The organism is Bailinhaonella thermotolerans, assembly GCF_003594875.1.
Lineage (GTDB): Bacteria > Actinomycetota > Actinomycetes > Streptosporangiales > Streptosporangiaceae > Bailinhaonella > Bailinhaonella thermotolerans.
Genome location: NZ_QZEY01000007.1, coordinates 113,517 through 169,785 on the forward strand (window position 1 = coordinate 113,517; position 56,269 = coordinate 169,785).

The 56,269-nt window shown below is 74.8% G+C and carries 51 protein-coding genes (1 of these 51 running past the window's edge); 29 read left to right on the forward strand and 22 right to left on the reverse strand.

The window, feature by feature from the left end; all coding sequences use genetic code 11:
- A protein-coding gene (locus D5H75_RS19695) for a sialidase family protein (protein ID WP_119927968.1) crosses the window boundary here: on the reverse strand, positions 1-1,108 show its 5' portion. 767 nt of this gene lie to the left of the window's left edge; 1,108 of the gene's 1,875 nt are visible here — the first part of the coding sequence; the start codon lies at positions 1,106-1,108; the stop codon falls past the left edge of the window.
- A gap of 266 nt (positions 1,109-1,374) precedes the next feature.
- On the reverse strand, positions 1,375-2,319 hold the full coding sequence (locus D5H75_RS19700; protein ID WP_119927969.1) for a LysR substrate-binding domain-containing protein: 945 nt from the start codon (positions 2,317-2,319) through the stop codon (positions 1,375-1,377).
- A gap of 157 nt (positions 2,320-2,476) precedes the next feature.
- Between D5H75_RS19700 and D5H75_RS19705 the strand changes: the two genes are divergently transcribed.
- Both D5H75_RS19705 and ahpD read left to right on the forward strand, forming a co-directional pair.
- The gene (locus D5H75_RS19705; RefSeq protein WP_119927970.1) at positions 2,477-3,031 is read left to right on the forward strand and encodes a peroxiredoxin; all 555 of its coding nucleotides are present in this window, start codon (positions 2,477-2,479) and stop codon (positions 3,029-3,031) included.
- Positions 3,031-3,567, forward strand: a complete 537-nt coding sequence (ahpD, locus tag D5H75_RS19710) for an alkylhydroperoxidase, AhpD family (RefSeq protein ID WP_119927971.1) — start codon at positions 3,031-3,033, stop codon at positions 3,565-3,567. The genes D5H75_RS19705 and ahpD overlap by 1 nt, the downstream gene beginning before the upstream one ends.
- 208 nt (positions 3,568-3,775) lie before the next feature.
- Here the strand turns inward: ahpD and D5H75_RS19715 are convergent, their stop codons facing one another.
- The gene (locus tag D5H75_RS19715; RefSeq protein ID WP_119928147.1) at positions 3,776-4,798 is read right to left on the reverse strand and encodes a hydroxyacid dehydrogenase; all 1,023 of its coding nucleotides are present in this window, start codon (positions 4,796-4,798) and stop codon (positions 3,776-3,778) included.
- Positions 4,799-4,956: 158 nt separating this feature from the next.
- On the opposite strand from D5H75_RS19715, the gene D5H75_RS19720 reads away from it, so the two are divergent.
- The 12 genes from D5H75_RS19720 to D5H75_RS19775 all read left to right on the forward strand — a co-directional run bounded on the left by D5H75_RS19720 (position 4,957) and on the right by D5H75_RS19775 (position 19,075).
- Positions 4,957-6,708 (forward strand): DUF2264 domain-containing protein, encoded by a 1,752-nt coding sequence (locus tag D5H75_RS19720; RefSeq protein ID WP_242454372.1) that lies wholly within the window; start codon positions 4,957-4,959, stop codon positions 6,706-6,708.
- A 249-nt stretch (positions 6,709-6,957) separates the two neighbouring features.
- A complete protein-coding gene (locus D5H75_RS19725) occupies positions 6,958-7,776 on the forward strand; it encodes a class I SAM-dependent methyltransferase (RefSeq protein WP_119927973.1) in 819 nt (272 codons plus the stop codon).
- A gap of 248 nt (positions 7,777-8,024) precedes the next feature.
- Complete coding sequence (locus D5H75_RS19730; protein ID WP_119927974.1) at positions 8,025-9,521, forward strand: serine hydrolase domain-containing protein; 1,497 nt, start codon at positions 8,025-8,027, stop codon at positions 9,519-9,521.
- A gap of 41 nt (positions 9,522-9,562) precedes the next feature.
- Positions 9,563-11,488, forward strand: coding sequence for an ATP-binding protein (locus D5H75_RS41745; protein ID WP_202638322.1), 1,926 nt, complete (start codon positions 9,563-9,565; stop codon positions 11,486-11,488).
- Between the two features lie 167 nt (positions 11,489-11,655).
- Positions 11,656-11,946 carry a helix-turn-helix domain-containing protein gene (locus D5H75_RS19740; RefSeq protein WP_119927975.1) on the forward strand — a complete coding sequence of 97 codons (291 nt, stop codon included), beginning with the start codon at positions 11,656-11,658 and terminating at the stop codon, positions 11,944-11,946.
- An 87-nt stretch (positions 11,947-12,033) separates the two neighbouring features.
- Positions 12,034-12,990: a carbamate kinase gene (locus tag D5H75_RS19745; RefSeq protein ID WP_119927976.1), complete on the forward strand. Its 957-nt coding sequence runs from the start codon at positions 12,034-12,036 to the stop codon at positions 12,988-12,990.
- A complete protein-coding gene (gene bar / locus D5H75_RS19750; RefSeq protein ID WP_119927977.1) occupies positions 12,974-14,083 on the forward strand; it encodes a barbiturase in 1,110 nt (369 codons plus the stop codon). Before D5H75_RS19745 ends, bar begins: the two co-directional genes overlap by 17 nt.
- 69 nt (positions 14,084-14,152) lie before the next feature.
- Entirely contained in the window at positions 14,153-14,713 is a 561-nt protein-coding gene (locus D5H75_RS19755) for a DinB family protein (protein WP_242454373.1), read from the forward strand.
- Positions 14,714-14,811: 98 nt separating this feature from the next.
- Positions 14,812-15,978 carry a pyridoxal phosphate-dependent aminotransferase gene (locus tag D5H75_RS19760; RefSeq protein WP_119927979.1) on the forward strand — a complete coding sequence of 389 codons (1,167 nt, stop codon included), beginning with the start codon at positions 14,812-14,814 and terminating at the stop codon, positions 15,976-15,978.
- Between the two features lie 353 nt (positions 15,979-16,331).
- Positions 16,332-17,528, forward strand: coding sequence for a tryptophan synthase subunit beta (gene trpB / locus D5H75_RS19765; protein WP_119928148.1), 1,197 nt, complete (start codon positions 16,332-16,334; stop codon positions 17,526-17,528).
- The gene (gene trpA / locus D5H75_RS19770) at positions 17,525-18,310 is read left to right on the forward strand and encodes a tryptophan synthase subunit alpha (RefSeq protein ID WP_242454374.1); all 786 of its coding nucleotides are present in this window, start codon (positions 17,525-17,527) and stop codon (positions 18,308-18,310) included. Before trpB ends, trpA begins: the two co-directional genes overlap by 4 nt.
- A gap of 9 nt (positions 18,311-18,319) precedes the next feature.
- Positions 18,320-19,075, forward strand: a complete 756-nt coding sequence (locus D5H75_RS19775; RefSeq protein ID WP_119927980.1) for a GntR family transcriptional regulator — start codon at positions 18,320-18,322, stop codon at positions 19,073-19,075.
- Between the two features lie 32 nt (positions 19,076-19,107).
- Here the strand turns inward: D5H75_RS19775 and D5H75_RS19780 are convergent, their stop codons facing one another.
- The 3 genes from D5H75_RS19780 to secA2 all read right to left on the reverse strand — a co-directional run bounded on the left by D5H75_RS19780 (position 19,108) and on the right by secA2 (position 23,025).
- On the reverse strand, positions 19,108-20,049 hold the full coding sequence (locus D5H75_RS19780) for a cation diffusion facilitator family transporter (protein WP_119927981.1): 942 nt from the start codon (positions 20,047-20,049) through the stop codon (positions 19,108-19,110).
- Positions 20,046-20,474, reverse strand: a complete 429-nt coding sequence (locus D5H75_RS19785) for an ArsR/SmtB family transcription factor (protein WP_119927982.1) — start codon at positions 20,472-20,474, stop codon at positions 20,046-20,048. Before D5H75_RS19785 ends, D5H75_RS19780 begins: the two co-directional genes overlap by 4 nt.
- Before the next feature lie 286 nt (positions 20,475-20,760).
- Positions 20,761-23,025 (reverse strand): accessory Sec system translocase SecA2, encoded by a 2,265-nt coding sequence (gene secA2, locus D5H75_RS19790; protein ID WP_119928150.1) that lies wholly within the window; start codon positions 23,023-23,025, stop codon positions 20,761-20,763.
- A gap of 312 nt (positions 23,026-23,337) precedes the next feature.
- Here secA2 and D5H75_RS19795 point away from each other — a divergent pair, with 312 nt between their 5' ends.
- From D5H75_RS19795 to D5H75_RS19810, 4 genes are all read left to right on the forward strand, one after another.
- Positions 23,338-24,153, forward strand: a complete 816-nt coding sequence (locus tag D5H75_RS19795) for a carbon-nitrogen hydrolase family protein (RefSeq protein ID WP_119927983.1) — start codon at positions 23,338-23,340, stop codon at positions 24,151-24,153.
- A gap of 247 nt (positions 24,154-24,400) precedes the next feature.
- The gene (locus tag D5H75_RS19800) at positions 24,401-24,940 is read left to right on the forward strand and encodes a hypothetical protein (RefSeq protein WP_202638323.1); all 540 of its coding nucleotides are present in this window, start codon (positions 24,401-24,403) and stop codon (positions 24,938-24,940) included.
- The gene (locus D5H75_RS19805) at positions 24,937-25,359 is read left to right on the forward strand and encodes a hypothetical protein (RefSeq protein WP_119927984.1); all 423 of its coding nucleotides are present in this window, start codon (positions 24,937-24,939) and stop codon (positions 25,357-25,359) included. The genes D5H75_RS19800 and D5H75_RS19805 overlap by 4 nt, the downstream gene beginning before the upstream one ends.
- Before the next feature lie 245 nt (positions 25,360-25,604).
- Positions 25,605-25,952, forward strand: coding sequence for a DoxX family protein (locus D5H75_RS19810; RefSeq protein WP_119927985.1), 348 nt, complete (start codon positions 25,605-25,607; stop codon positions 25,950-25,952).
- A gap of 105 nt (positions 25,953-26,057) precedes the next feature.
- Here D5H75_RS19810 and D5H75_RS41750 read toward each other — a convergent pair whose 3' ends face one another.
- Positions 26,058-28,925 (reverse strand): AAA family ATPase, encoded by a 2,868-nt coding sequence (locus D5H75_RS41750; protein WP_202638324.1) that lies wholly within the window; start codon positions 28,923-28,925, stop codon positions 26,058-26,060.
- A 100-nt stretch (positions 28,926-29,025) separates the two neighbouring features.
- On the opposite strand from D5H75_RS41750, the gene D5H75_RS19835 reads away from it, so the two are divergent.
- The gene (locus D5H75_RS19835) at positions 29,026-30,423 is read left to right on the forward strand and encodes an MFS transporter (RefSeq protein ID WP_119927986.1); all 1,398 of its coding nucleotides are present in this window, start codon (positions 29,026-29,028) and stop codon (positions 30,421-30,423) included.
- Between the two features lie 91 nt (positions 30,424-30,514).
- Here the strand turns inward: D5H75_RS19835 and D5H75_RS19840 are convergent, their stop codons facing one another.
- On the reverse strand, positions 30,515-31,762 hold the full coding sequence (locus D5H75_RS19840; RefSeq protein ID WP_119927987.1) for an aminotransferase class I/II-fold pyridoxal phosphate-dependent enzyme: 1,248 nt from the start codon (positions 31,760-31,762) through the stop codon (positions 30,515-30,517).
- On the opposite strand from D5H75_RS19840, the gene D5H75_RS40915 reads away from it, so the two are divergent.
- Both D5H75_RS40915 and D5H75_RS19845 read left to right on the forward strand, forming a co-directional pair.
- A complete protein-coding gene (locus D5H75_RS40915; protein ID WP_147425222.1) occupies positions 31,761-31,946 on the forward strand; it encodes a hypothetical protein in 186 nt (61 codons plus the stop codon). The two genes, D5H75_RS19840 and D5H75_RS40915, sit on opposite strands and share 2 nt — an antisense overlap.
- Before the next feature lie 45 nt (positions 31,947-31,991).
- Positions 31,992-32,279 carry a DUF4287 domain-containing protein gene (locus D5H75_RS19845; protein WP_119927988.1) on the forward strand — a complete coding sequence of 96 codons (288 nt, stop codon included), beginning with the start codon at positions 31,992-31,994 and terminating at the stop codon, positions 32,277-32,279.
- Positions 32,280-32,446: 167 nt separating this feature from the next.
- On the opposite strand, the gene D5H75_RS19850 is transcribed toward D5H75_RS19845, so the two are convergent.
- Complete coding sequence (locus D5H75_RS19850) at positions 32,447-33,937, reverse strand: carboxyl transferase domain-containing protein (protein WP_119927989.1); 1,491 nt, start codon at positions 33,935-33,937, stop codon at positions 32,447-32,449.
- A 224-nt stretch (positions 33,938-34,161) separates the two neighbouring features.
- Positions 34,162-35,313, reverse strand: a complete 1,152-nt coding sequence (locus D5H75_RS19855; protein ID WP_422674040.1) for a CaiB/BaiF CoA transferase family protein — start codon at positions 35,311-35,313, stop codon at positions 34,162-34,164.
- 81 nt (positions 35,314-35,394) lie between these two features.
- Here D5H75_RS19855 and D5H75_RS19860 point away from each other — a divergent pair, with 81 nt between their 5' ends.
- A complete protein-coding gene (locus tag D5H75_RS19860; protein WP_119927990.1) occupies positions 35,395-36,012 on the forward strand; it encodes a uridine kinase family protein in 618 nt (205 codons plus the stop codon).
- A 67-nt stretch (positions 36,013-36,079) separates the two neighbouring features.
- A complete protein-coding gene (locus D5H75_RS19865) occupies positions 36,080-36,565 on the forward strand; it encodes a hypothetical protein (protein WP_147425223.1) in 486 nt (161 codons plus the stop codon).
- A gap of 62 nt (positions 36,566-36,627) precedes the next feature.
- Here D5H75_RS19865 and D5H75_RS19870 read toward each other — a convergent pair whose 3' ends face one another.
- Together D5H75_RS19870 and D5H75_RS19875 are read right to left on the reverse strand one after the other, a co-directional pair.
- Positions 36,628-38,463, reverse strand: coding sequence for a hydantoinase B/oxoprolinase family protein (locus D5H75_RS19870; protein WP_119927992.1), 1,836 nt, complete (start codon positions 38,461-38,463; stop codon positions 36,628-36,630).
- Positions 38,456-40,471: a hydantoinase/oxoprolinase family protein gene (locus D5H75_RS19875; protein WP_119927993.1), complete on the reverse strand. Its 2,016-nt coding sequence runs from the start codon at positions 40,469-40,471 to the stop codon at positions 38,456-38,458. The genes D5H75_RS19870 and D5H75_RS19875 overlap by 8 nt, the downstream gene beginning before the upstream one ends.
- Positions 40,472-40,680: 209 nt before the next feature.
- Here D5H75_RS19875 and D5H75_RS19880 point away from each other — a divergent pair, with 209 nt between their 5' ends.
- Both D5H75_RS19880 and lipB read left to right on the forward strand, forming a co-directional pair.
- Positions 40,681-41,232 carry a hypothetical protein gene (locus tag D5H75_RS19880; RefSeq protein WP_119927994.1) on the forward strand — a complete coding sequence of 184 codons (552 nt, stop codon included), beginning with the start codon at positions 40,681-40,683 and terminating at the stop codon, positions 41,230-41,232.
- Positions 41,233-41,342: 110 nt separating this feature from the next.
- A complete protein-coding gene (lipB, locus tag D5H75_RS19885; RefSeq protein ID WP_242454375.1) occupies positions 41,343-42,017 on the forward strand; it encodes a lipoyl(octanoyl) transferase LipB in 675 nt (224 codons plus the stop codon).
- Here lipB and D5H75_RS19890 read toward each other — a convergent pair.
- The 5 genes from D5H75_RS19890 to D5H75_RS19910 form a co-directional block, all read right to left on the reverse strand.
- The gene (locus D5H75_RS19890; RefSeq protein WP_119927995.1) at positions 42,014-42,652 is read right to left on the reverse strand and encodes a maleylpyruvate isomerase N-terminal domain-containing protein; all 639 of its coding nucleotides are present in this window, start codon (positions 42,650-42,652) and stop codon (positions 42,014-42,016) included. The two genes, lipB and D5H75_RS19890, sit on opposite strands and share 4 nt — an antisense overlap.
- A 145-nt stretch (positions 42,653-42,797) precedes the next feature.
- Positions 42,798-43,658, reverse strand: a complete 861-nt coding sequence (locus D5H75_RS19895; protein WP_202638325.1) for an SDR family NAD(P)-dependent oxidoreductase — start codon at positions 43,656-43,658, stop codon at positions 42,798-42,800.
- Positions 43,649-44,428, reverse strand: coding sequence for a 2OG-Fe(II)-dependent halogenase WelO5 family protein (locus tag D5H75_RS41755; protein WP_202638326.1), 780 nt, complete (start codon positions 44,426-44,428; stop codon positions 43,649-43,651). The genes D5H75_RS19895 and D5H75_RS41755 overlap by 10 nt, the downstream gene beginning before the upstream one ends.
- The gene (locus D5H75_RS19905) at positions 44,428-45,189 is read right to left on the reverse strand and encodes an HpcH/HpaI aldolase family protein (protein WP_119927998.1); all 762 of its coding nucleotides are present in this window, start codon (positions 45,187-45,189) and stop codon (positions 44,428-44,430) included. The genes D5H75_RS41755 and D5H75_RS19905 overlap by 1 nt, the downstream gene beginning before the upstream one ends.
- A complete protein-coding gene (locus D5H75_RS19910) occupies positions 45,186-46,034 on the reverse strand; it encodes a hypothetical protein (protein WP_147425224.1) in 849 nt (282 codons plus the stop codon). Before D5H75_RS19910 ends, D5H75_RS19905 begins: the two co-directional genes overlap by 4 nt.
- A 489-nt stretch (positions 46,035-46,523) precedes the next feature.
- On the opposite strand from D5H75_RS19910, the gene D5H75_RS19915 reads away from it, so the two are divergent.
- Entirely contained in the window at positions 46,524-47,996 is a 1,473-nt protein-coding gene (locus tag D5H75_RS19915) for a dolichyl-phosphate-mannose--protein mannosyltransferase (RefSeq protein WP_119928000.1), read from the forward strand.
- Positions 47,997-48,101: 105 nt separating this feature from the next.
- Here D5H75_RS19915 and D5H75_RS19920 read toward each other — a convergent pair whose 3' ends face one another.
- The 3 genes from D5H75_RS19920 to D5H75_RS19930 form a co-directional block, all read right to left on the reverse strand.
- Positions 48,102-48,494, reverse strand: coding sequence for a YccF domain-containing protein (locus tag D5H75_RS19920; protein WP_147425225.1), 393 nt, complete (start codon positions 48,492-48,494; stop codon positions 48,102-48,104).
- Between the two features lie 205 nt (positions 48,495-48,699).
- Positions 48,700-49,578: a hypothetical protein gene (locus tag D5H75_RS19925; protein ID WP_119928002.1), complete on the reverse strand. Its 879-nt coding sequence runs from the start codon at positions 49,576-49,578 to the stop codon at positions 48,700-48,702.
- A 132-nt stretch (positions 49,579-49,710) separates the two neighbouring features.
- Positions 49,711-50,436 (reverse strand): glucose 1-dehydrogenase, encoded by a 726-nt coding sequence (locus D5H75_RS19930; protein ID WP_119928003.1) that lies wholly within the window; start codon positions 50,434-50,436, stop codon positions 49,711-49,713.
- A gap of 94 nt (positions 50,437-50,530) precedes the next feature.
- Between D5H75_RS19930 and D5H75_RS19935 the strand changes: the two genes are divergently transcribed.
- Positions 50,531-52,177 (forward strand): MFS transporter, encoded by a 1,647-nt coding sequence (locus D5H75_RS19935; RefSeq protein WP_119928004.1) that lies wholly within the window; start codon positions 50,531-50,533, stop codon positions 52,175-52,177.
- A 97-nt stretch (positions 52,178-52,274) separates the two neighbouring features.
- On the opposite strand, the gene D5H75_RS19940 is transcribed toward D5H75_RS19935, so the two are convergent.
- On the reverse strand, positions 52,275-53,168 hold the full coding sequence (locus tag D5H75_RS19940) for a polysaccharide deacetylase family protein (protein ID WP_119928154.1): 894 nt from the start codon (positions 53,166-53,168) through the stop codon (positions 52,275-52,277).
- Positions 53,169-53,330: 162 nt separating this feature from the next.
- On the opposite strand from D5H75_RS19940, the gene D5H75_RS19945 reads away from it, so the two are divergent.
- Positions 53,331-54,170 (forward strand): SRPBCC family protein, encoded by an 840-nt coding sequence (locus D5H75_RS19945; protein ID WP_119928005.1) that lies wholly within the window; start codon positions 53,331-53,333, stop codon positions 54,168-54,170.
- Between the two features lie 117 nt (positions 54,171-54,287).
- Positions 54,288-55,193: a carbon-nitrogen hydrolase family protein gene (locus D5H75_RS19950; protein ID WP_119928006.1), complete on the forward strand. Its 906-nt coding sequence runs from the start codon at positions 54,288-54,290 to the stop codon at positions 55,191-55,193.
- Between the two features lie 264 nt (positions 55,194-55,457).
- Here the strand turns inward: D5H75_RS19950 and D5H75_RS19955 are convergent, their stop codons facing one another.
- Positions 55,458-55,793, reverse strand: coding sequence for a histone-like nucleoid-structuring protein Lsr2 (locus tag D5H75_RS19955; protein ID WP_119928007.1), 336 nt, complete (start codon positions 55,791-55,793; stop codon positions 55,458-55,460).
- Positions 55,794-56,269 lie beyond the last annotated feature (476 nt).

The window sequence follows — 56,269 nt, forward strand, 5'->3', positions numbered from 1 at the left end:
CGCCGACCTTGACCGGGGCGGAGAACGACGCGCCGCCGTCGGTGGACCGGACCAGCAGCACGCGGTTGCGGTTGTCGGCGCCGGTCACGGCGGTGTTGTAGTTGTCGAAGACCACGTAGAGCGTGCCGTCGCCGCCGACGAACGGCTGCGAGAACTGGTTGACGCTGCACCGGCCGCGCGGGGCGGGCAGGCCGAGGGCGTTGTCGCAGTGCGGCGAGTCGGTGCTGACCAGGACCGGCGCGCTGAAGGTCTCGCCGTGGTCGGCCGAGTAGGCGCCGTAGAGGTAGGCGGTGCCGTCGGAGGCGAAGTCGGTCCACGTGACGTAGATCCGGTCGCGGTACGGGCTGCCGGCGTGGTGGTCCACGGCCATGAGCTGCTTGTCCAGCAGGTGGGCGTTGGTCCCGGACGTGCCGTCGCTCTCGGCGGTGACGCGGGCGGGGAAGTTCCACGAGGCCCCGCCGTTCCCGGTCGAGCGGAACAGGTACAGCCCGCGCGAGACGTCGGCGTCCGGCGAGGTGGCCGCGCCGCGCTTGAACGCCAGGCACGAGAAGTACACGTTCCCGCGCGAGTCCCACGCGGTGGAGGGGTCGCCGCCGGCCTGGTAGTACTGCCGGGGCCTGCCGAAGGCCGCGCCGCGCACGAACCCGTTGGGCAGCGTGGAGTCCGCCCAGGTGCGCCCGCCGTCGCGGGAGTAGGACGCCCCGCAGGTGGAGTCGCCGCGCCGGTAGTCGTTGTACCCGGCCACGACCTGGTTCGGGTCGCGCGGGTTGGCTGCGATCCACGGCTCGTTCTGGGCCTGGCCGCGCCCGGCGAGGTCGGGGTCGGCGACGTTCAGGCAGTCCTGGTTGACCTTGACGTTGGAGCCCCGCCGCTCGTCGCACCCCGGCGCGGTCCCGGGCGCGAACCCGGTCAGGGCGCTCCTCCGCGACCTGGCGGCCTCGGCGGACGGGACCGGCTCGGTCAGGACCCCCGAGGCCAGCCGCTTCTGGAGCGGGGTGAGGTCCTGGTAGCCGAACGACCGCGCTCCGGCGGTCGGCGCGGCGACCGTGAGGCCGCCGATCAGCAGCACGCCCGCGGCGAACGTGCCGAAGAGACGTCTGGCGCGCATCCTGCCTCCCACCGCCCGCGCGCGGGCGACGCCGTACGGCGTCCGCGCCGGGCGGCACTCGGGACGAATGTGAGGGATGGGCGCCCTGCCCGGACGCTAAGCCTCCGCGCCCCCGCTGCCTAGCCCCGCCGGTGACCGGATCCGGCCATTCCGCCCGCCCCCGCGCCCCGCCGCCCCGTACGGCACGGCCGGCGCCGGCGGGAGCCGTACGGGATGCCCGGCGGGAGCCGTACGGGATGGCGGCGGCGTACGGCGGGCGGAGGGCGTCAGGCGGTGACGCGGACGCGGAGGCGGCGGGACCTGACCGCGGCGCGGATGGCGGCGGCGAGGCGCTGGAACTCCGGGGCGCGCGCGGTGGAGGCCCGGTAGGCCAGGCCGACGCGGCGGGAGGGGGCGGGGTCCGCGAACCGGCGGACGCCCAGCGGGACGCGCTTGCCCGCCTCCACCGGGACGGCGGAGGACGGCAGGAGGGTCACGCCGAGACCGCCGCTGACGAGCTGGACCAGCGTGGGCAGCGAGGTGGCGTAGGTGGTGGAGGTGGCGCGGGCGCCCGCCTCGCGGCAGACGTCGATGGCCTGGTCGCGCAGGCAGTGGCCCTCGTTGAGCAGGAGGATGTCCAGGTCGCGCAGGACGTCGCAGGACAGCGGGCCGGTGTCGTCGGCCAGGGGGTGCCCGGCGGGGACGGCGAGCACGAAGTCCTCGTCGTACAGCGGCTCCTCGACCAGGCCGGGGGTGTCGGCGGGGAGGGCGAGGAGCGCCAGGTCGAGGCGGCCCTCGCGCAGCTCGTCCAGGAGGTAGCCGGTCTGGGCCTCGTGGACGTGCAGCTTGAGCCGGGGGAACTCGCGGGCGAACATCGGCAGCAGCGCCGGGAGGAGGTACGGCGCCACCGTGGGGATCACGCCGAGGTGGGCGGGCCCGGTGAACGGCCGGCGCGCGGTCGCGGCCTCCTCCACCAGGTCCTCCACGGCGGCGAGCACCCGGGCGGCGTGCTCGGCGACGCGGGCGCCCGCCGGGGTCAGCATGACCTTGCGGGTGGTCCGCTCCAGGAGCTGGGTGTCCAAAATCTCTTCCAGGGCGGAGACCGCGCCGGACAAAGCCGGTTGGCTCATCTTGAGCGCGTGGGCGGCCTCGCGGAAGTGCAAGTGGTCGGCCACGGCGAGGAAGGCCCGCAGTTGAGCCAGGGTGGGACTCGGGTGACTGATAGGTCTCACCTTTCAGTCTGGTCAGCTTGGTTGATTTCTCTAATCAATACCACAGCGGGCACTCTAGGTGACCGGAACGGTCCAACGGACCGGTCCGACGACGACTCGACGGCCGCGCCGGGCGATCACGCCGCGCGGCAGACCGCATCTGAAGGGGGACGGAAACTTGCTCACCGTCGGTGACAGCTTCCCGGAGTACGACCTCACCGCCTGCGTCTCGCTCGACCCGGACAAGGCGTTCGCCCAGATCAACGACAAGTCCTACGAGGGCAAGTGGCGCGTCGTCTTCTTCTGGCCGAAGGACTTCACCTTCGTCTGCCCGACCGAGATCGCCGAGTTCGGCCGGCTGAACGGCGAGTTCGCCGACCGTGACGCCCAGGTCCTCGGCGTCTCGATCGACTCGGAGTTCGTGCACCACGCCTGGCGCCGGGACCACGCGGACCTGCGCGACCTGCCCTTCCCGATGCTGTCGGACATCAAGCGCGAGCTCTCCGCCGCCTGCGGCGTCCTCGGCAAGGACGGCGTCGCCCAGCGCGCCACCTTCATCGTGGACCCGAACAACGAGATCCAGTTCACCATGGTGACCGCGGGCTCCGTCGGCCGGAACGTCAAGGAGGTCCTGCGGGTCCTCGACGCCCTCCAGTCCGACGAGCTCTGCCCCTGCAACTGGAACAAGGGCGAGGAGACCCTCGACGCCCAGAAGCTGATGGCGGGCGTCTGATGAGCGTCGACACCCTCAAGGAGGCCCTGCCGGCGTACGCCAAGGACCTCAAGCTCAACCTCGGCTCGCTCACCAGCACCTCGTCGCTGACCGAGCAGCAGCTCTGGGGCACGGTCGTGGCCTGCGCCATGTCCACCAAGAGCGCCAGGGTCATCGCCGAGCTGACCGAGGCCGCCGCCGACTTCCTGTCGGAGGAGGCGTTCACCGCCGCCAAGGCCGCCAACGCGATCATGGCGATGAACAACGTCTACTACCGGGCGACCCACCTCATCGGCGACGAGACCTACGCCACGATGCCCGCCAAGCTCCGCATGTCGGTCATCGCCAACCCGGGCGTGGACAAGGTCGACTTCGAGCTCTGGTGCCTGGCGGTCTCCGCCATCAACGGCTGCGGCCGCTGCCTGGAGTCGCACGAGAAGGTCATCCGCGACGCCGGGCTGCCCCGCGAGCAGATCCAGGAGGCCCTGCGCCTCGCCGCCGTCATCAACGCGGTGGCCGCGGTCCTGGAGTCCGAGTCCGCCCTCGTGGCGGCCTGACCCCTCCGCCCCGAGAGAGGGCGGGCACCCCATCCCGGGGCGCCCGCCCTTTCCGCGTTCCCGGCCCGCGTGCCCGGCCCCGCCCCCCGTGTCCGGCCCGCCCCCCGGCCCGCGTGTCCGGCCCCGCCCCCCGTGTCCGGCCCGCTTCACCGGCCGGGTCCCCCGCCCGGTTTCCCGGCCGGGCCGTACGGCGGAGCCGTACGGGAAGTCAGGCGATGTGGGCGAGGTCCGCGGGGCGGACCTGGCCGCGGAGGGGGACGCCGCCGAGGAGGCGGAGGGTCTCCTCCACCGCGTACTCGCCGAGGAGGCGCAGCTCGCGGCCGTGGGCACCGGCCAGGTGCGGGGTGATCAGGACGTTGGGCAGGCCGATCAGCGGGTGGTCCGCGGGGAGCGGCTCGGGGTCGGTGACGTCGAGGACGGCGTCGACGCGGCCCGCCGCGCAGTGCTTCGTCAGCGCGTCGTGGTCGACCAGGGAGCCGCGGGCGGTGTTGACCAGGATCGCGCCGTCGCGCATGAGCGACAGGCGGCGGTCGTCCACCAGGTGCCGGGTCTCCGGCAGGGCCGGGGCGTGCACGGTGACGACGTCCGCGCGACGGAAGAGGTCGTCCGTGCCCACCAGTTCCGCGCCCAGCGCGGCGGCGCCCTGACGGTCCAGGTACGGGTCGCTGACCAGGGTCGTCACCGGGAGTCCGGCGAGGCGGTCCAGCACGAGCCGCCCGATCCTGGACGCGCCGATGACGCCGACCACGCTGCCGTCCAGGCCGATGTCGTCCCCGGCCGGGTAGCTCGCCGCAAGCCCGCCGGCCGGGAGCACGGGCCCGCCGGGGCGGCGCGCCATCGGGAACACCCGCTTGGTGGCCAGCACGATCACGGCGACGGTGTAGTCGGCGACCGGGCGGGCGTTGGCCTCGGCGGCCGAGGAGACGACGACGCCGCGGGCGAACAGCTCGGGCGAGACGAGGTCCTTCACCGAGCCCGCCGCGTGCATCACGCCGCGCAGCCGGGGCGCGGCGTCGAGCACGGAGGCGTCGACCCGCGGGCAGCCCCAGCCGGTGATCAGCACGTCGGCGCGGGCGAGCAGGCCGCGCGCCCGCTCCCCCTCGAAGCCGGGCAGCGCCGCCGACGGGTCGAAGTCGGCGGCCTCGCGCAGGCGGGCGGCCACGCCGGGCGGGAACAGGTCGCCCGCGAGGTGCGGCGCGAAGGCCGCGACGACGACGGCCCGTTCGGCCATGTTCCACTCCATCGCTAGAAATCACCGGAAGTCACTAGAAACCGCTTTCCTCCCCCGCGGGACAGACGCCTCCGCACGAGGCGGAGCGCCGTTGACCCCCGGGGGCCTGTCACTCTAGCCTGCCGCGAGAAAGCGTTTTCTCAAGGAGTCCCAGGATCGTGATCCCCCTGCCGCCGGAAGACCGGTCGCTCAGCCCGCACACCGGCTGGACCCGCGCCCACTGGGAGGCGGTGGCCGACGGGCTGCTCGCCGCCGTCGGGCCGTACCGCTCCCCCGACGGGGCGCTCATCCGGCTCCCCGGCCGCGCGAGCCGGTCCGGCTGCGACGCGCTGGAGGGGTACGCCAGGACGTTCCTGCTCGCCGCGTTCCGGGTGGCGGGCGGCGGCCCGCCCGCGCTGCTCACGCCGTACGCCGAGGGGCTGGCGGCGGGGCCGGACGTCTGGGAGCCGATCGCCGACCGGAGCCAGCCGATGGTGGAGGCGGCCTCGATCGCGCTCGGGCTCTGGCTGACGCGGGAGCGGCTGTGGGACGCGCTGCCCGATCGCGACCGGGAACGGGTGGCCGGCTACCTCGCCGGGGCGCTGCGGCACGAGCCCGTGGACAACAACTGGCACCTGTTCCCGGTGATGGTCGGGGGCTTCCTCGCCGCCGCCGGGTTCGAGACCGCGGCGGCGGGGGCGGCCGTGGAGCGCGGGCTGGCCCGGATCGAGGACTGGTACGCCGGGGACGGCTGGTACCGCGACGGGGACGTCCCCTCGTTCGACCACTACAACGGCTGGGCCATGCACCTGTACCCGGTGCTGTACCACCTGCTCTCGGGGTCCCCGCCCGGGGAGCACGGCGAGCGGCTGCGGGAGTTCCTGCGCGGCTACGCCCTCACCTTCGGGGCCGACGGGGGCATGCTCTGTCACGGGCGCTCGCTGACGTACCGGTTCGCCTCGGCCGCGCCGCTGTTCGCCGGGGCGCTGGCGGGGGTCACCCCGCTCACCCCCGGGCAGACCCGGCGCGCCGCCTCCGGCGTCCTGCGGTACTTCCTCGACCGCGGCGCGCTGTCGGCCGGGGGCCTGCTCACGCTGGGCTACCTGGGGCCGCACGAGCCGACGCTCCAGCCGTACTCCGGCTCGGCCTCGCCGTACTGGGCCTCGAAGGCGTTCCTCGGCCTGCTGCTGCCCCCGGACCACCCGGTGTGGACCGACCCCGAGGAGCCGGGCCCGGAGGGGGCGGCGGCGCTGCCCGGGCCGGGGCTCGTCGTGACCAACGCGGGCGGGGTGGGCAGGCTGCTCAACCACGGATCCCGGCACCATCCGGGCGACCCCCTCTACGACCGCGTCTCCTACTCCACCCGCACCGGGCCCACCGGCGGCGAGGACACCGCCGACAACCACTGCGGGGTGCTCGGCGAGGACGGGTCCGTGACCGCGCGGGGCGAGTTCCGCCCGCTGGGCGCGGGGGTCCTGGGCGACGCCGCCTGGGCCGCGTCCGAGAACGGCCACCTGCGGAGCCTTTCGGTCACGCGCGGCCGGGTGGAGGTCCACGCCCACGTCGCCGCGCCCGGCTCCCGCCTGCGCGCCACCGGCTGGGCGCTCCCTGACGCCACCGCGACGGTGGGCGGCGCGTCCGTCACCGTCCGCGCTCCCGGCGGGCTCACCTCCGCGCTGACCCGCCTCCACGGCCACGCGGAGCCGTCGGCCGAGCCCGCCCCCGCCGGGACCGCGTTCGGCTCCCGCGCCTCGGTGCCCGCCCTGACCTTCACCGCGGAGACCGGCCGGATCGTCTACGCCTCGGTCCTCACCGACGGCCCCGCGCCGGACCTCCCCCTCGTGGAGTTCACCGGGGACCTCGTCCTCACCTGGCCGGACGCCACCCGCACGGTGTTCGCCGCCGACCTCACCCCGCTCCCCGCCCCCTGAACCCGCCCGCCCGCCGTACCGGGGACGACGGGCGGCCCGGGACGGACGGGCGGCCCGGGACGGGCGGGCGTGCGCTTCCCCGGGGCGGACGGTGAGCCGGGGGCGTGCGCTCCCCCGGGGCGGAAACGGCGCGAGCCGTACCGGAAGGGGCGTCCGGGCAGGGTCTGGCCCGGACGGCGGGGGCGGAGCCCGTCCCCTCGGGGGCCGTGGGGTGCAATGGTGGGGGGAGGCCGGCGAAAGGGCGGGTGCATGGAGCGGGAGAAGGTCGATCTGACCGGGGCGCCGGAGACGATGCTGGCCACGCTGTACGGCAGGGCGCTGGACTTCCGGGCGCCGGACCCGATCCTGGGGGACGCGGCGGCGGACGAGGCCGTGCGGCGGATCGAGTACGACTGGAAGCGCACCGGGATGAACGCGACCCAGGCGGCGGGGGTCGCCCTGCGGGCCAGGCGGCTCGACGAGTGGACCGCCGAGTTCCTCGCCGAGGAGCCCTCGGCGACCGTGCTCCACCTGGCGTGCGGGCTGGACTCCCGCGTCCTCCGGCTCGCGCCCCCGCCGTCGGTGCGGTGGTTCGACGTGGACTACCCCGAGGTGCTCGAACTGCGGGAGCGGCTGCTGCCCCGGCCCGCCGGGAGCTACCGCACCGTCGGCGCGTCGGTCACCGAGGACGGGTGGATGGAGGAGATCCCGGCGGACCGCCCGGTGGTGGCGGTGTTCGAGGGCCTGACGATGTACCTGCGCGAGGAGGACGGCAAGCGGCTCATCCGGCGCGTCGTCTCCGACTTCCCCGGCGGCCGGCTCCTCTTCGACTGCTACGGCACCCTCGGCATCAGGCTCCAGAAGCTCGTGCCCGCCGTGCGCAACTCCGGCGCCACCCTCCACTGGGGCATCGACCACCCGCGCGACCTGGAGTCCCTGCACCCCGGCCTGACCCTGCTCGACGACCTCCGCAGCGTGGACATGCCCGGCGTGGAGCGCCTCCCCCGCGCCGGCCGCCTCCAGATGCGCGTCCTGGCCCACCTGCCCGGCTTCCGCGACATCGGCCGCATCCTCCGCTACGGCTTCTGACCCGCGCCTCCCGGCCCGCACGGCTCCCGCCCGCACGGTCCCGGGACCGTACGACTCCCGGCCCGCACGGTCCCGGGCCCATACGACTCCCGGCCCGCACGGTCCCCGGCCCGCGCCGGGCCTCGTCCCCGGCTGGTCCCCGCCCCCGACGAAAGTCAGGGGCGGGGCCGCACTTTCGCGCGATGTGGCGGCATGCCCGCGATCACTAACTTCGTCACCGTACGTAGCGAGCGATCGAGGGATGAATCATGCGAAACAGAGTCGCCGCCGCCGTGACGGCATTGCTGGCCGCGGGCGCGGTGGTCGCCCCGGGGAGCGCGTCGGCCGCCGTCGCCCCAGCTCCTGCCGGGTTGACCGCGAGCGCGGTGGACGCGTACGTGAAGGACTACATGGCGCGGACCGGGTTGCCGGGGGCGGTCGTCGCCGTCACCAAGGGTGATCAGGTCGTGCGGACGGCCGGGTACGGGCACGACGCCGGCGGGAAGGCCCTCACGGAGGCGAGCCCCATGCCGGTGGCCTCGATGTCCAAGTCGTTCACCGCGCTCGGCGTGACGCGGCTGGCCGAGGCGGGGCGGGTGGAGCTGGACGCCCCGGTGCGGAGGTACCTGCCGGAGTTCCGGATGGCGGACCCGCGCGCCGAGAAGATCACGGTGCGGCAGTTGCTGGAACAGACCTCGGGCATGGCCGACTCGGAGTACCCCGAGCTGGCGCTGGCCGCCCCCGGCACGCTCAAGGAGGCCGTCGCGAACCTGCGCGGCGCGTCCCTGGCCGGGGCCCCGGGCGAGAAGACGCGCTACCACAACCCGAACTACGCGGTCGCGGCGCGGCTGGTCGAGGTGGTGACCGGCCGGGACTTCGCCGGGTACATGCGGGACGCCGTCTTCACCCCGCTCGGCATGCGCGCCACCACCACCGTGAACACCACCGACGAGCTGCCCGGGGCGGGGCGCGGATACGTCCGGGCCTACCGGCGGGTCATCGAGCGGGACCACTCGACCATGTTCGTCAACGGCGCCTTCGGCGTGGTGAGCACCGCCGGGGACCTCGCGCGGTGGCTGATCGCGCAGAACGGCGCCGACCCGGCGGTGAAGGCGACGCACGGGCCGCCGGGGGCGCCCGACCACACCTACGGGATGGGCTGGTGGACCGGGAAGACCCCCGGCGGGTCCCCGCGGCTGTCGCACACCGGCTGGCTGCTCACCCACAACTCCGCGCAGATCGTCCTGCCCGCCTCCGGGTACGGCGTCGCGGTGGTGGCCAACACCGGTTTCATCTCCGGCGACGACGCGCTGCTCATGGCGGAGGAACTGGCCGAGCTGGCCGAGGGCCGTACCCCCTCCGGGAGCGAGCCGTTCACGATGACGGCCGACCCCGTGCTCGCCGTGCTCACGCTGGTCGCGCTCGCCCTCGGCGTCCTGGGCGTCCGCAGGTCCCGCGCCTGGGCGGGCCGCCGCGCCGCCCGGCCGCTCTGGCGGGCCGCCGTACGGCTCGCGCCGCACGCGCTGCCGGTCGCGGGGTTCCTCGGGCTGGGCGCGCTGTTCGGGCTGCTGATGAACCGGGCGGCCACGCTGGGGATGATCACCTACGCCTGGCCCGCGCTGTACGTGTTCTTCGCGGCCATGTCGCTGGCCTCGGTGTCCGTGGTCGCCGCCCGCCTGGTCCACCTGGTGCGGCTCCGCCGCGCGGGCGCCGTACGGGCCGGTCACGCGGTGAGCGGGGCCGCGGCGGGACGGGCCCGGGTGTGATCGATTCGGCGGGCGGGGCGGTCGTCGGTGATGCTGGGGCGGTGCGCTTAGACGACCGCTCTGGCCGGTATGCCCGGTTGGCCGACCTCGCGGTGTGGCTGCTCGTGATCGCCCTTCCCGTCGCGCTCGCCGTCACCGACGGGGGGCGGGCGGTGGCGGAGGCCGCCTTCGCCGTGCCGCTGCTGGGGGTGGCGACCCTGCTGGCCCGCCGCCGGCCCCTCCTGGCGCTCGCCGTGCCGGTCGCGCTGAGCCTGGCCGTGGACGTGGAGATGTTCGCGCCGTCCTGCTGGACCGCGCTGGCGGTGTTCGGGTACCTCGCGGGGCGGCGCATGCCCGCCGCCCGGCCCGCGCTGGTGTTCTTCGGCGCCGTGGCGCTGGCGGGGCTGCCGCTGGTGGCGCTGTTCTCGCCCGACCGGCTCTGGGGCTGGCCCGCGATGCTGCTCACGCTCCTGGCCGCGGTGGAGCTGCCGTGGCTGCTGGGGCGGTACCGGAACCAGTACGCCGAACTGGTCGGCGCCGGCTGGCGGCTGGCCGAACGCATGGAACGCGAGCAGCGCGACGCGGCCGAGCGCGCCCGGCTGCGCGAGCGCGCCAGGATCGCGACCGACATGCACGACTCCCTCGGCCACGACCTGACCCTGCTCGCGGTCCGCGCGGCCGCCCTGGAGATCGACCCGGGCCTCGACCCCCGCCGCCAGGCCCTCGCCGGGGAGCTCCGCAGGGCCGCCGGGGAGGCCACCGACCGCCTCCGCGAGATCATCGGGGTGCTGCGCCCCGACGACGCCCCGCCCGGCGGCCCCCGCGGCGAGGCCCTCGGCGCGCTCGTCGAGCGCGCTCGTGCCGCCGGCCTCGACGTCACACTCGACGTCGCCCCTGACGTCGCCCCCGAGCTCACGTCCGAGGTCACCTCCGAGGTCACCTCCGAGGTCGCTTCCGGCCTCACCCGCGACCGCGCCTCCGGCCTCCCCGCCGGCGGCGCCGCCCCGCTCCCGGCCGCCGCGGCCGATCCGCCCGCGCGCGCCGTACGGCCTCCCGAGATCGCCGCCCCGGCTCCGGCGGGCACGCCGTCACACGTGGGATCCGGCACGCCCAGCGCGAGCGCGGACGCGGGCGGGACCGGCAGCGGTTCGCGCGGCCCCGGCCTGACCGGGGAGGACCTGGCCCCGGGCCCGGGCGGGCCGGCTCCTGGCCCGGGCGGGCCGGCTCCTGGCGCTGACGCGCCGGCCGTGGCGGCGGACGGGCCGGCCGTGCGGGAGGAGGCGCCGGGCGAGGGCGACCTCGCGGGCCTGCCGGAGATGACCGCGCTGGCCGTGCGGCGGGTCGTGCAGGAGGGGCTGACCAACGCGGCCCGGCACGCGCCCGGGGCGGCGGTGCGCGTACGGCTGGCGCGGCGCGCGGACGCGGTCGTGGTCAGCGTGGTCAACGGGCCGGGGACCGGCGTGTCCCCGGGGGTCTCCCCCGGCGGGACCGGGCTCGTCGGGCTGGAGGAGCGGGTGCGGCTGTCCGGCGGGACGCTGCGCGCGGGACGTGCCCCCGGCGGCGGGTTCGAGGTGCGGGCCGAGCTGCCCCTCGGCCCCGGGGCGGCGGCCCGGCCCGCCTCGGGCATCTCCGCGCACCTCGCCCGGACCGAGCGGGAGGTGCGCCGCAGGCTGATCCAGGCCGTGGTGGGCCCGATCGCCGCGCTGGCCGGGATCCTCCTGCTCATGGCCCCCGTCAGCCTGGCCAGCACCGCCCTGTCCATCCTGGACGAGGACGAGTACGCCGCCCTGTCCGCGGGCCTCACCCGGGCCGAGGCCGAGCGGGTCCTGCCGCCCTTCACCAAGGACGGCCCTCCCGACGACGCCCCTCCCCCGCCCCCCGGCGAGGACTGCGCCTACTACAACACCGGCATGTTCGCCGGGGACGCCTACCGCCTCTGCTTCCGCGCGGGCCGCCTCACCTCCAAGGCCGTCGTCGGCCACCGCTGAGCCGTACCGCCATCGCCTGCGATCGCCTCCGCCGGGCCGTGCGGCGACGGCGGTGGGGCGGGCCCGCGGAGCCGTACGGCGACCGCCGGGGGCGCGGATGCGGATTCGCGGGGGCCCTGCGGGGAACGCCAGTCGGAACGATCGAGGCGTGGAGCGAGGTGGGTGCCGTGGCGGAGCGGGAGAGCTGGGATCACGACGTGTGGGGCGGGGACGGCCTCGGGCGCGACGCGCAGGGGCTGAGCGACGCCGACACCGCCGTGTACGAGGCCGCCGTGACGCTGGCCACGGACTCGCGGGCGACGGCGGACGGGCTCGCGCGGCTCACCGGGATGGAGCCCGCGGCCGTGGAGAGCTCCCTGGGGCGGCTGGTCGATCGCGGCTGGCTGAAGCGCGAGAGCGACTCCGGCGAGGACTTCTACACCGTGGGCCCGAACGACTGGACCGTGGCCGGTTCCTGAGCCGGGCGAGGGTTGCCCAGGAGCGGAGATCGCTTGGGCAAGGATCGCCAATGAGCCCGGGCGCGGGACGCCGCTAGCGTCGGACGCGTGACCGGCGAACGGGTCCTGATCGCGCTCGGGGGCAACGCGATGACCGGTCCCGACGGGAGCGCGGGGCCGGAGGCGCAGCGCGCGGCGGTCGAGGAGGCGATGGAGCAGGTCGCCGGGCTGGTCGCGGCGGGGCTGCGGGTGGCGCTCACGCACGGCAACGGGCCCCAGGTGGGCAATCTGCTGATCAAGAACCAGCTCGCGGCCGCCGTGGTGCCGCCGGTGCCGCTGGACTGGTGCGTGGCGCAGACGCAGGGCTCGATCGGCGTCCTCATCCTCGACGCCCTGGAGCGGGCGCTCGCGGCGCGCGGCCTGCGCGAGACCCGGGTGGCCGCGCTGGTCACGCGGACGCTCGTGGACCCCGGCGACCCCGCGTTCGCCGACCCCGCCAAGCCGGTCGGGCGGTACTACGGGGCAGCCGAGGCGCGCCGCTTCATGGCCGGGGGGCAGACCTGGCGGGAGTACGGCTCACGCGGCTGGCGGCGCGTGGTCGCCTCCCCGGAACCGCGCGAGATCCTCGACGCCCCCGCCGTGCGCGCGCTGCTCGGCGCGGGGTTCGTGGTGGTCGCGGCCGGCGGCGGGGGCGTGCCCGTCGCGCGCGGGCCCGGCGGGGCGCTGCGCGGCGTCGAGGCCGTGATCGACAAGGACCTGGCGGCCGCCCTGCTCGCGCGCGAGGTGGGCGCGTCCACGCTGGTCATCGCGACCGACGTCGAGCACGCGGTGGTCGGTTTCGGAACGGCGGACGCCCGGCCCCTCGGCCGTACCAGCCCGGGCGAGATCCGGGGCTTCCGCGAGCACTTCGGGCCGGGCAGCATGGGGCCGAAGGCGGAGGCCGCCGCGCGGTTCGCCGAGGGCGGCGGGCGCGCGGTGATCACGGCGCTGCGGCGTCTCGGGGAGGCCGTGCACGGACAGGTCGGAACGATAGTGGAAGGCGGCTCGTATGCCCGATCCGGTTGAGGTGCGCAAGGTCCCCATCGAGAGCGTCACCGACGCCTCGGGGCTGGCCCGGCTGATCGACGAGGGCGTGATCGAGGCCGACCGGGTGCTCGCGGTGATCGGCAAGACCGAGGGCAACGGCGGCGTCAACGACTACACGCGCATCCTCGCGGACCGCGCCTTCCGCGAGGTGCTCCTGTCCCGGGGCACCCGCACCGCCGAGGAGATCGCCCGCGTCCCCCTGGTCTGGTCCGGCGGCACGGACGGCGTGCTCAGCCCGCACGCGACGATCTTCGCGACGGTCCGGCCGGAGCGCGCGATCCGCACCGACGAGCCGCGCGTGTCGGTGGGCGTGGCGATGAGCGAGGTCATCCTGCCCGAGGACATCGGCCGCCCGGCGATGGTGGACAAGGTCGCGGCTGGCGTGCGCGAGGCCATGAAGGCCGCGGGCATCGACGACCCCTCCGACGTGCACTACGTGCAGACCAAGACCCCGCTGCTCACGCTGGAGACGATCACCCAGGCGCGGAACCGGGGCCAGGGCGTGGTCACCGAGGACACCCTCAAGTCGATGGACGTCTCCAACTCCACGACGGCCCTCGGCATCGCCGTCGCGCTCGGCGAGATCGAGCCGCCGCGGGCCGACCAGATCCACCGGGACCTGTCGCTGTACTCCACCGTGGCGTCGTGCTCCTCCGGGGTGGAGCTCGACCGCGCCCAGATCGTGGTGGTGGGCAACGTGCGCGGCGTCGGGGGCCGGTACCGCGTCGGCCACGCCGTCATGCGCGACGCCCTCGACGCCGACGGCATCTGGGACGCCATCCGCTCCGCCGGGCTGGACCTGCCCGCCCGCCCCCACCCGTCCGACCTGTTCGGCCGCCTGGTCAACGTCTTCATCAAGTGCGAGGCCGACCCCTCGGGCCGGGTCCGGGGCCGCCGCAACATCATGCTCGACGACTCCGACGTCCACTGGCACCGGCAGATCAAGGCCTGCGTCGGCGGCGTCGCGGCCTCGGTCACCGCCGACCCCGCCGTCTTCGTCTCGGTCGCCGCCGTCCACCAGGGCCCCTCCGGCGGCGGCACGGTCGCCGCCATCGCCGACCTGGGACCCTGACCCCGCGCCGCCGTACACCCGCGCAAAATGATTGGCGGGCGGGACCCCGCGCGCACGACCATGGCACGCGTGAGCGACCAACCCGAACGATGGACCCAGGCGACCGTCTACCCCGACATGTGGGCGGACCCCGACGACGATCCCCGCAACCGGCACGGCGACAGCCCCGAGGGCGAGCTCGCGACGCTCCAGGACTTCCTGCGGGACTACCGCCTGACCCTGCGGCTGAAGTGCGAGGGCCTGACCCCTGAGCAACTGGCCCGCCGCTCGGTCCCCCCGTCCACCATGTCGCTGCTCGGCCTCATCCGGCACCTGGCCGAGGTCGAGCGCGACTGGCGCAACTGGCTCGCCGAGGGCGACCCGCTGCCCAAGCTGTACGGCGACCCCGACGGCGACTTCGACGGCGCCGTGGCCGACCAGGCGGTGGTCGACGACGCGTACGCCACCCTGGAACGCGAGCAGGCCGCCACCGACGCCGCCCTCGCCGCGCACCCCGACCTGGGCGAGCGCGTGGGCAAGGACCGCATCGCCATCCGCGAACTCCTGGTCCACCGCATCGAGGAGTACGCCCGCCACTGCGGCCACGCCGACCTCCTCCGCGAGTGCGTCGACGGCCGCGTGGGCCAGTGACCGCCCGGTGGTCCCGGGCTCCTCCGCCGTCTTCCCCGCCATCGGCTCGGACCGGCTCGGGTCGGGCCGGGGGGCCGGGCCGTCGTAGGCTTTGGCGCGTGACTGAACCGTTGGTGCGGCGTATGCGCGGGTACGGGACGACGATCTTCGCCGAGATGACGGCGCTGGCCGTGCGGACGGGGGCGATCAACCTCGGGCAGGGCTTCCCGGACACGGACGGGCCGCCGGAGATGCTGGAGCGGGCGGCGGCGGCGATCCGGGAGGGGTTCAACCAGTACCCCCCGGGGCCGGGCGTCCCCGAGCTGCGGCAGGCCGTGGCCGACCACCACAAGGAGCGGTACGGCCTGGCCTACGACCCCGACTCGGAGATCCTGGTGACGGTCGGCGCGACCGAGGCGATCGCGGCGTCGGTGCTGGCGCTGGCCGAGCCCGGCGACGAGGTGGTCGTCTTCGAGCCGTACTACGACTCCTACACGGCGATGATCGAGCTGGCGGGGGCCGTACGCCGGCCGGTGACGCTGCGGCCGGTCGAGGGGCGGTTCACGTTCGACCCGGACGAGCTGCGCGCCGCCGTGGGGCCGCGGACGCGGGCGATCCTGCTCAACACCCCGCACAACCCGACCGGCACGGTGTTCACGCGGGACGAGCTGGAGGTCATCGCGGGGCTCTGCCGGGACCGGGATCTGGTGGCGATCAGCGACGAGGTGTACGAGCACCTGACGTTCGACGGCGCGGAGCACGTCCCGATCGCCACCCTCGACGGGATGCGCGAGCGCACCGTCATGATCTCCTCGGCGGGCAAGTCGTTCTCGGTCACCGGGTGGAAGACCGGCTGGATCGCCGCGCCCCCGGCGTACGTCCGGGCGGCGCAGACGGTCAAGCAGTTCCTCACGTTCACCGCGAGCGCCCCCTGGCAGCGCGCGGTGGCCTACGCCCTGCGGGAGGAACTGCCCTGGGTGGCCCGGCTCCGCGAGACCCTGCAGGCCAACCGCGACCGCCTGATCACCGGCCTGGCCGCCGCGGGCTTTCGGACCTACACCCCGGCGGGCACGTACTTCGTGCAGACCGACATCCGCCCGCTGGGCTTCGACGACGGCCACGAGCTGTGCCGGGCGCTCCCCTCCCTGGCGGGCGTGGTCGCGATCCCGACCCAGGTCTTCTACGACGACCCGGCGGCCGGCCGCCACCACGTCCGCTTCGCCTTCTGCAAGCGCCCCGAGGTCATGGACGAGGCCGTGGCCCGCCTCGCCGCCCTCTCCCGCTGACCCCGCACCCCGCCCGCCCCGTCCCGCCCGTCCCCTCTCCCACCGGCCCTCTCCCGCCCTGACCGTCCGCCTCCCCCGCCGGCCGGTCAGGGCGGCTCTCCCCCCGCGCCTCCCCCTGAGCACCTGGCGCCTGGGGGCCCTCGCCATGGGCGGCGTCCCGGGGTGCTCGCCCTTTCGCGATCTTGTGATTCCGTGCCGCCGCCGGTGCCACGTGAGGCGTCGGCGTCTGTGGAATGGGCGCGGAATCGCGAGATCACGGCGGCTCTCCCCCGCGAACCCCTGGCGCCCAGGGGTGTTTGCCGCCCATACTGTTCTAGAACTCTTCGCCTAGTTATAGAACGGATGATCACATGATGGGAGACGTGGCGACGCGGGCGGCGGCACCGCGCGCGATGGGGGTTCCCGGCGAGCGGGGGAGGTTCGGGGACCACGGCGGGCGGTACGTGCCGGAGTCGCTGGTGGAGGCGTGCCGGGAGGTGGAGGAGGCGTTCCGCGAGGCGTGGGCGGACCCCGGCTTCCGGGGCGAGCTCGCGACGCTCCTCGCCGTGCACGCGGGCCGGCCCACCCCGCTGACCCCGGCGTGGCGGCTGTCGGCGGAGCTGGGCGTCACCCTGCTGCTCAAGCGGGAGGACCTGGCCCACACCGGCTCCCACAAGATCAACAATGTGCTGGGGCAGGCGCTGCTGGCCGCGCGGATGGGCCGGACCCGGCTGATCGCGGAGACCGGCGCGGGGCAGCACGGCGTGGCCACGGCGACCGCCGCCGCCCTGCTGGGGCTGGAGGCGACCGTGTTCATGGGCGAGCGCGACGTCGAACGGCAGGCGCTGAACGTGTTCCGGATGCGCATGCTCGGCGCCGAGGTGGTGCCCGTGCGCGCCGGGACCCGCACGCTCAAGGACGCCACCAGCGAGGCCATGCGCCACTGGGTCGGCGTGGCCGGCTCGGCGCACTACTGCGTCGGCTCGGTCATCGGCCCCAGCCCGTACCCCTACATGGTCCGCGAGTTCCAGCGGGTCATCGGCGACGAGGCGCGCCGCCAGTGCGCGGCGGCGCTGCCCTCCGCCGTGCCCGACCACGTCGTGGCGTGCGTCGGCGGCGGCTCCAACGCGGCGGGCACCTTCGCGGGCTTCGCCGACACCCCGGCCCGGCTGTGGGGCGTGGAGGCGGAGGGCGGCGCGGGGGCGGCGCTCGGGCGGCCCGGCGTGCTGCACGGGTTCCGCTCCCTGTTCCTCCAGGACGACGACGGGCAGATCAGGGAGGCCCATTCCATCGCGGCCGGCCTCGACTACCCCGGGGTCGGGCCCGAGCACGCGCACCTGCGCGACCTCGGCCGGGCCCGCTACGTCACCGTGGACGACGGGGAGGTGACCGCGGCCGCCGTACGGCTGGCGCGCGCGGAGGGCATCGTCCCGGCGCTGGAGTCGGCCCACGCGGTCGCCTGGGTGATCCGCGCGGCCGGGTCCGGGGAGCTGCCCGCGGGCTCGACCGTGCTGCTCACGCTGTCCGGCCGGGGCGACAAGGACGTCGCGACGCTGATGGAGGTGCTGTGAACGCCCTCGAAACCCGCCTGCGGGCCCGCCGCGACGCCGGGCGCAAACTGCTCATGCCGTACGTCACCGGGGGGATCACCCCGGACTGGACGGAGTACGCCCGGGCTTTCGCGGCGGCGGGCGCGGACGCGATCGAGATCGGCGTGCCGTTCTCCGACCCCACCCTCGACGGGGTCACCATCCAGGAGGCGTCGCACGCGGCGCTGACGCGGGGCGCGACCCCGCGCGGGGTCCTCGCCGGCCTCGCCGGCCTGGCGGACCTGGACGTGCCGCTGGTCGTCAGCACCTACTGCAACCTGGTGTTCCGCGACGGCCCCTGGGCGTTCTGCGCGGCGCTGCGGGAGGCGGGGGCGAGCGGGCTGATCGTGCCCGACCTGCCGGTGGACGAGGCGGACGAGGCGGCGGACGCCGCGGCCGGGGCGGGCGTGGACCTGGCCCTGCTCGCCTCGCCGGCCACGCCCGCCCCGCGCCTGGCCGAGATCTCGCGCCGCAGCCGCGGCTTCGTCTATGCCGTCTCGCTCATGGGCACCACCGGGACGCGGAGCGCTCTCGGCCCGGCCGCCACGGCGCTCGCCGGGCGGATCACCGGCCTGTCCGACCGCCCCGTGTTGTTAGGCTTTGGTATTTCCACGCCCGGCCAGGCGGTGGAGGCCGCGCGCCGCGCCGACGGCGTCGTCGTGGGCGCCGCGATCATGCGGCGGGTGCTCGCCGGGGCGCGGCCGGACGAGATCGGGGCCTTCCTGACGGCGATGCGGGAGGCCCTGGACGACCCAGGAGCGTGATGCAGCACGATGGCCCGCGACGCCGGACACGAGACGCGGTACCACGCCATCGCCGCGGACCTCGCCGAGAAGATCCGGGCGGGCCGTTACGCCCCCGGCGAGGCGCTGCCCTCCCAGCGGGAGCTGAGCGCCGCGTACGGCGTCACGCTGATGACGCTCCGCCAGGCCCTCCGGCTGCTGAGCGATGAGGGACTGATCGTGCAGCAGGCCGGGCGGGGCACGTTCGTGGCCCCGCCCCACCTGGCGTACCGGCTCGGCCCGCTGCGGAGCCTCGCCGACGACCTGGAGCGGCAGGGGCACCGGGTGCGCACCGTCGTGCTCGGGCGGGCCATGCGCCGCCTCCCGGCCCCGGTCGCCGCGCGCCTGCGCGCCGCCCCCGGCGAGACCGCGCTGCGGCTCGAACGCGTCCGCGAGTTCGCCGGCCGCCCCGCCGTACACCAGGTCTCCTGGGTGCGTCGGCCGGCCGCGGACCGGATCAAGGACCGCGACTTCGGCGCCGAGTCCCTCTACGCGGCGCTCGCGGACGCGGGCGTCGCCGCCGCGCGCGCCGCCGAGACGGTACGCCCGGGCCTGCTCGACGCCGCGGCCGCCCGCCACCTGGGGGAGCCCGAGGGCGCCCCGGTGTTCGTCAGCGAGCGCGTGACCTACACGCTCGACGGCGCCGCCGTGATCGCCGACCGGGCCACGATCCTCGGCAGCATGATGGAGATCCGCGCCGACCGGGCCGCCGGCGGCCTCTCCCTCACCTGGGGGGCCACCGGCTGACCCCGGCGGTCTCGCGTCGCCCGGGCCGGGCGCTAGCCCGCCGTCAGGCCGGCGCGGTGGCGGGGGCCGTGCGCCTCGGGGCAGTCCTGGCCGGCGTCCCCGTGGTCCACCTGGAGCGTGGTGTGGGCGATCTCGAACCGGTCGCGGAGGAGGGCGGCGAGCTCCTGCCGTACGGCGTGGCAGTCGCTGCCCGGCTCCACGATGACGTGGGCGGACAGGGCGGGGTAGCCGCTGGTGACCGTCCAGATGTGCAGGTCGTGGATCTCGACGACGGCGGGCTGGGCGGCCAGGGCCGAGCCGATCTCGTCGGGGTGCAGGCCGGGCGGGGCCGCCTCGAACAGGATGCGGCCGGAGTCGCGCAGCAGCGACCACGCGGCCTTGGCCATGAGCCCGGCGACCACCAGCGCGGCGATCGCGTCGGCCTGGGCGAACCCGGTCGCCCAGACAACGGCGCCGGCGATCGCGGTGGCGATGAAGCCGTACATGTCGTTGAGGATGTGCTGGAACGCGCCCTCGACGTTGAGGCTGGACCGGTTCGCCTTGGACACGAGCCAGGTGGCGGCCGCGTTGACGGCGATGCCGGTGATCGCGGTGACGAACACGACCGGCCCGCCGACCTCGGGCGGGTCGAGCAGGCGGTGGACCGCCTCGTAGACGAAGTACACCACCAGCAGCACGAACGTCAGCCCGTTGAGCGCGGCCGAGACGATCTCCGCGCGCCGCCAGCCGAAGGTGTACGCCCCGGCGGCCGGGCGCGCGGCCAGGCGCATCGCGATCAGCGCGAGCACGATCGCGGCGGCGTCGGTGAGCATGTGCCCGGCGTCGGAGATCAGCGCGATCGAGTTGACCGCGAAGCCGATCACGACCTCGACCGCCATGTAGGCGGTGAGCAGCGCCAGCGCCGCGACGAGGTACTTCTTGTCCGACGCGGCGCTCGCGCCGTGCCCGTGGCCGTGCCCGTGTCCCGCGCTCATCTGACCTCCCCCAGTACGGCGGCCGCCGGCTCCTCCCGGTGCGCGGCGTCCGCCCGCTCCGTCTCCCTCAGGTGCTCCCGGCTCAGGTCCAGCAGCAGGCGAACGTGGGCGTCGGCGAGCCGGTAGTAGATCATCCGCCCGTCGCGCCGGCTGGCCACGATGCCCGCCGTGCGCATCAGCCGCAGCGCGTGCGAGACCGCCGTGTCCGAGACGTCCACCGCCGCGGTGAGGTCGCAGACGCACAGTTCCCCGGCCTCCAGCAGCGCGTACAGCAGCCGGGCGCGTGTCTGGTCGCCCAGGAGCCGGAACAGGTCCGCCAGCCGCGCCGCCTCAGCGGGCGTGACGAGGCGGTCCTTGGTCGCCGCGACCTTGGCGGTGTCGGGGGCGAGGGTCGTGCAGGCGTCGAGACCGGTAACCGTTGTCATAACCGTAATCCTTGAACAGATGCTCAGGTGTCGCACAGAACATACCGGCAGGGGGTACCACCGCGCCAGTCCCGATCCGCGGAGATTTCCCCGGCCGTACGGCAGGCCCACGCGGACCCCGGGAACGGCGGCGCCCGCCGCACGGGCACGCGAAGCCGTACGGCGGGCGAGAACGCCGGGGGCGGGGCCGTCCGGAGAAGGGCGGCTGGAAAAGGGCGGCCGAGAAGGGCCGCCCGGCGATCGGTCAGAAGGGACCGGTCAGAAGGGACCGGTCAGGAGAGGTCGGTCAGGAGAGGACGCGGTTCTTCAGGCCGCGCAGGAGGCGGTCGGCCTCGGTGCCGAACGGGTTGTCCTGGACGAGGTAGGTCCAGGTGGCGGTGGGACGGCGGAGGCCGGCGTCGGCCAGGGCCGCGCCCTCGGCGGTGACCTCGACGGTCTCGAAGGTCTCGGCGGTGCGGGCGGTGGCCTCGGGGAGGAGTTCGGCGAAGGCGGCCACGGCGGCCTTGTGGAACTCGTCCAGCGGGTTCTGGCGGCCGAGGACGCGCAGGTGGATGCCCTCGCGCAGGTCGGCCAGGAACGCCAGGTGCTCGGCCCAGCAGCGGTCGAGGTGGAACAGCGCGACCTGCCGGGCGGCCCGGGCGACGGCCTCCTCGCCGACCGACGCGGTGAGCTCCTCGACGCGCGCCGGGCACCGCACGGTCATCTCGCGCAGGGCGGCGTCGCCGTGCAGGACGGCGTCGCGGTGTTCGAGCAGCACGCCGCGCTGGAGCTCGATGAGCTTGTTGTAGCGCCAGGTGTTGCGGTGGATCTCCAGGTTCGCGCCCTCGGCGACGCGCTGGGCGTGGTCCACGGTCCAGCGGGCGCGCTTGTCGGTGACCAGGCCGTCCTCGTCCGGGGTGAACGACATCCGGGCGGCGTCGGGGGCGTAGGAGGTGACCAGGGCGTCCTCCAGGCTGGTGAAGAACACCGAGGTGCCCGGGTCGCCCTGGCGCCCGGAGCGGCCCCGGAGCTGGTCGTCCAGGCGGCTGCTGGCGAAGCGGCCGGTGCCGATCACGTAGAGGCCGCCGAGCCTGGCGACCTCCTCGCCGCCGAGCTTGATGTCGGTGCCGCGCCCGGCCATCTGGGTGGACACGGTGATCGCGCCGTGCGCCCCGGCCTCGGCGACGACCTTGGCCTCCTCGGCGTCGTTCTTGGCGTTGAGCACGACGCACGACAGGCCCGAGGCGCGCAGCCGCATGGCCAGCCGCTCGGACTCGGCCACGTCGAGGGTGCCGACGAGGACCGGGCGGCCGGTGGCGTGGGCCTTGACGATCTCCGCGACGACGGCGTTCTCCTTGTCGCCCCGGGTGGCGTAGAGGCGGTCAGGCTCGTCGGCGCGGACGCAGGGCTTGTTGGGCGGGACGACGCCGACCTCCAGGCCGTAGAACTCGCGGAGCTGCTCGGCGACGGCGACGGCGGTGCCCGTCATCCCGGACTTGGTCGGATATTTGCTGATCAGGGCCTGGACGGTGATGGAGTCCAGGATCTCCCCGCTCTCGGTCTGGACCAGCGCCTCCTTGGCCTCCACGGCCGCCATGAGCCCGTCCGGCCAGCGCTGGAGCCGCGCCACGCGGCCGCGCGACTCGTTGACGAGCTGCACCTTCCCGTCGCGCACGATGTAGTCCACGTCGCGCTTGAGCAGCGCGTGCGCGTGCAGCGCCACGTTCACCGCGGAGATCACGCCGTTGTCGCCCCCGGCGTACAGATCGACCCCGCCGAGCGCCCGCTCCACGGCCGCGATCCCCTCCGAGGTCAGGTGGACGGCCCGGCCCTCGTCGTCGATCTCGTAGTCGCGCCGCGCCCGCAGCGACCGCACGATCTCGGCCAGCGCCGGATCGGCCGCCCCCACGCCCGCCGCGCCCGCGAGCACCAGCGGCACCCGCGCCTCGTCCACGAGCACCGAGTCGGCCTCGTCGATCACCACGACGTCGGGCTCGGGGACCACCCGCCGGTCCGCCTCGGTCCGCAGCCGGTCGCGCAGCACGTCGAACCCGATCTCGCTGACCGGCGCGTACGTCACGTCCCTGGAGTACGCCTGGCGGCGTTCCTCGGGCGAGGAGCCCTGCCCGACCCACCCCACGGAGACGTCCAGCAGCTCGAACAGCGGCCCCATCCACTCGGCGTCCCGCCGCGCGAGGTAGTCGTTCACGGACATCACGTGCACGCGCCGCCCGTTCAGCGCGTATCCGGCCGCGGCCATGGCCCCGGCGAGGGTCTTCCCCTCCCCGGTCGCCATCTCGACGACGCGCCCGTCCATCAGCCCGAGCATCCCGAGCAACTGCACGTCGTACGGCCGCAGGCCCAGCGCCCGCCGCGCCCCCTCGCGCATGAGGGCGCAGAACTCCCCGAGGTCGCCGCGCGAGCGGGCCTCGCGGGCCCGGGCCCCCAGGTCCGCGTCCGCCAGGTCCCGCACGGACGGCTCCAGCTCGTTCGCCCGCACCACGTGCACCCGCAGCGGCCCCAGGTCCACCGTGCCGGGCCGCTGCAGGAACCGCCGGATCCGCTCCCTGATGCTCACGCCGTACCTCCCGGGCTGATGGGCGGGCGGGACGACGCGGCACGGCGCAGCCGTACGGCGGACGCGCCATGAGCGGCGCCAAGAGTGGGGCGAAAAGCGGCCATATCCCCTTCAACGTGCCAGACCGGTCGCACGTGCCGAACGACCACCGTTGCCTGAAGCGTACTCAAGTGCGGGCGGGCTCCAGGCGGTTGCCGGACCCTCCCGCCCGCGCGCTCCCCGGCGGGGCGACGCCAGGCGCTCCCCGGCGGGGGCGATGCGAGGGGGCTCTCCCGGGGGGCCGGGGCGGGCGGGCAGACTTGGGGGGTGACGTCTTTCGCGCTCTGTCAGATCCCTGTCTCCTCCGACCCCCGGATCAACCTCGACCGGGCGGTGTCCGCGATCCGGAAGGCGGCGACCGGCGGCGCCGACGTGGCCGTGCTGCCCGAGGCGTCGCTCACGTGCTTCGGGCCCAAGCTCCGGGAGGCCGCCGAGCCCCTGGACGGCCCGTTCGTCACCGGCCTGGCCAACGCGGCCCGCATCCACGGCATCGGGGTCATCGCCGGGGTGTTCGAGCCCGCCCCCGACGGCCGCGTGTACAACACGGCGGTGGTGCTGGACGCCGCCGGGCGCGTCGCGGCGACGTACCGCAAGATCCACCTCTTCGACTCCTTCGGGCAGCGCGAGTCCGACGTGGTGGCCCCGGGCGACGCCGTACGGGTCGCCGAGCTGGCGGGCCTCCGCGTCGGCCTGGTCACCTGCTACGACATCCGCTTCCCCGAGCTGACGCGCGCCCTGGTCGAGGCCGGGGCCGAGGTCCTGGTCGTCATCGCCGCCTGGGGCTCCGGCGTCTTCAAGGAGGAGCACTGGACCACCCTGGTCCGCGCCCGCGCCATCGAGAACACCTGCTGGGTCGTCGCCGTGGACCAGTCCCCGGGGCCCGACAGCCCCTTCGGGGTGGGCCGCAGCATGCTCGTGGACCCGCTGGGCGTCGTGCGCGCCGACCTCGGCCCGCACCCCGGCGTCCACGTGGGCGAGATCGACCCCGAGGTCACCCGCGAGGTCCGCGCCCTGCTCCCCAGCCTCCAGCACCGCCGCCTCACCGGGCTCGGGCGGGAGACGCCCGTCTCCTTCCCCGGCTGAGCCCCCGGTCCCCCGGCCGTGCCCCGGCCGGGATCCGGCCCCGGCCACGGGTGAGGCCCGCGTGGGATCCCGGGCTTGTCCGGCGAACCCGTGGTCGTGATTTGTCCGCCCGTTACTGTGTCCGTAGGAGAAAGGAGACACCCATCAGGACCGCACCCCCCACGCTGCCCGGGGCCTTCCGCGCTCGTCCTCCCCAGCCCCCGACCACGCGCCGCGCCGCCGGCCGGGCGACCCCCAGGAGCCCGCGGTGACGGACGCGGGGGAGGCCAGGAGGGCCCGGGCGACCCTGATGCAGAAGGTCGTGCCGCCCCGGCTGCTGGTGCCGTACCTCGCCGGGGAGCGGACGGTGATCGCGGGATACGTGTACCGCGTGCAGGACTCGGAGCTGACGACTCCGTGGGAGCTGTTCCAGGGACTCGACCTGCACTTCGAGGGGTCGGAGCTCACCGCCGGGACGCCCGAGCTGTACGTCATGCGGTGGTACGCCAGGGACACCGACTCCTACCAGGTCCCGTACGGCGCGCACATGGGCGGTGACTGGAACGACGCGCAGCCGTTCGCGGGCAACGGGTTCACGACCTCGCGGGAGTACGTCGTGCCGCAGTTCCACACGCAGCACGTCCCGCTCCCCGCCGGGGCGCAGATCTACCGGGTGACGGCCGAGGGCGAGCGGCTGTTCGCCGTGTACGACGGGCTGACCTGGCAGCGGCCGGCGGCGGAGTCGCTGGAGGAGATCCTCGCGGACAGCGCCGAAGAGGCCGGGGCGCCCCAGGAAGCCGAGCGATGAACCCGCAGAACGGCTTCATAGCCCACTACCGGGGCCGGACCTACGCCGCGAACGTCGGGCCCGGCAGCGGCGACGTCGTGCTGTTCACCGGGGACGAGCCCACGGAGGAGGGGTTCGAGCGCGCCCACGGCTACTGGCGCAAGCGCGTCCCCCGCACGGACCTGTCCTGGCTGGTGCTCCTGCGCACCGTCGGGATCTTCGGCGGCGAGCCGTGCGTGGTCCTGGCCGAGGAGTCGGACGGGCTGCACATCGCCTACGCCGGGCACGACGGGCTGCGCGCGCGCAAGCTGGGGTACTGGCAGGTGGACCACGGGGCCCACGAGGTGGTCGTCGCCCCGGAGGAGGTCTACGCGATCCGGGTCGAGCGGCTGGACTTCCCCGCCGGGCCCGACTGGCACCCCCACTCCGCCCCCGCCTGAGACTCCCGCCCCGAGCCCCCCGCCTGAGGCTCCCGCCCGAGTCTCCAGCCGGAGCCCCTGGCCCGAGTCGCTCGCCCGAGCCCCTCGTCCGAGGCCCCCGGGTGAGGCCCCCGGGTGAGGCCCCCGGCTGAGGCCCGGCCCGGACCTGGGCCGTGGCCGGGCCGGGGCCGCCCGGGGCCGGGGCGGTCACCTTCCCGGAGCGCGCGGCGTCGATGTGGTGAGGACGTCGCGCACCGGGAGGACTCATGAACGCGACCCAGATGATCGTCATACTGGCCGCAGCCGTCGCCAACGTGGCCGCCGCCGCCGTGGACTTCGCGCGGGTGGCGTGGATACGCGGCAACATGGCGGCGTACGGGATCCCCGAGTCGTGGCTGTTCCCGCTGGGCGCGGCCAAGGCGGCGGGCGCGCTGGGGCTGCTGGCGGGCATCGCCCTGCGGCCGCTCGGGCTCGCCGCCGCGCTCGCGCTGGTGCTCTACTTCGCCGGGGCCGTGGCCGCCGTCCTGCGCGCCCGCGTCCACTCGCACCTGGTCTTCCCCGGGGCGTTCCTGCTGCTGTGCGCCGGCGCGCTGGCCGCCTTCGCCTCCGCGTGAGGCCCCGCTCCCCCGCCCGGTGCGGAGAGCCGGGCTCCAGGCCGTACGGCGGGGCGGGCTCCAGGCCGTACGGCCGGGCGTCGGGCCAGGTGGCGCGCCGGGGCGTCAGGCCGTGCGGCGGCCGGCGGGGAGGGCCGACAGGTCGAAGGCGGCCAGTTCGCGGCGCGAGGCGACGCCGAGCTTGGGATAGGCCTTGTAGAGGTGGTACTCGACGGTGCGGGGGCTGAGGAAGAGCCGCGCGGCGATCTCGCGGCTGCTCGCGCCCTCGGCGGCCATGCGGACGACCTGGAGCTCCTGCGGGGTCAGCCGGCCGAGGAGCTCGGCGGCGGCGGGGCGGGCCGGGGCGCCGCCGGTGACGCGCAGCTCGGCCTGGGCCCGGGCGGCCCAGGGGGCGGCGCCGAGGCGTTCGAAGACGCCGAGCGCGGAGCGCAGCGGCACGCGGGCGTCGGCGCGGCGGCGGGCGCGGCGCAGCCACTGGCCGTACAGCAGCTCGGTGCGCGCCCGCTCGAACGGCCGGGTCGCCCTCTCGTGCAGCCGTACGGCTCGCGCGTAGTGCTCCTCCTCGCCGGTCAGCAGGGCCAGGCAGCGCTCGGCCACGGCGAGGGCCCAGGGCAGGCCGCCGGCCTCGGCCCAGGCGCGGAAGCCGCGCAGCGGGCCCTCGGCCAGCTCGGGTCGGCCGGCCTGGACGGCGGCCTCGACGAGGTCCCCGGTGGAGGCCATCAGGACGCCCGCGTGCGCGCCCGGCCCGCGCGCGGACTCGATGAGGCGGCGCAGCGCCCGGTCGGGGCGTTCCAGGCCCAGGTCGAGCACGCTGAGCATGGTGTCGGCCGCGACCCTTCCGGTGCCCTTGGCACGGGCGGTCAGCGCCAGCACGCGTTCCTCGTCGCCCTCGATCGCGGCGATCCTGGCCAGGACGGTGTCGAGCTGCCCGGCGCGGTGCCGCAGCCCGGTGTCGCGGGCGATCGCGGCGGCCTCGGCGTCCCGGTGGAGCCCGGCGACCACCTGGGCCTGCGCGAGCGACTGCAGCGCCTGGGGCAGCGCGCCCACCAGCCCCGCCCGGCGGCGGTGCGCCACCTCGGCCGCGGCCGAGGACAGCGTCAGCTCGTCGTCACCGATGATCAGCCCGATCCGGGCGTCCCGCATCCGGTCCGTCCCGGGCACGCCCGTGGCGGCCCTGAGCAGCCGCACGCCGCCGGGGTAGTCGCCCTCGGTGAGCCGCGCGAGCCCCAGCGTCGCGTCGTCGGGCAGGCCGAGGGCGGTCAGCAGCCGGGCGGCCTCGCGCACCGTGTCCGCCGCTCCCGCGAACCAGCCGTATCCGGCCGCCGTGCGCGCCATGCCCGCCGCGACCTCGGGGAACCCCTCCGGCGCGGCGTCCAGCAGCACGCGCGCCGCGTCCGCCGGGTCGCCGCGCTCGAACTCCACCTCCGCGCTCACCCGGGCGAACCCGGCCCGCCGCACCGGGTCGGCGGTCAGCGCCCGCGCGTCGGCGGCCAGGCGGAGCGCGCGGTCCATCTCCCCCGCCGCCAGCGCGGCGTCCGCCGCCTCGCCCAGCCGTACGGCGCGCGCCTCCGCCGAGGGGGTGAGGCGGGCGGCCTGCTCGTAGAGGGTGGCCGAGGAGGCGCAGGCGGTCCTGGCGCGGGCCCGCGAGGCCGCCGCGGCGAGTTCGGCGGCCACGCCCTCGTCCGGCTCCATCGTGATCAGCGCCAGGTGGCGGGCGCGGGCGTCGGGGTCGGCCGCGGTCGCGGCGAGGGCGCGGTGGACGGCGATGCGGCGGGCCAGCGGCGCCGGGTGGTACGCGGCGGCGGCGATCAGCGGGTGCCGGAAGGCGATCCGGTCGCCGTCGAACCGCAGGAGCTGAGCGCGCTCGGCCGCCTCCAGCCCCGCGAGCCCGGCCCCGAGACGCCCGGCCGCGGCCAGGACGACGCGCAGGTCGCAGTGCCCGGCCGCGGCGGCGACCAGCAGCACGGTCCCGGCGGACTCCGGCAGCGCGGCGATCCGCGCCTGGAAGGCGGCCAGCACGCGGTCGGCGACCGGGAGCGGGCCCGCGTCCCGCGCGTGCGGCACGGCGAGGGCGAGCTCGCGCAGGGCCAGCGGGTTGCCCTCCGCCTCGGCGAGCACGCGCTCGCGCTGCGCGGGCGTGATGGCGTACTCCCCGAGCACCCGGCCCGCGTCCTCCTCCCCCAGCCGGTCCAGGCACAGCTCGGGCAGCCCGGGCACGGCGAACCCGCCCGGCCGCGCGGCGAACACCACCGCGACCCCGTCGGCCCCGAGCCGCCGGGCCGCGAACGCCAGCGCCTCCGCCGACGCCCGGTCCAGCCAGTGCGCGTCGTCCACCAGGCACAGGACGGGGCTCTCCTCGGCCAGTTCGGCGAGCAGGGTCAGCAGCCCGAGCCCGATCAGGAAGCGGTCCCGCTCTCCCGCCGTACGGCTCGCGCCCGCCCCGTCGGCTCCTGTGGTTCCGGTGGTTCCGGTGGTGCCGGTGGTGCCGGTGGTACCGGTGGTACCGGTGGTACCGGTGGTACCGGTGGTACCGGTGGTACCGGTGGTACCGGTGGTACCGGTGGTACCGGTGGCCTCGGCGGTTCCGGGCGCGTCCGGGTCCTCCGGAGAACCGGGCGCGCCGCCGTACGCCGGGGGGCCGGCTCCGGGCGGGACCGGGTGCCCGGGGAGGGGATCGGCGAAGACGGCGCGCAGGGCGGCGGCCTGCGGGGCGGGGAGGGCGCCGAGGCGGTCGTGGAGGGGCCACAGGAGCTGGACGAGCCCGGCGAAGGCGAGGTCGGCCTCGGGCTCGACCCCGGCGGCGCGCAGGACGCGGAAGCCGTGGCGCGTGGCGGCGCTCGCGGCGTGGTCGAGGAGCGCGGACTTGCCGATGCCCGCCTCGCCGCGCAGGACGAGGGCGCCGCTGCGGCCCTCGCGGGCCCCGTCGAGCAGCGCGTCGAGGGCGGCCAGCTCGGCGCTCCGGCCGTACAGCATCGCCGCCTCCTCCAGTAACGGAACCCCGAAATCTTACTGATTCAGGTGGCCTGTCCCCTTCTTACGGTGGGCGAGCTGCCTTGATTGAGGGGTTCCGGACATGACACTCACACAGACGCCACGCCTGGGCGCGAGCCTGGGCCTGCTGGCCTTCGCCAATCTGATCACCTCGCTCGACTTCACGATCGTCTACGTGGCCCTGCCGGACATCGCGCGGGACGCGGGTTTCAGCGTGCACTCGATCCAGTGGGTCGTGAGCGCGTACGCCGTGGTGTTCGGCGGGTTCCTGCTGCTCGGCGGGCGCCTGTCCGACCTGCTGGGCCGCCGCCGCCTGTTCGCCGCGGGCATGCTGCTGTACGGCGGGGCGTCCCTCCTCGGCGGGCTCGCCGAGGGGCCGGGAACGCTGATCGCCGCCCGCGCCCTCCAGGGCCTCGGCGGCGCGATCCTGGCCCCGGCGACGCTGGCGCTGGTCAACACCATGTTCACCGAGCACGCGCAGCGGACCCGGGCGCTGACGGTGTGGGCCACCGGGGGCGCGGCGGGCCTGAGCCTGGGCGCCCTCCTCGGCGGGGCGCTGACCAGCGCGCTCGGCTGGGAATGGGTCTTCTTCGTGAACGTGCCGCTGGCCGCGCTCGGCCTCGTGGCGGCGCCGTACCTGCTCGTCCCCGACGCCCCCCGGGCGCGGGGCACCGGTTTCGACCTGCCCGGCGCGCTGACCGGCACCGGCGGGGTGACCCTCCTGGTCTTCGCGATCGCGCAGGGCCCGGAGACCGGCTGGGGCTCGCCGACCGTGCTCGGCGCGGCCGTCGCGGGGCTGGTCCTGCTGACGGTGTTCGTCCGGATCGAGGGGGCCAGCCGCCATCCGCTGCTGCCGCTGCGGCTGTTCCGGGAGCGCGGCCTGCCGGCGGCCGCCGGGGTCATCCTGCTGTTCGGCCTGACACTGCAGGCGGTGCCGTACTTCCTGACGCTGTACTTCCAGGACGTCCTGGGCTACGACGCCCTGCGGACCGGCGTGGGGTTCCTCGGCCCCACCCTGACGATCACCCTGGGCAACACGCTGAGCGACCGGCTCATCCCGCGCTTCGGCACCCGCGCGACGCTGGTCTCCGGGCTGCTGACCGGCGGGGCCGGGGCCGCCCTCCTCGCGGCGGGGATGCGCGCCGACGGCTCCTACCTGACGGTCCTCGCGGGGATCGTCGTGGTGGGGCTGGGCATGGGCCTGATCTACCCCGCGATGTTCAACGCGGCGGGCGGCGGCGTCGCGCCCGGGGACGCGGGCGTGGCCTCCGGCCTGGCGAACACCGCGCTCCAGGTCGGCTCGGGGGCCGGGCTCGCCGTCCTCGTGGCCGTGGCCACCGCGTCCCTCCCCGGCCTCACCGGCGAACCCCTCCGCGAGGCCACCGCCTCCGGCCTGGCCACCGCGGGCTACGTCGCCGCCGCAGGCGTCCTCCTGGCCGTGCCCGCCGCCCTGCGCGTCCCGTCCACCCGCCGCCCCTGAGGGCCGTACGGCGTGAGCCCCCGCGGCGTGAGGCCGCGGGGGCTCACGCCGTACCGGCGAATCAGGTCGATCCAGGTCAAGTCAGAGCGAGTCAGACATCCGGACCGTGCAGGAGGCGGCGGGCGGACTCGGGCGTGGCCACCTCCTCGGCGGCGGTCCGCAGGGCCGTGACCACGGCGTCGGCGAACACGGCGGGCCCGCCCAGCGCCGCGACGGTCTCCGGCGGGAGGAACTTGATCAGGAGGGCCGAGGTGCCCGGGGGCATGCCTGCGAAGTGGACCGTGAGGAGGCCGTGGTCGCGGAGGAGGACCATCGCCAGGGCGGCCGTGGCCTCGACGGGGGCCAGGTCCAGTCGGGGGCGGCCGGACCTGGCCGTCAGCTCGGCGAGGACTGCCTCGCCGGGCAGCCGGGTGATGAAGGGGGTCGCCTCCACGGCGTCGCCGAGCCGGGCGCGCAGCGCGTCGCCCACCTCGCGGGTGACGGCGACCAGCTCGCGCACGCGCTCGGGGCGGTACGCCGCGAGGCAGGCCGCGACGGCCGGGTAGAGGACCGGCCGGCACTCCGACCCGAGTTCGAAGGCCCGCGCCCGCGCCTTCGCCACCAGGTCCGCGCGCCCGCCCAGCAGGCCGACACGCGGGCCCGCGACGCCGTACTTGTCCAGCCCTGTCGCACCCAGGTCCGCGCCCAGTTCGAGGGTGCGAGGCTGGCCGAGCACCGCGGGGCCGACGCGTGCGCCCCCCGCGTCGTCCACCACGACGAGCGCGCCGCGCCGGTGGGCGCCGTCGATCACCTGGCGCAGGTCGCTCTCCGGCAGCGCCTCGTACGTCACCGCGAGCCGCGTGACCACGACCACCGACAGATCGGTGACCGTTCCGAGCGCCGCCTCGAACGCGTCGGCCCCGGCCGCCTCCACCAGCCGCCCGCCCGCGTCGCGCACGCCCCGCACGACCGCCGGGTGGCTGTAGGAGGGCGAGACCCCGATGACGTCCGACCCGGGCCGCACCGTGACCTGCAACGCGGCGAACAGCGCGGCCGTCGTCCGGTTCGCGGCGAACACGTCGTGCTCCCCCGGCGTCCCGCCCAGGTGCGCCAGCCCCAGTTCCCGCACCCGGCCGTCGTACAGCGCGCCCGCCCACTCGTCGTCCAGCTCCCACGCGGGGGTCCCCACGGGCATCGGCAGCCCCCGTTCCAGCCCGCTCACGTTGTGCAGCGGCAGCCCTGCCTCGCGTCGCCGCCGCACATGTCCCCACGCCACCTCCAGCTTCCGCAGGTGATCCCGCGTCCCGCCGAGGATCGCCCCCGGCGCGTAGGGAAGCCCGCCCGTGAGCACCGTGGTCATGAGCACTCCTCCGATCCCGGAAGCCTCCAGAAGATCACCTCCCGGACTCCCGGACAACCCCCGCCGCCGCGGCCAGGCCCTCGACGTCCGCGGGCTCACGGCCCTGTCCCGCGACGCCGTCGAGCGGTACGGCGGGTACGGCGGGGGCGGTCAGATGGGTGTCATTCGTGCGAACGGCTACTAATGGGACAATTCCCCTCTCAGTGACGCGTGAGGATGGGAGAGAGGCATGTCATTCCAGGCTTATCTGGACAACATCGAGGAGAAGACGGGGCTGACGCCCCGGCAGTTCATCGCGCTGGCGAAGGAGCGCGGGTACGACGATCCGGGCACCAAGGCGGGCGTGATCGTCGAATGGCTCAAGCAGGACTACGACCTCGGGCGCGGGCACGCCATGGCCCTGGTGCACGTGATCAAGAAGGGGCCGAAGATCGACGCCAAGCACGTCGGGACCACGGGCTCCCACCGGGACGAGTCCGACACCCTCTGGCTCGACGGCAAGGCCACCCGCCCCTGACGCCCGGAGCGCCCGGCCCGCCACCCGGCCGGAACGCCACGGCACGGAACACCACGCAACGGCCTGATCCGGCCCGGTCCGGCCCGGTCCGCTCCGGCCTGCCGTGACCGGCCTGGTCCGGCCCGGTCCGCTCCGGCCTGCCGCGACCGGCGCGGGCGGTCGCGGGGTCAGCGCAGGTCGCGGTATCTGCGGAGGCGGGCCTCCAGGCGGTATGCGGGAGCGGCGGCCAGGAGAACGGCCAGCTCATGGTCGAGGGCCCGGGCGACGCGGCGGCTGAAGGCGGCGGGCTCGTCGGCGGCGTCCGGGCGCTCGGGGATGATCCGGTCCACGATGCCGTCGCGCCGCAGGTCGGCGGCGCGCACGCCCTGGCGTTCGGCGATCTCGGGGGCGAAGTCGGTCGCGCGGTAGAGGATCGCGGACGCGCCCTCCGGCAGCAGGGGGGACAGCCAGGCGTGCTGGGCGCACAGCACCCGGTCCGCGGGGAGCAGGGCCAGCGCCGCGCCGCCCGCGCCCTCGCCGAGCAGCAGGCACACGGTCGGCGCGGTGAGCGTGACCAGGTCGGCCAGGCACCGGGCGATCTCCCCGGCGAGGCCGCCCTCCTCGGCCTCCTTCGACAGGGCCGCGCCCGCCGTGTCCACGACCGAGACCAGCGGCAGGCCCAGCTCCGAGGCCAGCCGCATGCCCCGCCGGGCGACCCGCAGCCCCGCCGGGCCGAGCGGGACCCCGTCGCGCTGCTTGCGCCGGTCCTGCCCGATGACGACGGCGGGGGCCGTGCCGAACCGCGCCAGGGCCAGCAGCAGCCCCGGGTCGCTCTCCCCCGAGCCGGTCCCGTGCAGCGGCGTCACGTCGGCCGCGCCGTACCTGAGCAGTTCCCGCACGCCGGGCCGGTCGGGCCGCCGCGACCTCGTGATGGCGTCCCACGCGGGGATCCCCTCCGCGTCGGCCTCCTCCGGCTCCGGGCCCGGGTCGAGCCCGTCCCGGGGCGCGCACAGCACCGACAGCGCCCGGATCGCGATCTCCCGGGCCTGCGACGCGTCCACCACGGCGTCCACCAGCCCGTGCGCGAACAGGTTCTCCGCCCGCTGCACGCCGGGCGGGAACGGCTCGCCGTACAGCGCCTCGTAGACCCGGGGCCCCAGGAACCCGATCAGCGCCCCCGGCTCGGCCGCCGTCACGTGCCCCAGCGACCCCCACGACGCGAACACCCCGCCCGTGGTCGGATGCCGCAGGTAGACGACGTACGGCAGGCCCGCCGCCCGGTGCAGCCGCACCGCCGCCGCGATCTTGATCATCTGGGTGAACGCGAGCGCCCCCTCCTGCATCCGGGTCCCCCCGGACGCCGGCGCGGCCAGCAGCGGAAGCCCCTCGGCGGTGGCGCGCTCGACGGCTGCGACCAGCCGCTCGGCCGCCGCCACCCCGATGGACCCGGCCAGGAACGAGAACTCGCACGCCATCACGGCCACCCGCCGCCCGCCGAGCAGCCCCTCCCCGGTGATCACCGACTCGTCGTACCCGCTCCGCTCCCGCGCCGCCGCCAGCTCCTCGCCGTACGGCGTGCCGGCCGCGACGGGATCGCGGGGCGGCGAGTCCCAGGACCGGAACGTCCCGGGGTCCAGCACCGCCCTCACCAGAGCCCGAGCATCAGGCCGCCCGCCCATCAACCCTCCCAAGACCCGCTGACCCCGATCATCCCCCGTCCCCCGCCCCGAGCCCGCGCCGCCCCGCCCGCAGCGGCCCGTACGGCCCTGCGGCCCTGCGGCCGTGCGCCCGCGCCCACGTCGTACGGACGAGCGGACGGGCTCAGGCCGTACGGCGGCACAGCCCGCACGGACCGGATCAGGCCGTACGGGCCCCGGGCCGTACGGCGAGCGGCGGGGGGCGCTCAGCCCTGGGCGGCCTCGCGGGCCGCGAGCCAGGCGAGGACCTCCTCGGTGTGCTCGCCCAGCCCCGGGGGTGCGGTGTGCCGGGCGGGCGGCGCGCCGTCGACGCGGAGGGCGGGCCCCGGCAGCTCGATCGGGCCCAGGACCGGGTGGTCCACCGTGATCACCAGCCCCTGCGAGCGGGTCTGGGCCCACTCGTAGACCTCGTCCAGGGTGCGGATCGCGCCGGCCGGGACGCCCAGGCGGGACAGCTCGGCCAGCCAGTGGGCGCGGTCCATCGTCCGCAGGACCTTCTCCACGTCGGCGATCACCTCGTCGCGCACGGCGAAGCGGTCGCGGTTGGTGGCGTACCTCGGGTCGTCGATGCCCAGGAGGCCGGCCAGCTTCGCCCACTGCGTCTCGTTGGCCACCGCGATCTGGATCATCCCGTCGGCGCAGTGGAACGCCCCGTAGGGGGTGATGGAGGAGTGGTGGTTCCCGGCGGGCCCGGGGACCCGGCCCGCGACCGTCCAGGCGGTGCCGTGGTAGGCGTGGACGCCGACCACCGAGGCCAGCAGGGACGTGCGCACGACGCGGCCCCGGCCGGTGCGCTCGCGCTCGTAGAGGGCCGCGACCACGCCGTACGCGCCGTGGAGCCCGGCCAGCAGGTCGGCGATGGACGCCCCCACCCGGTACGGCTCGTCCGGGGAGGGGCCGGTGAGGCTCATGAGGCCCGCCTCGCCCTGGGCGATCTGGTCGTAGCCGGGCCTGCCGCCCTCGGGCCCGTCGTGGCCGAACCCGGTGATGGACAGCACGACCAGGCGCGGGTTCAGCTCGTGGAGGCGGGACACCGGGAAGCCGAGGCGGTCCAGGACCCCGGTGCGGAAGTTCTCGATGAGGACGTCGCTCTGCCGTACCAGGCGCTCGATCAGGTCCCGGCCCCCGGCGGACTTCAGGTCCACCGCGATCGACCGCTTGTTCCGGTTGCAGGACAGGAAGTAGGTGCTGATGTCGTTCTCCGGCCCGACGAACGGCGGTCCCCAGCCCCGGGACTCGTCGCCGCCCGACGGGTGTTCCACCTTGATCACGAAGGCGCCCAGGTCCCCGAGCAACTGGGCGGCGTGGGGGCCCGCGAGGGCCCGGGACAGGTCCAGCACGACGACGTCGTTCAGCACCGTCAGCCTCCAAAGGGGGTCTGGCGCCAGAGTGCCAGCCCGGGCGGCGGCGGGGCCAGAGGCGCGTGACACGATTCCCCGATGGGCGTTATCAACGGCGCGCCGGGGCCTGGCGCCGTCCTGACGTACTCCTGGCTGGCCGGGCGGGTGCGCGCCCTGCCGCCCTCGTGCGGCCCGGTGCGGCTGGTCGCGGTGGACGGGCCCGGCGGCTCGGGCAAGACCACGTTCGCCGGGCGGCTCGGGCGGGAGCTCGGGGCGCGGGTGGTGCACAGCGACGACTTCCCGGTCGCCTGGGACGACCCGGTGAGCTGGTTCGGGCTGCTGGAGACGCAGGTGCTCGCGCCGCTGGAGCGCGGGGAGGCCGGCCGGTTCCGGCGGTGGGACTGGCCGCGCGGGGAGTACGACGGGCCCGTGACCGTGCCCCCGGACCCGGTGCTGGTCGTCGAGGGCGTGAGCACGGCCCGGCGGAGCGCGGCGGGCCTGATCGCGCTCGCGGTGTGGGTGGAGGCCCCGCGTGAGCTGCGGCTGCGGCGGGCGCTGGCGCGCGACGGGGAGGAGTACCGCGCGCAGTGGGAGACCTGGGTGAGGGCGGAGGATACCTTCTTCGCCGCCGACGGCACACGCTCCCGCGCCGACCTCCTCGTGGACGGGGACCCGCGCGTCCCCCACGATCCCGAGAAGGAGTTTGTCCTCCGCTGAATCAGGGTTGACCGGGCGCTCTCCTGGGGAAACGCTCTGTTATCAGTAATCACGGAGGGTAATCGAGATGTCGAAGCACCGTAAATATCCCAGCTTGCGCGCCCGGCTGGCCGGCATCCTGATACTCGGCTCCTCCCTCGCGACCGCCGCCGCCCTCGGTCACGCGGGGGACCAGTCCAGCCGGCAGGCGTCCGGGCGTTCGGGGAACGCCTCCCTGGCCGCCTCCACCCGCCCCACGCTCGCCGCTCCCCCGACCCGCGCCGAGCTGACGCGCGCCACCGAGCTGCTGATCGCCCACCCCAAGCTGGGCCGGAGCGTGGCCAAGGCGTACAAGGAGGCCACCGGCGAGAAGCTGGACTCGGCCGCCGACCTGCGGCCCCAGGGTTCCCTGTTCCACGCGGCCCAGCTCCGCAAGACCAACGAGGACCTGGCGGCGTGCGGCAGCCAGCGCTGCGTCCAGCTCTTCGTCCGCCTCCCCGACGGGAGCTGGGCCGAGACCGACCGCGTCGTCGTCAACCTCGCCAGGTCCAAGGTCGAGCGGCTGAAGTGGTGACCCGTCAGGCGGGTCACGGATGCGGGTGACCCGTCAGGGCGGATCGCGGAAGTGGTGAGCGGTCAGGGCAGGTCCACGGCGGGGTACGGCAGGCCGCCGGACAGCCGCGCGTAGCCGGGGCCGCGGTCGAAGAACGGGCGCGCGGCCGGGCGGGCCGCGCGCAGCCGCGCCCGCTCGGCCGCGGTGGCGTCCGCGTCCGCCTCGCCGTCCGCGGTGAGGATCACGCCGTAGTCGGCGCGGGCGCCGCCCGCCGAGACCTTGCCGTCGCGGACGTCGGCGGCCACCCTCGCGGGGTCGCGGTCGAGCGGGTCGCCCCAGCCGCCGCCCCCGGTCGTCCGGATGCGGATGACCTGCCCGGCGCGCACCGGCTCGCCGTCCACCAGGCCCTCCATCTCGCGCCCGTCGATCGTGACGCGGAACGGCCGCCCGGCCGCGCCGCCGTTCACGCCCCAGCAGGACAGGATGGACCGGTCGGCGATGGACATGTAGCGGGCGTCCTCCAGCATGCGGATGTGCTTGTCGTAGCCGAGCCCGCCGCGGTACTCCCCCGGCCCGCCCGAGTCCACGGCCAGCCCGAGCCGCTCCACCCGCAGCGGCCAGCGCGCCTCGGCGAACTCCACCGGGATGTTCCGCGAGTCCGGCACCACGTGGATCGTGTCCTCCCCGTCGGCGTACCACCGGCCGCCCGAGCCCCCGCCCAGGACCTCGCGCATCAGGTACGGCGTCCCGCCCGCCTCGCCGTACACGCCGGTGTAGCGGATGGTCTCCTGGTCGGCCGGCATGCGCCCGCCGGTGGCCTTGGCCAGGACCCCGGCGAGCACGCCGAGCAGGCGCAGGATGACGAACGTGCGGGCGTTGGTGGGGGCCGGGAAGACCGGGGTGAGCAGGGTGCCCTTCTCCGGGAAGACCATCTCGATGAGGGGGACGACGCCCTCGTTGACGTCGAGCTCGGCCATGTGCTCGGGGGTGTCGGCGAGGTTGCGCAGCACGGGCGCCAGCCACTTCTTCAGGAACACGCCGTCGGCGTAGTCGCCCGCGTGGTTGATCGGACCCTTGGCCTGCGGCGACGTGCCGGTGAAGTCGATGATCAGCTTGTCGCCCGCCCGGGTGAGCGTGATTCGCTGGGTGTGCAGGCGCGGCTCGTCCACGCCGTCGTGCTCGGCGTAGTCCTCCCAGACGTACACGCCCTCGGGGATCTTCGACAGCAGCTCCCTGCGGAACGTCTCGGTGGTCTTGGCGATGATCGCGTCGAAGCAGCGCTCGACGGGCGCCCTGCCGTACCGCTCGAACAGCTCGGCGAGCCGCCGCGCGCCCATCAGGCACGCCGAGCACTCGGCGTCGAGGTCCCCGGCCAGGGAGTCGGGCATGCGGGAGTTGCGGGTCATGATCCGCAGCGCGGCCTCGTTGGGCACGCCCCGGTCCCGCAGCCGGATCGGGGGGACCATCAGGCCCTCCTCGAAGACGCTGGTCGCGTGGGAGGGCATCGAGCCGGGCACGGAGCCGCCGATGTCGTCGTGGTGCCCGAACGCCTGCACGAACGCGACGACCTCGCCCCGGTGGAACACCGGCACGGTCACGCACAGGTCCGGCAGGTGGCCGATCCCGCCCTCGGAGAGGTAGACGTCGTTGTGGAAGTAGACGTCCCCCTCGTTCATGGTCCCCACGGGGAAGTCGCGGACGACGGGCTGGACGAGCGCGGAGTACGACCGGCCGGTCAGCTTGCGCAGCCGCACGTCGTGGATGCCGGCGCGGAAGTCGTGCGCGTCCCTGATCATCGGGGAGCGGGCGGTGCGCGCGATCGCGGTCTCGACCTCGCGCTCGACCGACGCCAGCGTGCCCTCGACGATCTCCACGAGCACGGGGTCCGGCCGGTCTCCGCCGGGGAGTGTGTCAGTCACGGGTCACCACCAGGTTCGCGTGGTCGTCCACCCGGGCGCGGAAGCCGGGGTGGACCGGCAGGGTCGAGCCGAACTCCTCCACGATCGCCGGGCCGCGGACCACGTCGCCGGGCCCCAGGTCCGCGCGCCGGTGGACCGGCGTGTCCACCCAGCCGCCCGCGAAGAACGCCCGCCGTACGGCCGGGGCCGCCGGGGGCCCCTCGCGGCGGGGCGGCCGGCGCAGCCTCGGGCGGGAGATCGGGCCGACGCCGGAGACCCGCAGGTTCACCCACTCCACGCGGTGCCGGGGGTCGTCGCGGTAGCCGTACCCGTAGAGCCGTTCGTGGGCCTCGTGGAACCTCGCCGTCACGGTCTCCCGCCACCGCGCGTCCACGGGACCGGCGGGGGCCGGGACGCGGACCTCGTACGCCTGGCCGTGGTAGCGCAGGTCGGCCTCGCGCAGGTACACGTGGCGCTCGCGCGGGAAGCCCTCCCGGCCGAGGGCGCCGGCGGCCAGCGCCTCCAGCTCAGCCAAGATCGCCTCCGCGCGGGCGGGGTCGAGGTCGTCGGTGACGTACGTCCGGACGTAGTCGTTCTTGACGTCCACGGTGAGCAGCCCGAACGCGGAGACCGTGCCGGGGCTCGCGGGGACCAGGACGGCGGGCGGGCCGAGGATGTCGATCAGGCGGCAGGCGGCCAGCGGGCCGGAGCCGCCGAAGACGACCATGGGGAAGTCGCGCACGTCGAGGCCGCGGCGCACGGTGACCTGGCGGATGGCGTTGGCCTGGTTCCAGGCGTTGATCTCCAGGACGCCGGTGGCGGCGCGCTCGGGGGCGAGGCCGAGCCCGCCCGCCAGCGCCTCGATCCCCTCCCGCGCCGCGTCCGGGTCGAGGGGGATCCCGCCGCCGAGCAGGCGGGGCGGGACGCCGCCGAGCATGACGTGGGCGTCGGTGACCGTGGGCTCGGCGCCGCCCCTCCGGTAGCACATCGGGCCGGGGTCGGCCCCGGCTGATCTGGGGCCGACCTTGAGCGTGCCCTCGGGCGAGATCCACGCGACGGACCCGCCGCCCGCGCCCACGGTGACGATGTCGATCATCGGGATCTTGCAGGGGTAACGCCCGACCCCGCCCTCGGTGGTGATCGCGGGCTCGCCGTCCTGGACGATCGCGACGTCGGTCGAGGTCCCGCCGCCGTCCAGGGTGATCACACTGTCGTACCCGGCGGTGCGGGCGATCAGCGCGGCCCCGAGCGCGCCGGCGGCCGGGCCGGAGAGCACCGTGGTGATCGGCTGGCGGGCGACCTCGCGCGCGGAGAGCATCCCGCCGTTGGACTTCATCACGTGGAGCGGCCGGTCCAGCTCGGCCGCGATCCGCCCGATGTACCGCGACATGTGCGGCTTCACCGCGGCGTCCACCAGCGTGGTGACGGCCCGTTCGTACTCCCGGTACTCCCGCAGCACCTCGCTGGAGATCGACACCGCCACCCCCGGGCACTCCCGCGCCAGCACCTCCCGCATCCGCTCCTCGTGCGCGGGGTCGGCGTAGGAGTGCAGGAAGCACACCCCCACGGCGCCGACCCCGAGCTCCCGGAACTCCCGCGCGACCCGCACCGCGCCCTCGTCGTCGAACGGCCGGACCTCCCGCCCCCGGTGATCGAGCCGCCCGCCCACGCCCCGGACCAGCCGGACCGGCACGATCCGCTCCGGCTTGACCCAGAAGTAGGAGTTCCCGTACCCGTCGGGCACGCTCTGCCGCCCGATCTCCAGCAGGAACTCGAACCCCTCCGTCGTGACGAACCCGAGCCCCCCGACCCGCCCCTCCAGCAACCGGTTGGTGGCCACGGTCGTCCCATGGCACACCGCCCCGACCTCCCCGGCCTCCCCGCCCGCCCATCTCAGCCCCGCGAGGAACGCCACCGCCGGATCCTCCGGCGTCGAGGGCGTCTTGGTGACCCGCACCTCCCCGGTCCCCTCGTCGAACGCCACCACGTCCGTGAACGTCCCCCCGGTGTCCACCCCAACCCGAATCATGCCTCCACCCTGACCCACCACCCCCACCCCCGCCCCGGCGATCCCTGCCCACCCCCACCCCCCACCGTGGTCACCCCTGACCCCACCCCCAGCTCACCCCCCTCCCCCGCCGCCCACGCGCCCGCCGTACGGCATGAGCCCGCGGGCCCGCGCGCGCCGTGCCGGGATCCGGGCGAGGGAGATCGATGCCGGGCGGAGATCATGAGGGGATGGATCTCGACGTGGTCTTCACGGGCCGGGGGCTCGTTCTCCCCGCGGGGCAGAGGGGCCTTCCTGGGCTTCCGGAAGACGGGGAGGTCCGCCTGGAGGACATCCGTGACGCGGACCCGGACGCCGCCCCGCCGGAGGTCCGCACCGCCGGCGGGCTGACGCTCTTCGTGACGGCCCTCCAGCGCCGGGAGCTCACGGCCTTCTGCGGAAGGCACGCGGTCCCCCTCCGGCGGCGTCCCGACGTCTGGGCGGACCTGCTGGGTCCCTTCCTCGACACCGAGGAGACCGCCGGGCAGCGGACCGCGGCCCTGGAGCGCCTGAGCGCGATCGGCCTGGACGAGGCCCGCGTGACCCGGATACGGGAGCGCGTGGCCCCGCTGATGATCGCCTACAACGCCCTCCACTGGGACTGGCACCACCTCGGGCTGTGCGATCTCCTCGACGCGGCGGCCGCTCCCTGGATTCCCGAGCGTGTGCGGCGCGGGCTCGGCGACCTCGGCGAGTTCCGCGTCTGGGCGATGCGGATCGCCGACATCCCCACCGCCCCCTGAGCGTCCCGCCGTACGGCCCCGGGCCCTCGCCCGCCGTACGGCGGGGGCGTGGGGGTTCTGGTGGGGGTTCTCTCGGAAGTGCGGGGCGGGTGGGGGCGTAGGGTCGGGATGTGAGGTATGTGGGGAATGGGCTGAGCGGGCTGGAGCGGGTGGACCTCGGGGAGGTTCCGTACGGCGAGGCCGTCGCGGCCATGGCGGAGTGGGTGCGGGAGCGGCGGGAAGGGGAGGCCGGGGATCGGCTGTTCCTGCTGGAGCATCCGGCGGTGATCACTTATGGGACGCGAACGCCGCCGGCCGAGTTGCCGGCGCGGACGGGGATACCGGTGGTGGAGGTCGACCGGGGCGGGCAGGCGACCTATCACGGGCCGGGGCAGCTCGTCGGGTACCTCGTGGTGGACCTGCGGGAGCGGGGGCCCGCGGACGTGGTGCGGTGGGTGGAGAACGCGCTGATCGCGGCGCTGGGGACGCTGGGCTTCCCGGCGATCCGGCGGGACACGCCCCGGGGCGGGCAGAGCCTCGTGGGGGTGTGGACGCCGGACCTGAAGAAGATCGCGTCCATCGGGATGCGGATCAGGGGCGGGGTGACCAGCCACGGGTTCGCCCTGAACGTGGATCCCGACCTGGGGGTCTTCGACACGTTCGTCGCGTGCGGGCTGCCGGAGGCGCCGATGACCTCGCTGGCCGAGCAGGCGGCGGCGCTGGGCAGGCCCGCGCCCGCCGAGGACGAGGTGCGCGACGCGGTGGCCGCCGCGTTCGGGGCCACCGCCCGCGCCGGGGCGCGCTAGAAGGCCGCGACGGTCGCCGGGGCGCGTTCGGCCCGGCTCAGGGCGCGGAGGACGGCGACCGGGCCGTGGCGGCGTACGGCCAGGCGGGCCAGCAGGTCCACGACCCGCTCGGTGGCGGCGGCGGGCAGGGGCGGGGTGGGCAGGTCCACGCTGACCGCGAGGTCGTCGCAGTGCACCGCCATCTCCAGGGTCCGCGTGAGCAGCAGGTCGTCCAGCCGCAGCGACCACGAGTCCCACAGCGGGATGTGCACCGCGCGGTTCTCGGCTCCGGGCAGGACCTCGCCCAGCTCCTCCAGCGCCGCCTCGACCCGCGCGGACAGCGCCCCGGGCCCGTCGGCGGCCAGCCGGTCGCCCCCGCCCCGGATGCGCAGGTTGATCTCGTCGTCGATGTCCGCCTCGATCCAGCGCACGCGCGCGTAGTGCCCCATCACCGGCACGGTCTCGTGAACGGGCGCCGGCCCCGCCATCGCCTCGGGGACGACCAGCACCTGGTACGCCAGATGCCCCGCGAGCCCCCCGACCGTGAACCTCGGCAGCGCGCTCGGCTCGTCCCACGCCGACACCACGGCCGGCTCCCGCAGCAACCCCGCCGACACCCGCGCCGCCGCCAGGAAGTCCTCCCGGATCCCGCCCATCCCGCACCCCCTCCATCCCGACCCGTCCCCCCGACCGTGACACCCCCACCACCCCGCATCCAGGTCCAATCGCCGGTCAATTGGCCTCAGATTCCGCCGGTCGCCGTACGGCGAGCGCTGACCTCGGGCTCCACGGGGGCCGACGTCAGGGGTTCCAGGGACTGCCGGCGAGCAGGCCGCCGTCGACCAGGATGCTCGCGCCGGAGATGAACGAACCGGCGTCCGAGGCCAGCAGCAGGCACGCTCCGACCAGTTCCTCCGGCCAGCCGGGGCGGCGCTGCGGGCATCGGGCCAGGATCCACTTGGCGCGGGCTTCGTCCTGCCACAGCGGCCTGGACAGGGAGGTCATCAGGAAGCCGGGTGAGATGCAGTTCACCCGGATCCGGTACTTCGCCCACTCCACGCACATGGTCTTGGTCGCCTGGGCGAGCGCCGCCTTGTGCGCGCCGTAGACCGACACGTCCTCCACCCCGATCTCGGCGTTCACGGACGTGATGTTCACGATGGACCCGCCGCCGGTCTCCCGCATCGTCAACATGGCCTCGCGTGCCAGGAAGTACGCGGCCCGCAGGTTCACGTCGGCGATCGACGACCAGACCTCGGGATCGGCATGGGCGATGGGCCTGCGTTCGTTGACGGCCGCCGCGTTGACGACGACGTCGAGCCTCCCGAACCTGGACAGGACACCCTCGACGATGAAAGGGGGAGCGGCCGGATCACGGAGATCCGCCGCGACGACGTGGTGTTCCTTCCCCCCGGCCCCCAGGCGCTCGGCGATGCCCGCGCAACGCTCCCCCGTGATGTCGCTGAGCACGACACGCGCGCCCGCCGCCGCCAGCCCGAGGGCGAGCCATCCGCCCACCCCGCCCCCGGCTCCCGTGATCAAGGCCACTTTGCCGTCGAGGGAGAACAGCCGCTCCGGGCGCAGCGCTTCCAGGTCGCCCCGGCTCTCCACCTCCCATTCGCTCGTCACGCGCGTCCAGTCACCCTGGTCGGTCAGCTCCACAGCATGACTCCATCCGACTCCCCGCCGATCCCGAGAAATCCCGAAATCGTGATTCGACGCCCCTCGGCCGTCGCGGCCACCGCGTGCAACCGCGTCGATCTCACCATGATCAGGTCGCCGGGAGCGGGCTGAATCACCAGGTCGGGACGCGGGAGCCGGTGAGGGTCGAAGCCATAGGCGTCCTCCTGCGCCCGATGGCCCGCATCCAGCAGGGCCGGCAGCGTGACGTTCCACACCAGCAGCTCACCACCGCGCTCGGGCGTCTCCAAGTACACGTTGACCCCGAACTGCTCCTTGAACGCGAGGCCGCCGAGCGGCGCGGCCCCCGATCGCTGGATGATGTCGAAATGCGGGAGTGCCCGCATTCCCGGATCCCAGCTTCGGAGCATCCCGAAGACCACCGGACGGCCGTCCAGGTGGAGGAGCCGCGCGCCCCACGGTGACAGCTCGTCGATCTCGGCGCGGAAGACGTCCGCGGGGTTGGCGTACGGCTGGAACGCCAGGCGCATCGCCCGCAGTACGCTCCAGGAACGGCGCAGATACGCCTCCCCCTCGGCGGGACCGCCTCGGGCGACGGTGCTGAACGCCGGTATCTGACTGCGGTATATCCGCCGGACCGAACCCCGCAGCAGGCGCGGGATCACGTGTTCGCGGGCATGCCTGAGAACGTCCTCCGGCGCGTAGCCCCGGACGTGGATCGCGAGGATCTCCGAGTCCTCGAAGAGGGCCCGCCGGCACGTCTCCAACGAGTCCGACCGCACGATCATCATCACTGCCGGGGCCGCCGCAATTGGTCGAGTGTCGCCTTCGCCCCGGTCGCGACGTGCCCCGCGTCCGAGCCGATCGCCAGCAGCAGCGTCCTCATTCCCAGCTCGGTGTTCGCGGCCTCCGGATTCGGACAGAACATACCCAGCGGCATTCCCTTGGCCTGGCAGGCCGCGCGCACCCTGTCCACCATCTCGGCCAAGGCGGGGTTGGAGAGCTCTCCCAGGATCCCCAGGCTGCCCGAGAGGTCGTAGGGTCCGACGAATATCGCGTCGATGCCGTCCACGGCGAGGATGGCATCGATGTTCTTCACCCCCTCGACGTCCTCGATCTGGGCTATCACCGCGATGCTGTCCGTCGCCTCGCTCAGGTACTCGTGAAAGCGCGCCCCGTATCCCTGCGCCCGGGAGATGCCCACGCTCCGGCCGCCCGCGGGGGGGTACTTCGCGGACCTCACGACGCGCTCGGCCTCCTCCGGTGTGGAGACATGCGGCACGATGATGCCGTCGCATCCGGTGTCGAGGGCGTGTTTGATCCAGGTCTCGGAACCGTCCGGCACCCGGATGACGGCGTATCCGCGCGGCTGAAGGACCTCGATGATCCGTTGGGCGCTTTTCAGGTCGAGAAGCGCCGAATGCTCTAGATCCAGGAAGAACCACGAGAACCCCGCATGCTGCAGGATCATCGCCAGCTCAGGCGAGTCGAGGGAGATGAGGGTGCCGAGCAGCGCTTCGTCCGACCGAAGCCGCCTGCGCAGGTTGTTCACGTCAGCACGCCCTTTCGCAGGGTCTGGTAGAAGGAATTCAGCTCGATGTCCGGGTTGAGCTGCGCGAGCCTGTCGAGGCCGGCCGCGCGGACCTGCCGCCCCTCATTTATCTTCAGCGAGTCGTGCCAGAGCAGGTTGTAGTAGTCGAGCATCACCTTTCCGAGCACGGGGTCGGTGATGAGCATGGAGTCCATCGACCCCGTGAGATTCACCGGCGGAAATATGAATACGTGCAGATTCCCGTTCTTCTGGGTGATGTGCAGACTCAGCGGATGCAGCAGCGGGCGGATGCGATCCTGATCGAATATGGCGAAGGAGACGCGCCCGGTCTGGAGCAGTTCACAGGATCTCTCCACGAGCCACTTGGATTTGCTGATCGTGTCCACGCTGGCGATGCTGCGAAAGCTTCTCAGCGGACTCCGGCGGTTCTTGACGTCCCGGTGAACCTCCTCGAAGTAGCGGTCGAGCTCGGGATGCTCGCCGCGGGGCGGCGAGAGGTTGAGAGTGCTCACGGTGGTCGCCCCCACTGTGATCTCGACCAGTTTGCGCAGGAAATCCTCGCTCGTGGTGAAAACCTCGACCCCGCGAGCGGGCTGGTTCAGCAGCCGGCGCTGACGCTCGGATATCGCGCTCAGCTCTCCGTAGACGTAGGCGATGAAGCTGGCGAGGGTGCCGAAGAGGTAGGCCGCGACCAGGTCCAGCGGCATCGGCACCGGCCGCGGCAGGAGGAGGTTGGCGACTCCGACGATCAACGCGACCACGGCGAAGATACCGGCCAGCCAAATTGATATTCGACCGGCCAAATGTGTGGATTCGTCACTGAGTCTTGGCATCAGGAAGTCCATGCAGAGATCGAGCAAATGAGGCGACACGGGTGAGTGAGATTGTAGATTCACCCCCGCGGCATCGCCAGCGCGCCGCCATACCGAGGCCCGGCGAGCCATATAGATCGTTTTTCCCGCCACCCCAGGCCGACGCCCCCGCCCGCGATGCGTGCCCGATCGCCCGCCCGGACCCGCCGTCATGCCGAGGAACGGATGCCGATCATTACGTAACGGATCCACATGATTCACAGCCCGCAGAAATCAACATCCGGAAATTACCGGAATTCCGTTGACCGGAGCCCCGATGGGGCGCGGTCGCGCCTCCACGTCGGATGTCACCCCATCATCCCCTCTGTCCGGAGTTCAGGAATTGTTACCTAAGTGACAGATGTGAAGAAGATGTTGCTCTAGCATGATCGAGTGTCTGGGTCCTCACTGGTCGGCCGAGTGGCTCCGCTTGTGCGGAGTGCGGGGTTCTGGGCGTGGGCGGGGCCTTTGGCGGTAGCGGGGATGGGCGCGGGGCTGCGGTTCGAGCGGGTCTGGGAACCGCGGGAGATCGTCTTCGATGAGACCTATTACGCGAAGGACGCCCTGTCGCTGCTGCGGTTCGGGGTTGAGCGGAAGACGGTCGGGACGACCGAGGACCCGGTCGCGGACCGGATCCTGAACGCCGGGGGGACGGACCTCTGGGTCCAGTGCCCGCCCCGGCCGGAGGCGGAGTGCCTGTCGTTCGTGGCGCACCCCCCGCTCGGGAAGTGGATGATCGCCGCCGGGGAGTGGCTGTTCGGGGCGAATCCGCTGGGGTGGCGTTTCGCGGTGGCGCTGTTCGGGAGCCTGACCGTGCTGATCCTGGCGCGGACGGCGCTGCGGATGACGCGGTCCACGCTGCTGGGGTGCCTGGCGGGGCTGCTGCTGGCGCTGGACGGGCTGCACTTCGTGCTCAGCCGTACGGCGCTGCTGGACGGGCTGGTGACGTTCTGGGTGGTCGCGGCGTTCGCGTGTCTCGTCGTCGACCGGGACCGGGCGCGCGAACGGCTGGCGCTCGCGCTGGAGGACGTCAGGAACCCGGTGGACGGGAAGGTCCGGGCGGACGCCGTACCGTGGCTGGGGTGGCGGCCCTGGCGGGTGGCGGGGGCGGCCTGCCTGGGGGCGGCGGTGGCCACCAAGTGGAGCGGCCTGTGGTTCCTGCTCGCGTTCGCCGTGCTGACCCTGGTCTGGGACGCCGGGGCGCGGCGGGCGGCGGGCCTGCGGCGGTGGGGTGCGGACCTGCCCGCGGCGCTGCCGACGCTGGCGCTGGTGCCGGCGGTGGCCTACCTCGCGTCGTGGGCGGGGTGGTTCGGTTCGCCGCTCGGCTGGGGGCGGAACTGGGACCGGTCCTCGGGGCTCGCGTTCCCGCTGGACTCGCTCTGGTCGTGGTTCCAGTACCAGCGCGACATCCTGGACTTCCACGACGGGCTGGCCGACGGGCACCTCTACCAGTCGTGGCCGTGGAGCTGGCCGGTGCTCGCCCGGCCGGTCGCCTTCTACTACCCGGAGGGCGTGCGCGGCTGCGGCGCCGACGACTGCTCCCGCGCGATCCTGGCCGTGGGCACGCCGGTGATCTGGTGGGGCGGGATCGCGGCGCTCGTGGCGATCACCGTGTGGTACTTCCGCGCCCGGGACTGGCGCGCGGCTGCCGTGCTGGTGTCGTACCTGGCCGGCTGGCTGCCGTGGTTCTTCTACGCCGCCAGGGGCCGCACGATGTACCTCTTCTACGCGCTGCCCACGCTGCCGTTCCTGATCCTGGCGATCGTGCTCGCCGCCGGGTGGCTGATCGGCCCGGCGCGCGCGGGCTCGACGCGCCGCACGGTGGGCGCCGTCGTCGCGGGGACGTTCACGCTCCTGGTGATCGTCAACTTCTGGTGGCTGCACCCGGTGCTGGCGGGCGAGGTGATCACCTACGAGGCGTGGTACTCCCGGATGCTCTTCCGGAGCTGGATCTAGCCGGGAGCCGCGCGCCGGCCCCGGATCACCGCGGGCCGAACCCTGGCCGCCGCGGCCCGGTCCGGGTCGCCGCGCGCCGGCCCCCGGATCGGACGCCGGCCCGGGTCAGGGGGCCTGCCGGTGCGTCGCCGCCGTCTCGTCCGGGCGGTCCCTGCGCGGGCCCATCACGGCCGCGATCACCGGCTCGGCCTGCGCGGCGGGCACGTGGGCGGCCAGCCGTACGGCGACCTCGTTCATCCGGCGCAGCTCGGCCTCGGCGCGCTCCTTGCCCGCCTGCCCGGTCTGGATGCCGAAGTACGCCCCGATGATCGTCCCGACCACCCCGGTCAAGCCGCCGAACAGGACGGTCATGTCGCCGTCCACGATCACGCCCACGACGAAGCAGATCAGCACGACCGCCAGCCCGGCCATCACGACCCACAGGCCGTTCTGGCCGCGCACCTGGTCCGGGTCCGTCTCCGCGTCCACGCCCGCTCTCGGCCGTAGGGGCAGGGTCATCGCACCTCCCGCAGTCGTCGTCCTCGCAATCTGCCACGGCGGGGAGCGGGCGCGCCACGGGGGCGGCGTCCCTGTCGCGTGATCGTGACTTCCGCGCCCGTACGCCACGGGAGCGCTCTCCGGGACCGGCGCCCGTAGGCCACGGGAGCGCGCCCCGGGACCGCGTCCGTACGCCACGGGAGAGCGTCCCGGGACCCGCCGCCGGTCAGGACAGGATCTCCTCCAGGCGGGCCGCGAGGTGCTTGGCGTCCTGCTCGACCAGCGCGGAGGCGGCGCGCCACCAGCCGAACCACTCGCCGCTGCGCCACATCCAGTCCACCGCGCCCACGGCGGCGATCACGTCGCCGACCGTGGACCACCCCTCGCCCACCTCGGCCGGGGTCGCGCCGTGCCGCAGCGCCCACGAGCGCAGGATCGCGGCGGCCTCCGGGTCGACGGCCTCGGCGTAGGGGTCGGGCACCTCCCCCGGCAGCCGGTGGGGGCCGAGCCCGAGCGCGGTCTCCCAGGCCCACGACGCCTCGGCCGGGCCGGAGTAGCGCAGCGAGTCGAAGTCCAGCTCCGTGCCCGGGGAGCCGTCGTCGCGGCGGACGACCACCGCGTCCACCCGGCCTCCGGTGTCGAACGCGGCCACCAGCCGGTCCCCCGGCTCGGCGCCGGGCGGCGGCGGCACCCGGTCGGCGGCCCGCCAGGAGTTGAGGTCCACCTGCCCGGCGGGCGGCCCCCACCGGGCCTCGGCGACGTCCTCGGCGATCCGCGCGGCCAGCGTCTCCAGCGCGGCCGGGTCCGCCGCGTCGCCGCCGCGCAGCACCTCGTCGGGCGTGCCGCCGGGGCCGGGCCGCGCCCACCAGCCCGCGCCGATCTCCCGGGTGCCGGCCGTCAGGGCCGCGACGGCCGCGAGGCGCTCGGCCCTGCGCGTCAGCGCCCCGCGCCGCACCAGCTCGGCGCACCTGCCCGCCCGCTCCTCGCCGAGCACCGGCTCGGCCGTCGCGAGCAGCGACCCCGCCGTCGGCGGGGCCCCCTCGACCATCGCGCGGACCACCCGCATCGCCTCTGCCTTGGCGTGCTTGGCACCAGGACGGCTCATGCCCCAACGCTACGTCGCCGCGCCCCGCGGCTCCACCACGATCACCACAATCGGTCAGACCCGCGAGGCGAGGCCGGGCGTCCGATACCCGCGCCCCTCCGCGGGGCCCGGGCCGTACGGCGGGCACCGGCCTCAGAGGAGGAAGCCGCCCGTGGCGCGGAGGTTCTGGCCGGTGATCCAGGCGCTGTCGGGGCCGGCCAGGAAGGCGACCACGGCGGCGATGTCGGCCGGTCGCCCCAGGCGGCCGAGGGCGGTCCAGGCGGGGGTCTGCTCCAGGGCCTCGGGCGGATTGGTCGCGCGGAGCAGGTCGGTGTCGGTGGCGCCGGGGGAGACGGTGTTCACGGTGATGCCGCGCGGGCCGAGCTCGCGGCTGGCGACGGCGGAGAACTGCTCCAGGGCGGCCTTGCTGGCGGAGTACAGGATCAGGCCGGGGGCCGGGAGCGCGGTGTTGAGGGTGGAGATGTTGATGATCCGGCCGCCGTCGCGCATCACGCGCGCCGCGTGCCGCATCGCGAAGAAGGCGGCCTTGGCGTTGACCGCCATCACGTGGTCGTACGTCTCCTCGGTCACCTCGGCCAGCGGCGTGACCGGGTTGATCGCGGCGTTGTTGACCAGGATGTCCAGTCCGCCGAGCAGCCGGACCGCCTCCTCGAAGGCGCGCTCCAGCTCGGCGAGGGACGCCTGGTCCGCGCGGATCGCGAAGATCCGCTCGCCGGCGGCCTCCTTGGCCGCGGCGTCGTCGCTCCGGTAGGTGAAGGCCACCGTCGCGCCCTCCCGCGCCAGCCGTTCCGCGATCGCGCGCCCGATGCCCCGGGATCCGCCGGTGACGAGCGCGGCCTTGCCGTCGAGAGTTCCCATGCGATCACCTCGCGCCCATCTTGCGCACAATCCCCGCCCGGGGTCCAGAGCCGCCCGTTGACCTTAGGCTTGGTTGAGGTTTTAGCGTGAGATCATGACTGAGACCAGCATAAATCCGGTGCCCCGGCGGGCAGGACGGCGGGAATGGACGGGCCTGGTCGTGCTCGTCCTGCCGACGCTGCTCCTGGCCATCGACGTGAGCGTGCTGCACCTGGCGGTGCCCCAGCTCAGCGCGGACCTGCGGCCCAGCTCCGCCCAGCTTCTGTGGATCAACGACATCTACGGATTCCTCATCGCCGGATTCCTGATCACGATGGGCGCGCTCGGCGACCGCGTCGGGCGGCGGCGGCTGCTGCTGATCGGCGCGACCGCGTTCGCGGCGGCGTCGGCCCTGGCGGCGTACGCCCCCAACGCCGAGCTGCTGATCGCGGCGCGGGCGGTGCTGGGGATCGCGGGGGCGACCCTGATGCCGTCCACGCTGTCCCTGATCCGCACCATGTTCGCCGACCCCGCCCAGCGCACGGTCGCGATCAGCCTGTGGATGACCGGCTTCACCGGCGGCATGGTGATCGGGCCGCTGGTGGGCGGGCTGCTGCTGGAGAACTTCTGGTGGGGCTCGGCCTTCCTGCTCGGCGTGCCGGTGATGGCGCTGCTGCTCGTGGCGGGGCCGCTGCTGCTGCCGGAGTACCGCGACCCCTCCCCCGGCCGGCTCGACCTGGTCAGCGTGGTGCTGTCGCTGGCCGCGGTGATCGCCGTCATCTACGCGGTGAAGGAGATCGCGGCGTACGGCGTGGGCGCGCCCGCCCTGGTCGCGCTGCTCGCCGGGGCCGTGCTCGCGGCGGTGTTCGTGCGGCGGCAGCGGACGCTGGCCGACCCGCTGGTGGACCTGCGGCTCTTCGCCGAGCGCCGGTTCAGCGCCTCGCTCGGGATCCTGGTGCTCGTCATCCTGGTCGGGCCGGGGATGGGGTTGCTCAGCGCGCAGTACATGCAGCTCGTCGCGGGCCTGTCGCCGCTCCAGGCCGGGCTGCTGACGCTGCCGCAGACGGTGACGCTGATCATCGGGTTCACGGCCGCCCCGAGGCTGGCCGCGCGGTTTCGGCCCGGGCCGGTGGCCGCCGCGGGGCTGCTGGTCAGCGCGGCCGGGATGGTCGTGATGGCGACGGCGCCCGGTCCCGGCGGGCTGGCGGCGGTCGTGGCGGGGCAGGCGCTGTTCTTCCTCGGCGGGTCGCCGCTGCTGGTGCTGGGCACCGACCTCGTCGTCGGCTCGGCGCCGCCGGAGCGGGCGGGGGCGGCCTCGGCGTTGTCCGAGACGGCGCAGGAACTCGGCGGCGCCGTGGGCCTGGCGGTCTTCGGGAGCATCGCGACGGCGGTCTACCGGGCGGGGGTGAGCGTGCCCGCCGGGCTGCCGGCCGAAGCGGCGGAGGCGGCCAGGGACACCCTGGGCAGCGCCGCCCAGGTCGCGGCCGAGCTGCCGGCGCGGGCGGGCGAGGCGCTGCTCGCCTCCGCGCGGGCCGCGTTCGGCGCGGGCCTGCAGGTCACGGCCCTGTCCGGGGCCGTGCTCGTGGGCGTGACGGCGGTGCTGACCGCGATCGTCCTGCGCGGCGTCACCGCCCCCGGCGTGGCGGACCAGCCAGCGGCGGAGGACCAGCCGGCGGCGGAGGACCAGCCGGCGGCGGAGAGCCCGCAGGTCGCCGGGGACGCCGGGCGCGCGGACGCGGCGGGTGTACGGCAGGCGGGGTGACGACCCCGCCCCGCTCGGAGCGAGCGGGTGCTTGGGCCGGCGGGGTTGCTTGGGGAGCGGGAAACCCAACCCCGCCGGTCCTGGAAATGTAGACCCGTTATCGATGATCCCGGGGGCGAACGCCGGCAGCCGCGAGGTATGCGGGCAGATCCCCGAATTCGTAACCTCTGCGGTGAATCTTCCGGATCAGCCGCTTGAAGTCGGTCGCGAGGCCGGGCCGGAAGTGCATAAGGATGATGTCGCCGGGACGCAGCTTCTTGTCCGGCACCTGGTAGGCGATCTTGGCGTCCTTCTGCACGGTCGCCGTCCACATGATCAGCGCCCCGATCCCGCACTCCTTCGCCGCGACCCTGGTGGCGGTGTTGTGGTTGCCGAACGGGGGCCGGAACAGCCACGGCCGCCTGCCGGTGCGCTGCTCGATCCGCTTGGACATGCCGCAGATCTCGGCCTTCTGCGCGGCGGGGCCGAGCAGCCGCAGGTTCGGGTGGGTCAGCGTGTGGTTCTCGATCGGCACGCCCGCGTCGCGCAGCCGCGTGAAGTACGGCCAGCCCTCCGCCGCCGTGTACCGACCGCCGCCCGCCGCCGCGTCCGCCCGGCCCTGCCCCTCGACGGAGTCCCGCGTCACGAACGCCGTCACGGGCACGCCGCCGCGCCGTACCTCCTCCACGAAGCCGGGGTCCTGCTCCCAGCCGTCGTCGATGGTGAGGAAGACGACCTTGCGCTTGGTGGGGATGTGGTCGATGACCGGCGGCAGCGACTCCACGGGAATGCGGGACACCTCGCCCGGCCGCGGCAGGGCGCGGTTCGGGCGCGGGGACGGTGACGCGCCCGGGGTCTCGGCGCCGGGCGGGTCCGCGGCCCGGCCGGTGGGGCCGCCCGGGGCGGCGGGGCCGTCCTGCCCGGTCCCGCCCGCGCAGGCCGTCGTGATCGCCGCGAGCGTGAGCGCGGCCAGCGCCCGCCTCGCCGCGCCGCCCCGTCGAGCGGCGTGCATCCCCCGCATCCCCCGAGTCCTCCTTCGCCGCCCGGCTCATGATGGTTCGCCGGGACTGTTCGATTAGACGCCGCCGTGCCGCCGATGGTTTGCCAAGCGGGGCGACCCTCGTGAGCAGATGTTGCCGTTCGGGGAGGAGGGAGCGTTCCTTAGGGTGCCCTCATGAAGCTCACCGGCCATGCGATCCTCGCCGTTCCCCGTCCCCTGGTGTGGGACGCGCTCCGTGACCCCGCCGTGCTCGCCCGGACGATCCCCGGCTGCGAACGGCTGGAGGCGCTCGGCGGCGACCGTTACCGGATGACCGTCACCGCCGGGGTCGCCTCGATCAAGGGGGTGTACCGGGGCGAGGTCGAGCTGCGGGACCCCGAGCCGCCGGAGCGGGTGGTGCTGCGCGCGCGGGGCCAGGGCGCGCCGGGCACGGTCGAGGCGACCGCGCACGTGAAGCTCTCCGACGCGGAGGGCGGCGGGACCCGGATCGACTACGACGCGGACGCCGTGGTCGGGGGCATGGTCGGCGGCGTGGGGCAGCGCGTGCTCGCCTCGGTCGCCCGCCGCACCGCCACCGAGTTCTTCGCCGCGCTGGAGCGCGACCTCACCGCGGCCCCTCTCCCCTCGCCCGGCGACGCCGCCGTCCCCGGCATGGCCGGCGCGGGGGCCGGTCCCTCCCCCGCGATCTCCCCGGCCGGCCCGCCGTACGCCTCGGGAGTGCCGGAGGCCGCGGACGCGCTCCTCGGCGCGCCCGGCGGGCCGTACACGGCGGGCGGCACGCGGGACGCGGTGGGCCGTGCGCAGGAGGCGGCGGGCGGCTCACAGGACGCGGCGCGGCCGGTGACGGGCGCGGCGGCGGAGGTCGTGCCGGGCCAGGTGTTCGAGCGGCCCGCGAAGGCGCGGCCCCACGAGGTGCGGCCGTGGACGATGCTGGCCGCCTTCGGGATGGGCGCGGGGGTGGCGCTGGGCAGCGCGGTGATCGGGTGGGTGCTCGGGCGCTCCTCCCGGAGGTAGCGCCCGCGCGGAAGACCGACGGGGAGACCGACGAGAAGACGGCGAGAAGACGGCGAGAAGACGGCGAGAAGACGGCGAGAAGACGGCGGGAAGACACGGGAAGACGAGGTGAGGAACATGCGGGCTTGCACGGTGGCGGCGGTCCAGATCGCGCCGGAGCCGGGGCCGCTGACGGCGCGGAGCGTGGCGGCGAACCTCGCGAAGGCCGTCCGTCTGGTCGAGGAGTGCGCGGCGGCGACCGGGGCCGAGCTGATCGTCCTCCCGGAGTCGTGCACGACCGGGTTCACGCCCGGCGTCCCGGCGCGCGAGCTGTGGGACCTGGTGTCGGTGGTCCCCGGCCCGGTGAGCGAACCGCTCCAGGAGGCCGCGCGCCGCCTCGGCACGCACATCTGCTTCGGCACGTACGAGCGCGGGCACTCGCCCGGCGTCGTCCACAACGCCGCCGTGATCGCCGGGCCGTCCGGCGACGTGATCGGGGTGTACCGCAAGAGCCATCCGTACGTCACGGAGGACGCGGCCCGGGGCGGCTGGGTGACGGCCGGGTCGGACGTGTGCGTGGTGGACACCGCGCTCGGCCGGATCGGGATGGCGATCTGCTTCGACGGGGACTTCCCCGAGCTGTGGCGCATCCAGGCGGCGCGCGGCGCGGAGATCATGTGCCGTCCCTCGGCGCTGCTGCGGTCGGCCGACATCTGGGAGCTGACGACGCGGGCCAGGGCGTACGACAACCACGTCTACGTGGTGGCGGCCAACGCGGTCGGCGCGGATCCCGCGGGCGTCCTCTACTTCGGGAACTCGCTCATCGTGTCGCCGATCGCCGAGGTCGTCGCGCGCGCCGCCACCCACGAGTGCTGGGTCTCGGCGCGGCTGTCGCCGGAGTCGGCGCTGCGGTCGCTGACGCCCGGATCCTCGGTGCCCCAGCGCTTCGACCACCTCGCGGAGCGCAACCTGGAGCTGTACACCCGCTACTCCGGCGATCTCCTGGGCCCCGCGGCCACCCAGTTCCCCTACGCGAAGCCCTGATCCGGGACGGATCGAAGGCCGGCCGGGGGCGGGACGGCACCCGGAGCCGGACACCGGGGCCCCGGCGAGGCGGACGCGGTCGGTCCCCGCCTCGCCGGGCACCCGGACTCGGGCGCGGGCGCTCCCGATCACGCCGGCCGGCGCGGCCGGCGCGCGGTCGTCCCCGGGCGAAGGGCGCGCGGCCCGCGAGGGCGTGGTCACCGCTGCCAGGTGACCGGCCGCCGCCGGACCGCCCGCCGGGGACGATCAACAACCGGACGTGGCCTAGTGCGCGGCCTCGTACTTGGCGATCAGGTCGGCCGGGATGCGGCCGCGCTCGTTCACCGGGTGGTTGTTGGCCTTGGCCCAGGCGCGGATCTCCTTGGACTTCTGCCGCGAGAGACCGCCCTCACCCGCGCCTCGGCGGCGCGAGGCCGTCCGCGACGTGCGCACCGGCCGGGCGTGGTCGATGAACGGCTTGAGCGCGTCGCGCAGTTTCTTGGCATTGGACGTGTTCAGGTCGATTTCGTAGTCGGAGCTGCCCAACCCGAACCTGACCGTCTCATCGGCGTCGCCCCCATCGATGTCGTCGATGAGAAGCTCCTGAATTTTTCTGGCCATGTGTTATTCCTGATTAATAGAGAACGCGAGATCTATACGCGCTATAAACATAACCCGCGCGACCCCCGCTTGCCCAACATCTCGGCTCTGTTTCGCACCGGCGCGCCATACAGAAGGCGCCCTGCGGGTACTTCGACCGCTCCAGAGACGAGGAATACACCATACTTCTCACGAAGCGCCCGAGCCCCCTCGTGCGACAGGCCGCCGGACTCCGCCCCCTCGGGGGCGGCCGCCTCCCCTGCCAGGCGGAACCCGGGCAACCGTACAACCCTCCGTTCGGACGATAAAACCCGCCCCCGCCGTTCCCTTCCCCGCCCGGCGGCCTCTCTCCGCCCCGTCCGCCCGCCCGGTACGGCTCTCGCGGAGGCCCGCCCACTCCCCGCGCGCCGGGGCCGGGATCGTGTGAACCCCCGTCGCCCGCGCGTGTTGACGGGCTTTCTCGATGAGCGCGGTGAGACGCAACTCGGCCGGTTCCA

Excerpts from the sequence above, each read along its gene's own strand:
- D5H75_RS19715 (WP_119928147.1), bottom strand. The coding sequence starts at position 4,798 with ATGGCCGAACGGGCCGTCGTCGTCGCGGCCTTCGCGCCGCACCTCGCG.
- D5H75_RS19875 (WP_119927993.1), bottom strand. The coding sequence starts at position 40,471 with ATGATTCGGGTTGGGGTGGACACCGGGGGGACGTTCACGGACGTGGTG.
- D5H75_RS19835 (WP_119927986.1), top strand. The coding sequence starts at position 29,026 with ATGACACTCACACAGACGCCACGCCTGGGCGCGAGCCTGGGCCTGCTG.
- D5H75_RS19890 (WP_119927995.1), bottom strand. The coding sequence starts at position 42,652 with ATGGGCGGGATCCGGGAGGACTTCCTGGCGGCGGCGCGGGTGTCGGCG.
- D5H75_RS19775 (WP_119927980.1), top strand. The coding sequence starts at position 18,320 with ATGGCCCGCGACGCCGGACACGAGACGCGGTACCACGCCATCGCCGCG.
- D5H75_RS19780 (WP_119927981.1), bottom strand. The coding sequence starts at position 20,049 with ATGAGCGCGGGACACGGGCACGGCCACGGGCACGGCGCGAGCGCCGCG.
- D5H75_RS19930 (WP_119928003.1), bottom strand. The coding sequence starts at position 50,436 with ATGGGAACTCTCGACGGCAAGGCCGCGCTCGTCACCGGCGGATCCCGG.
- trpB (WP_119928148.1), top strand. The coding sequence starts at position 16,332 with ATGGGAGACGTGGCGACGCGGGCGGCGGCACCGCGCGCGATGGGGGTT.
- D5H75_RS19865 (WP_147425223.1), top strand. The coding sequence starts at position 36,080 with ATGTCGAAGCACCGTAAATATCCCAGCTTGCGCGCCCGGCTGGCCGGC.
- D5H75_RS19950 (WP_119928006.1), top strand. The coding sequence starts at position 54,288 with ATGCGGGCTTGCACGGTGGCGGCGGTCCAGATCGCGCCGGAGCCGGGG.
- D5H75_RS19810 (WP_119927985.1), top strand. The coding sequence starts at position 25,605 with ATGAACGCGACCCAGATGATCGTCATACTGGCCGCAGCCGTCGCCAAC.
- D5H75_RS19845 (WP_119927988.1), top strand. The coding sequence starts at position 31,992 with ATGTCATTCCAGGCTTATCTGGACAACATCGAGGAGAAGACGGGGCTG.
- D5H75_RS19785 (WP_119927982.1), bottom strand. The coding sequence starts at position 20,474 with ATGACAACGGTTACCGGTCTCGACGCCTGCACGACCCTCGCCCCCGAC.
- bar (WP_119927977.1), top strand. The coding sequence starts at position 12,974 with ATGCCCGATCCGGTTGAGGTGCGCAAGGTCCCCATCGAGAGCGTCACC.
- D5H75_RS19805 (WP_119927984.1), top strand. The coding sequence starts at position 24,937 with ATGAACCCGCAGAACGGCTTCATAGCCCACTACCGGGGCCGGACCTAC.
- D5H75_RS19925 (WP_119928002.1), bottom strand. The coding sequence starts at position 49,578 with ATGAGCCGTCCTGGTGCCAAGCACGCCAAGGCAGAGGCGATGCGGGTG.
- D5H75_RS19730 (WP_119927974.1), top strand. The coding sequence starts at position 8,025 with ATGCGAAACAGAGTCGCCGCCGCCGTGACGGCATTGCTGGCCGCGGGC.
- D5H75_RS19955 (WP_119928007.1), bottom strand. The coding sequence starts at position 55,793 with ATGGCCAGAAAAATTCAGGAGCTTCTCATCGACGACATCGATGGGGGC.
- D5H75_RS19920 (WP_147425225.1), bottom strand. The coding sequence starts at position 48,494 with ATGACCCTGCCCCTACGGCCGAGAGCGGGCGTGGACGCGGAGACGGAC.
- D5H75_RS40915 (WP_147425222.1), top strand. The coding sequence starts at position 31,761 with ATGAGCACTCCTCCGATCCCGGAAGCCTCCAGAAGATCACCTCCCGGA.
- D5H75_RS41750 (WP_202638324.1), bottom strand. The coding sequence starts at position 28,925 with ATGCTGTACGGCCGGAGCGCCGAGCTGGCCGCCCTCGACGCGCTGCTC.
- ahpD (WP_119927971.1), top strand. The coding sequence starts at position 3,031 with ATGAGCGTCGACACCCTCAAGGAGGCCCTGCCGGCGTACGCCAAGGAC.
- D5H75_RS19910 (WP_147425224.1), bottom strand. The coding sequence starts at position 46,034 with ATGGACTTCCTGATGCCAAGACTCAGTGACGAATCCACACATTTGGCC.
- D5H75_RS19840 (WP_119927987.1), bottom strand. The coding sequence starts at position 31,762 with ATGACCACGGTGCTCACGGGCGGGCTTCCCTACGCGCCGGGGGCGATC.
- D5H75_RS19940 (WP_119928154.1), bottom strand. The coding sequence starts at position 53,168 with ATGCACGCCGCTCGACGGGGCGGCGCGGCGAGGCGGGCGCTGGCCGCG.
- D5H75_RS19915 (WP_119928000.1), top strand. The coding sequence starts at position 46,524 with ATGGGCGCGGGGCTGCGGTTCGAGCGGGTCTGGGAACCGCGGGAGATC.
- D5H75_RS19945 (WP_119928005.1), top strand. The coding sequence starts at position 53,331 with ATGAAGCTCACCGGCCATGCGATCCTCGCCGTTCCCCGTCCCCTGGTG.
- D5H75_RS41755 (WP_202638326.1), bottom strand. The coding sequence starts at position 44,428 with ATGATGATCGTGCGGTCGGACTCGTTGGAGACGTGCCGGCGGGCCCTC.
- D5H75_RS19935 (WP_119928004.1), top strand. The coding sequence starts at position 50,531 with ATGACTGAGACCAGCATAAATCCGGTGCCCCGGCGGGCAGGACGGCGG.
- D5H75_RS19850 (WP_119927989.1), bottom strand. The coding sequence starts at position 33,937 with ATGGGCGGGCGGCCTGATGCTCGGGCTCTGGTGAGGGCGGTGCTGGAC.
- D5H75_RS19880 (WP_119927994.1), top strand. The coding sequence starts at position 40,681 with ATGGATCTCGACGTGGTCTTCACGGGCCGGGGGCTCGTTCTCCCCGCG.
- D5H75_RS19725 (WP_119927973.1), top strand. The coding sequence starts at position 6,958 with ATGGAGCGGGAGAAGGTCGATCTGACCGGGGCGCCGGAGACGATGCTG.
- D5H75_RS19860 (WP_119927990.1), top strand. The coding sequence starts at position 35,395 with ATGGGCGTTATCAACGGCGCGCCGGGGCCTGGCGCCGTCCTGACGTAC.